This window comes from Pseudomonas sp. MWU16-30323 (assembly GCF_020515595.1).
Taxonomy (GTDB): domain Bacteria; phylum Pseudomonadota; class Gammaproteobacteria; order Pseudomonadales; family Pseudomonadaceae; genus Aquipseudomonas; species Aquipseudomonas yamanorum.
Genome location: NZ_JAIWYM010000013.1, coordinates 110,364 through 157,207 on the forward strand (window position 1 = coordinate 110,364; position 46,844 = coordinate 157,207).

At 61.0% G+C, this 46,844-nt stretch carries 43 protein-coding genes (1 of these 43 only partly in view); 32 read left to right on the forward strand and 11 right to left on the reverse strand.

Translation table 11 applies throughout. The annotated features are described in order from the left end of the window. On the reverse strand, nucleotides 1–602 hold the 5' portion of the coding sequence (locus LIY45_RS17190; RefSeq protein ID WP_226477005.1) for a LysR family transcriptional regulator. 283 nt of this gene lie to the left of the window's left edge; the window shows 602 of its 885 coding nt (coding positions 1–602); it begins with the start codon at nucleotides 600–602; its stop codon lies beyond the left edge, outside the window. Nucleotides 603–698: 96 nt separating this feature from the next. Between LIY45_RS17190 and LIY45_RS17195 the strand changes: the two genes are divergently transcribed. Next, on the forward strand, nucleotides 699–1,667 hold the full coding sequence (locus LIY45_RS17195) for an SDR family oxidoreductase (protein ID WP_226477006.1): 969 nt from the start codon (nucleotides 699–701) through the stop codon (nucleotides 1,665–1,667). Here LIY45_RS17195 and LIY45_RS17200 read toward each other — a convergent pair. Next, nucleotides 1,654–2,010: a DUF2784 domain-containing protein gene (locus LIY45_RS17200; RefSeq protein ID WP_017475760.1), complete on the reverse strand. Its 357-nt coding sequence runs from the start codon at nucleotides 2,008–2,010 to the stop codon at nucleotides 1,654–1,656. The two genes, LIY45_RS17195 and LIY45_RS17200, sit on opposite strands and share 14 nt — an antisense overlap. A gap of 136 nt (nucleotides 2,011–2,146) precedes the next feature. On the opposite strand from LIY45_RS17200, the gene LIY45_RS17205 reads away from it, so the two are divergent. Then, nucleotides 2,147–2,833 (forward strand): HAD-IA family hydrolase, encoded by a 687-nt coding sequence (locus tag LIY45_RS17205; RefSeq protein ID WP_226477007.1) that lies wholly within the window; start codon nucleotides 2,147–2,149, stop codon nucleotides 2,831–2,833. Nucleotides 2,834–3,026: 193 nt separating this feature from the next. Here LIY45_RS17205 and LIY45_RS17210 read toward each other — a convergent pair whose 3' ends face one another. Together LIY45_RS17210 and LIY45_RS17215 are read right to left on the reverse strand one after the other, a co-directional pair. After that, a complete protein-coding gene (locus LIY45_RS17210; protein WP_226477008.1) occupies nucleotides 3,027–3,410 on the reverse strand; it encodes a YbaN family protein in 384 nt (127 codons plus the stop codon). 20 nt (nucleotides 3,411–3,430) lie between these two features. Next, the gene (locus LIY45_RS17215; RefSeq protein ID WP_017477430.1) at nucleotides 3,431–4,018 is read right to left on the reverse strand and encodes a YecA family protein; all 588 of its coding nucleotides are present in this window, start codon (nucleotides 4,016–4,018) and stop codon (nucleotides 3,431–3,433) included. Nucleotides 4,019–4,348: 330 nt separating this feature from the next. On the opposite strand from LIY45_RS17215, the gene recQ reads away from it, so the two are divergent. Together recQ and LIY45_RS17225 are read left to right on the forward strand one after the other, a co-directional pair. After that, a complete protein-coding gene (gene recQ / locus LIY45_RS17220; protein WP_177071210.1) occupies nucleotides 4,349–6,475 on the forward strand; it encodes a DNA helicase RecQ in 2,127 nt (708 codons plus the stop codon). 121 nt (nucleotides 6,476–6,596) lie between these two features. Next, complete coding sequence (locus LIY45_RS17225; RefSeq protein ID WP_017477432.1) at nucleotides 6,597–7,031, forward strand: MarR family transcriptional regulator; 435 nt, start codon at nucleotides 6,597–6,599, stop codon at nucleotides 7,029–7,031. A gap of 132 nt (nucleotides 7,032–7,163) precedes the next feature. On the opposite strand, the gene LIY45_RS17230 is transcribed toward LIY45_RS17225, so the two are convergent. Beyond that, a complete protein-coding gene (locus LIY45_RS17230; RefSeq protein WP_226477009.1) occupies nucleotides 7,164–9,353 on the reverse strand; it encodes a patatin-like phospholipase family protein in 2,190 nt (729 codons plus the stop codon). A gap of 83 nt (nucleotides 9,354–9,436) precedes the next feature. On the opposite strand from LIY45_RS17230, the gene LIY45_RS17235 reads away from it, so the two are divergent. Next, complete coding sequence (locus LIY45_RS17235) at nucleotides 9,437–9,724, forward strand: SelT/SelW/SelH family protein (protein WP_226477010.1); 288 nt, start codon at nucleotides 9,437–9,439, stop codon at nucleotides 9,722–9,724. Here the strand turns inward: LIY45_RS17235 and LIY45_RS17240 are convergent. Together LIY45_RS17240 and LIY45_RS17245 are read right to left on the reverse strand one after the other, a co-directional pair. Beyond that, the gene (locus LIY45_RS17240) at nucleotides 9,718–10,608 is read right to left on the reverse strand and encodes a DMT family transporter (protein WP_226477011.1); all 891 of its coding nucleotides are present in this window, start codon (nucleotides 10,606–10,608) and stop codon (nucleotides 9,718–9,720) included. The genes LIY45_RS17235 and LIY45_RS17240 overlap by 7 nt on opposite strands. A 155-nt stretch (nucleotides 10,609–10,763) precedes the next feature. Beyond that, nucleotides 10,764–11,555, reverse strand: coding sequence for an AraC family transcriptional regulator (locus tag LIY45_RS17245; protein WP_226477012.1), 792 nt, complete (start codon nucleotides 11,553–11,555; stop codon nucleotides 10,764–10,766). 133 nt (nucleotides 11,556–11,688) lie between these two features. Between LIY45_RS17245 and LIY45_RS17250 the strand changes: the two genes are divergently transcribed. Then, complete coding sequence (locus LIY45_RS17250; protein ID WP_003214618.1) at nucleotides 11,689–12,498, forward strand: UDP-2,3-diacylglucosamine diphosphatase; 810 nt, start codon at nucleotides 11,689–11,691, stop codon at nucleotides 12,496–12,498. Between the two features lie 124 nt (nucleotides 12,499–12,622). Here the strand turns inward: LIY45_RS17250 and LIY45_RS17255 are convergent, their stop codons facing one another. From LIY45_RS17255 to phhA, 3 genes are all read right to left on the reverse strand, one after another. Continuing rightward, nucleotides 12,623–13,819: an amino acid aminotransferase gene (locus LIY45_RS17255; protein WP_226477013.1), complete on the reverse strand. Its 1,197-nt coding sequence runs from the start codon at nucleotides 13,817–13,819 to the stop codon at nucleotides 12,623–12,625. Next, nucleotides 13,819–14,175 (reverse strand): 4a-hydroxytetrahydrobiopterin dehydratase, encoded by a 357-nt coding sequence (locus tag LIY45_RS17260; RefSeq protein ID WP_003214616.1) that lies wholly within the window; start codon nucleotides 14,173–14,175, stop codon nucleotides 13,819–13,821. Before LIY45_RS17260 ends, LIY45_RS17255 begins: the two co-directional genes overlap by 1 nt. Before the next feature lie 105 nt (nucleotides 14,176–14,280). Then, a complete protein-coding gene (gene phhA, locus LIY45_RS17265) occupies nucleotides 14,281–15,072 on the reverse strand; it encodes a phenylalanine 4-monooxygenase (protein ID WP_017477438.1) in 792 nt (263 codons plus the stop codon). Nucleotides 15,073–15,338: 266 nt separating this feature from the next. Here phhA and LIY45_RS17270 point away from each other — a divergent pair, with 266 nt between their 5' ends. Continuing rightward, the gene (locus LIY45_RS17270; RefSeq protein WP_226477014.1) at nucleotides 15,339–16,901 is read left to right on the forward strand and encodes a sigma-54-dependent transcriptional regulator; all 1,563 of its coding nucleotides are present in this window, start codon (nucleotides 15,339–15,341) and stop codon (nucleotides 16,899–16,901) included. Between the two features lie 63 nt (nucleotides 16,902–16,964). Here the strand turns inward: LIY45_RS17270 and LIY45_RS17275 are convergent, their stop codons facing one another. Continuing rightward, nucleotides 16,965–19,682 carry a DUF6543 domain-containing protein gene (locus LIY45_RS17275; RefSeq protein WP_226477015.1) on the reverse strand — a complete coding sequence of 906 codons (2,718 nt, stop codon included), beginning with the start codon at nucleotides 19,680–19,682 and terminating at the stop codon, nucleotides 16,965–16,967. A gap of 337 nt (nucleotides 19,683–20,019) precedes the next feature. Here LIY45_RS17275 and LIY45_RS17280 point away from each other — a divergent pair, with 337 nt between their 5' ends. The 25 genes from LIY45_RS17280 (at nucleotide 20,020) to LIY45_RS17400 (ending at nucleotide 46,789) form a co-directional block, all read left to right on the forward strand. Beyond that, nucleotides 20,020–20,760, forward strand: a complete 741-nt coding sequence (locus LIY45_RS17280) for a flagellar basal body rod protein FlgF (RefSeq protein WP_026077951.1) — start codon at nucleotides 20,020–20,022, stop codon at nucleotides 20,758–20,760. Between the two features lie 63 nt (nucleotides 20,761–20,823). Continuing rightward, nucleotides 20,824–21,609: a flagellar basal-body rod protein FlgG gene (gene flgG, locus LIY45_RS17285; RefSeq protein ID WP_017477441.1), complete on the forward strand. Its 786-nt coding sequence runs from the start codon at nucleotides 20,824–20,826 to the stop codon at nucleotides 21,607–21,609. Between the two features lie 53 nt (nucleotides 21,610–21,662). After that, on the forward strand, nucleotides 21,663–22,358 hold the full coding sequence (gene flgH, locus LIY45_RS17290; RefSeq protein ID WP_226477016.1) for a flagellar basal body L-ring protein FlgH: 696 nt from the start codon (nucleotides 21,663–21,665) through the stop codon (nucleotides 22,356–22,358). Nucleotides 22,359–22,385: 27 nt separating this feature from the next. Then, nucleotides 22,386–23,474: a flagellar basal body P-ring protein FlgI gene (locus LIY45_RS17295; RefSeq protein ID WP_032868578.1), complete on the forward strand. Its 1,089-nt coding sequence runs from the start codon at nucleotides 22,386–22,388 to the stop codon at nucleotides 23,472–23,474. Between the two features lie 4 nt (nucleotides 23,475–23,478). After that, entirely contained in the window at nucleotides 23,479–24,744 is a 1,266-nt protein-coding gene (flgJ, locus tag LIY45_RS17300) for a flagellar assembly peptidoglycan hydrolase FlgJ (RefSeq protein WP_226477017.1), read from the forward strand. Between the two features lie 10 nt (nucleotides 24,745–24,754). Beyond that, entirely contained in the window at nucleotides 24,755–26,788 is a 2,034-nt protein-coding gene (gene flgK / locus LIY45_RS17305; protein WP_226477018.1) for a flagellar hook-associated protein FlgK, read from the forward strand. Nucleotides 26,789–26,802: 14 nt separating this feature from the next. Then, nucleotides 26,803–28,386 carry a flagellar hook-associated protein 3 gene (locus LIY45_RS17310; protein ID WP_226477019.1) on the forward strand — a complete coding sequence of 528 codons (1,584 nt, stop codon included), beginning with the start codon at nucleotides 26,803–26,805 and terminating at the stop codon, nucleotides 28,384–28,386. Between the two features lie 303 nt (nucleotides 28,387–28,689). Beyond that, nucleotides 28,690–29,619 carry a ketoacyl-ACP synthase III gene (locus LIY45_RS17315; RefSeq protein ID WP_017477447.1) on the forward strand — a complete coding sequence of 310 codons (930 nt, stop codon included), beginning with the start codon at nucleotides 28,690–28,692 and terminating at the stop codon, nucleotides 29,617–29,619. 265 nt (nucleotides 29,620–29,884) lie between these two features. After that, complete coding sequence (locus LIY45_RS17320; protein WP_026077954.1) at nucleotides 29,885–31,330, forward strand: flagellin; 1,446 nt, start codon at nucleotides 29,885–29,887, stop codon at nucleotides 31,328–31,330. A 75-nt stretch (nucleotides 31,331–31,405) separates the two neighbouring features. Next, the gene (locus LIY45_RS17325; protein WP_226477020.1) at nucleotides 31,406–31,768 is read left to right on the forward strand and encodes a flagellar protein FlaG; all 363 of its coding nucleotides are present in this window, start codon (nucleotides 31,406–31,408) and stop codon (nucleotides 31,766–31,768) included. Between the two features lie 79 nt (nucleotides 31,769–31,847). Then, nucleotides 31,848–33,248: a flagellar filament capping protein FliD gene (gene fliD / locus LIY45_RS17330; RefSeq protein WP_226477021.1), complete on the forward strand. Its 1,401-nt coding sequence runs from the start codon at nucleotides 31,848–31,850 to the stop codon at nucleotides 33,246–33,248. A 144-nt stretch (nucleotides 33,249–33,392) separates the two neighbouring features. Further along, the gene (gene fliS / locus LIY45_RS17335; protein WP_026077955.1) at nucleotides 33,393–33,782 is read left to right on the forward strand and encodes a flagellar export chaperone FliS; all 390 of its coding nucleotides are present in this window, start codon (nucleotides 33,393–33,395) and stop codon (nucleotides 33,780–33,782) included. 24 nt (nucleotides 33,783–33,806) lie between these two features. Beyond that, a complete protein-coding gene (locus LIY45_RS17340) occupies nucleotides 33,807–34,103 on the forward strand; it encodes a hypothetical protein (protein ID WP_017477452.1) in 297 nt (98 codons plus the stop codon). A gap of 171 nt (nucleotides 34,104–34,274) precedes the next feature. Further along, the gene (locus tag LIY45_RS17345) at nucleotides 34,275–35,750 is read left to right on the forward strand and encodes a sigma-54 dependent transcriptional regulator (RefSeq protein WP_017477453.1); all 1,476 of its coding nucleotides are present in this window, start codon (nucleotides 34,275–34,277) and stop codon (nucleotides 35,748–35,750) included. 110 nt (nucleotides 35,751–35,860) lie between these two features. Then, nucleotides 35,861–37,072, forward strand: coding sequence for an ATP-binding protein (locus tag LIY45_RS17350; RefSeq protein WP_207198186.1), 1,212 nt, complete (start codon nucleotides 35,861–35,863; stop codon nucleotides 37,070–37,072). A 6-nt stretch (nucleotides 37,073–37,078) separates the two neighbouring features. Further along, nucleotides 37,079–38,461 carry a sigma-54 dependent transcriptional regulator gene (locus tag LIY45_RS17355; protein WP_226477022.1) on the forward strand — a complete coding sequence of 461 codons (1,383 nt, stop codon included), beginning with the start codon at nucleotides 37,079–37,081 and terminating at the stop codon, nucleotides 38,459–38,461. A gap of 130 nt (nucleotides 38,462–38,591) precedes the next feature. Further along, a complete protein-coding gene (gene fliE / locus LIY45_RS17360; protein ID WP_003214581.1) occupies nucleotides 38,592–38,924 on the forward strand; it encodes a flagellar hook-basal body complex protein FliE in 333 nt (110 codons plus the stop codon). A 14-nt stretch (nucleotides 38,925–38,938) separates the two neighbouring features. Beyond that, complete coding sequence (gene fliF / locus LIY45_RS17365) at nucleotides 38,939–40,714, forward strand: flagellar basal-body MS-ring/collar protein FliF (RefSeq protein WP_017477456.1); 1,776 nt, start codon at nucleotides 38,939–38,941, stop codon at nucleotides 40,712–40,714. After that, complete coding sequence (gene fliG / locus LIY45_RS17370) at nucleotides 40,707–41,726, forward strand: flagellar motor switch protein FliG (protein WP_017477457.1); 1,020 nt, start codon at nucleotides 40,707–40,709, stop codon at nucleotides 41,724–41,726. The genes fliF and fliG overlap by 8 nt, the downstream gene beginning before the upstream one ends. A gap of 10 nt (nucleotides 41,727–41,736) precedes the next feature. Next, nucleotides 41,737–42,501 carry a flagellar assembly protein FliH gene (gene fliH / locus LIY45_RS17375; protein ID WP_226477023.1) on the forward strand — a complete coding sequence of 255 codons (765 nt, stop codon included), beginning with the start codon at nucleotides 41,737–41,739 and terminating at the stop codon, nucleotides 42,499–42,501. Beyond that, complete coding sequence (gene fliI, locus LIY45_RS17380) at nucleotides 42,491–43,849, forward strand: flagellar protein export ATPase FliI (RefSeq protein ID WP_017477459.1); 1,359 nt, start codon at nucleotides 42,491–42,493, stop codon at nucleotides 43,847–43,849. Before fliH ends, fliI begins: the two co-directional genes overlap by 11 nt. Before the next feature lie 3 nt (nucleotides 43,850–43,852). Next, nucleotides 43,853–44,302 (forward strand): flagellar export protein FliJ, encoded by a 450-nt coding sequence (gene fliJ / locus LIY45_RS17385; protein ID WP_008434833.1) that lies wholly within the window; start codon nucleotides 43,853–43,855, stop codon nucleotides 44,300–44,302. Nucleotides 44,303–44,390: 88 nt separating this feature from the next. Further along, nucleotides 44,391–44,696, forward strand: coding sequence for an STAS domain-containing protein (locus LIY45_RS17390; RefSeq protein ID WP_063028096.1), 306 nt, complete (start codon nucleotides 44,391–44,393; stop codon nucleotides 44,694–44,696). Next, nucleotides 44,693–46,411, forward strand: coding sequence for a fused response regulator/phosphatase (locus tag LIY45_RS17395; protein WP_226477024.1), 1,719 nt, complete (start codon nucleotides 44,693–44,695; stop codon nucleotides 46,409–46,411). The genes LIY45_RS17390 and LIY45_RS17395 overlap by 4 nt, the downstream gene beginning before the upstream one ends. Nucleotides 46,412–46,441: 30 nt before the next feature. Then, nucleotides 46,442–46,789, forward strand: coding sequence for an Hpt domain-containing protein (locus LIY45_RS17400; protein WP_020480190.1), 348 nt, complete (start codon nucleotides 46,442–46,444; stop codon nucleotides 46,787–46,789). The last annotated feature ends 55 nt before the right edge of the window (nucleotides 46,790–46,844 follow it).

Consider the following 46,844-nt stretch of genomic DNA (forward strand, 5'->3'; position numbering starts at 1 on the left):
AACGCGCTTTCCTGGTCGTAGCCGATGACTGAATGGGCCGTGAGGTCATTCAGGCTCTGGGGCGTGCCGTGTTGTTGCAGGTAGTCGTTGCGCGCGTGCAGGCCGACTTCGATAACGCCGATGCGCTTCGCCAGCAGTTGTTCCTGGCTGGGTCGGACCATTCGCACCGCGATGTCGGCTTCCAGTTGCAGCAGGTCCAGCAGACGGTTGCTCAGCACCAGTTCGACCTTGAGGTGCGGGTGCTGCTGGCGCAGGCGGGTGATGATCGGCGGCAGGACTTCCACGCCGATCACTTCGCTGGCAGACACCCGCACCACGCCGCTTACTTCCGGGCCTTGAGGCGAGGCTGCACGTTCGAGTGCGGCGGCGGTGGTTTCCATGGTTTCGGCATGGGTGCGCAGGGTGAGGGCGACGGCCGTAGGCAGCAGGCCGCTGGCGGAACGGGTGAACAGCACCACGTTCAGGGATTTCTCCAGCGCAGCGATGTGCCGCCCGACCGTTGGCTGGGTGATGCCGAGCTGCCGTGCGGCTCCCGACAACGATCCTTCCTTGAGTACCCCGAGGAATGACCGGTAAAGCTCCCAACCAATAGTCGATGCCATGCATAAATGTATAGCGTCTGGATCATCTTCGGCAATTCCTCTATAGCCTGCCGGCGAACAGAATCGCCCCATCAAACAGCCCTCAGGGGAAAAAGCATGAACAAGGTTCTGGTGTTGGGGGCGACGGGCGGGATTGGTGGTGAGATGGCACGGCAGTTGTTTGCTGCGGGCTGGCAGGTGTGCGCCCTGACAAGGGATGTGGATAAGGCTCACAAGCAGAACGCCGATTTCACCTGGATAAAAGGTGATGCGCTGAACCGTGAGGAAGTCGTCGCGGCGGCCAAGGGCTGTTCGGTGATCGTGCATGCGGTCAACCCGCCCGGTTATCAGCGCTGGGCAGAACGGGTGCTGCCGATGATCGACAACAGCGTCGCGGCGGCTATCGCTGAAGGGGCGACGATTGTCCTGCCGGGCACGGTGTACAACTTCGGGCCGGATGCCTTTGCGCGGTTGGAGGAAGATTCGCCGCAGCACCCACTTACCCGCAAGGGCGCGATTCGGGTGGAGATGGAGCAGCGTTTGCTTGAGGCGACCCGGCAGGGCGCGCGGGCGCTGATCGTGCGGGCGGGCGATTTTTTCGGCGCCAAGGCCGGCAGCAGCTGGTTTTCCCAAGGCTTGGTCAAGCCCGCAAAGCCGGTGGCCAACGTGAGCTATCCAGGGGCGCCAGGCGTGGGGCATCAGTGGGCTTACCTGCCTGACGTGGCGAGAACCATGGTCGAGTTGATTGCACGCCGCGACACCCTTGATGCCTTCGCCCGCTTTCATATGGCGGGGCACATAGATGCCGATGGTCGGCAGATGAGCCAGGCGATTCAGCGCGTGGTGTCACGCAGGACCGGCCACCAGCCTTCTGTCAGGGCTTTCCCATGGTGGCTGCTGAAACTGGCCGCGCCCTTTGTCACCACCTTCCGTGAGATGCAGGAAATGCGCTACCTGTGGCAAACCGAAGTACGCATGGATAACCGTCGTCTGGTGCAGGTGTTGGGCAGCGAACCCCACACGCCGTTGGATGAGGCGGTTGAGGCGACATTGGCTGGTATCGGCTGCTTGCCTAAGAACGCCTGATCAACCGCACATACACCGCGATATTGATCAGCAACACCAACGCGCCCAGTCCCAACTGAATCTGCGGCGTCAGCCCGGCCGGATAAATCAGGGTCAGGATGTAATGCTCGATGAAGCCACCGCCGTAACCCTCCTGCCCGGCCAAATGACGAAACAGGTTTTCCCAGCGGGTCAGCGGGCAGGGCAGGTGGAACACTTCCACCGCAACGCCCCAGGCAGCAGCGGGCAAATGCAGCCACATCACGGGCCGCCATTTGAGGGCGAGCAAACCGCCAAACAGCACGAACAAAATGAACGACAAATGAAACAGCACCAGGCCGTCGGCGCAAAGGCGGTAGAACATTGGGGGCACTTCCAGGGAGAAGGTAAATATTCTAAAGGGCAGTGTTGCCGGTCGGAAGCTTAACGGTTGCTTGCAGGCAAGGCGGGCCGTTATTGTGCTGAATCCTTTTAGTCCTTTTGCCCACGGATCTGTAGTGATGAATGCACCGCGTACCGCTGTCCCGATCAAGGCTGTCATTTTCGATATGGACGGGTTGTTGCTGGACACAGAAGGCATCTACACCGAAGTCACGCAGATCATCGCCGAACGCTACGGCCGTACCTATGACTGGGGGATCAAGCAGCACATCATCGGTCGCGGCGCCCAGGACCTGGCGGATTACGTGGTCAAGGCTTTGGACCTGCCGATTACGCCTGCAGAATTCCTGGTGATCCGCGAGCCGCTGATGAGCGAGCGTTTCCCCAGGGCCTTGGGCATGCCGGGCGCTGAAGCGCTGGTGCGGCACTTGAAGGCGCATAACATTCCGATTGCCGTGGGCACCAGTTCGTCGCGCAATTCGTTTGGGCACAAGACCACGCTGCACCGTGAGTGGTTTGGGCTGTTCGACACTATCGTGACGGCGGATGACCCGGAAGTGGGGGCGGCCAAACCTGCGCCGGATATCTTCCTCACGGCGGCGCGGCGCTTGGGTGTGGCACCGGAGGATTGCCTGGTGTTTGAGGATTCGCCGTTTGGCGTGACGGCGGCCAAGGCTGCGCACATGACTGCGATTGCGGTGCCGGATGAGGCGATGGCGGACAGCAAGTATCACCATGCGGACCAGATTATTCGCAAGCTGGCGGAGTTTGATCTGGCGGCGTATGGCTTGCCGCCAATGCGCTGAACGCGCTGGTGAGCCTTCCTGGTGGGGGGGGGGGTGCTGTGGCGAGGGAGCTTGCTCCCGCTGGGCTGCGCAGCGGCCCCAAAAAAAGCGGGAGCGCTGCGCACTCCAGCGGGAGCAAGCTCCCTCGCCACATCAAGCTCCCTGTCCACAGCAAGCGCCCTCTCTACAGGTCATTGCTGGTCTTGAGCGTGCTTCAGCGCTTGGCCAAGGTCTTCTGCCGCAAAATATAAAACGTCACCAATACCGCACTGGTCAGCATGAACCCCCGCGCCCAGATCAGCGGCACCAGGTAGCAGGAAAACCCGATACTCACCCACATCAACCCAATGGCATACACCTTGCCCTTGAGCGGAATCCCGTTGCCATCCAGATAGTCACGGATCCACGGCCCCAGGCGCGGGTGTTCCACCAGCCATTGGTAGAAGCGCGGGGAGCTACGGGCGAAGCAGGCGGCAGCCAGCAGAAGGAAGGGAGTCGTGGGCAGCACCGGCAGGAAGATGCCGATCACCCCAAGCGCTACGCTCAACCAGCCGATGGCCAGCAGAACGTAGCGCGTGATCACAGAGCGATTGCCCATGGGCGCCACGGGCAAGGGTCTTAGTGGTGGCGAGGCTTGAGGATCGCCGGCTTTTCGTCAGGTGCGTTGCACAGCAGGTACAGGGCGGTCAGCGCTTCCGGGATCTGAACAATCATGTCGTCCATCAGGTTGGCGTCGGAGGCGATGTCGGAGAACTCAGGTTGCTCGTCGAACAGGCCGGAACCGACCATGATCGGCAGCAGCATTTCGCTGACTTCTTCTTCAGCCGTTTCGAACCAGGCCTCTTCACGCAGGAACACGCCTTCCATGAAACCGATGCACCAGCCGCGCAGCTCGGAGTCGTCCGGGTCTTCGCCGAGGTCCAGGTCGCAAGGCAGTTCGAACTCTTCATCGGAAGCCAGTTGGCGGCCAATGTGAGCCTTGAGGGCCAGCAGGGTGGATTCGATTTCTTCGCGCTGGGCGGCATCACTGTAGTGAGGCTCTTCAGAGAACAGGGCGTCGATCCATTCACGATCAGGCACGACATCGGAGCAGATCGACAGCGCGGTCAGATAGCCGTGGGCGGCCACGTAGTCCAGCGCCTCGTCGTGCAGCTCATCGGCATCGAGGAAGGCTTGCAGGCGGGTTAGTTGCTCAGCGAAGGACATTGACGGACTACCTTGGGAATAAACGATGGGCAATTCTAGGCTTTCTTGAGCGCCCAGGCCAGCTTGTGGGAGCGGGCTTGCTCGCGAAGGGGACAATTGGGTCTACCTGACGGAATGAATTCCCAGCATTTCCGGCCATTCAATGGGCCTGTGCAATTCACCAACGGCACCCTTTGCCGGGTGACCCTCGGGTATACTGCCGCGTTTTGTGATGCCCCTACAGGCTAGGCGCCAGTCGCGGGAAAAGTTCGCTTACGGATTATTTCCCGCCCAAGCGTGCTTTTTCGACCAGCCTGTACAGAGGGATTTCGGCGATATTTGGAGTTTTTCATGCTCGAGCAGGCTCAACGCGTCCTCAAGGACATCTTCGGCTACGACAGTTTTCGTGGCCGCCAGGGTGCGATCATTGAGCGCGTGGCCAACGGCGGTGACGCCCTGGTGCTGATGCCTACCGGCGGCGGCAAGTCGCTGTGTTTCCAGGTGCCGGCACTCCTGCGTGAAGGCCTTGCAGTGGTGGTGTCGCCGTTGATCGCCTTGATGGATGATCAGGTGGCCACCCTGGAGGAACTTGGCGTGGCGGCTGCCGCGTTGAACTCCACCCTCAGCGCCGAACAGCAGCGCGACCTCGCCGCCCGCATCAAGCGCGGTGAAGTGAAGATGCTTTACCTGGCGCCCGAGCGTCTGGTTCAGCCGCGCATGCTGGCATTTCTGCAGAGCCTGGAAATCGCCCTGTTCGCCATCGACGAAGCCCACTGCGTGTCCCAATGGGGCCACGATTTCCGTCGCGAATACCTGCAACTGGGCCAATTGGCGGAGCTGTTCCCCAACGTCCCGCGCATCGCCCTGACCGCCACCGCCGACAAGCGCACCCGCGAAGAAATCGTCGAGCGTCTGCACCTGCAAAACGCCGAGCGGTTCCTCTCGAGCTTCGACCGGCCGAATATTTTCTACCGCATCGTGCCCAAGGAACAGCCGCGCAAGCAGTTGCTGGCGTTCCTTTCCGATCGGCGCAGTGACGCCGGCATCGTCTACTGCCTGTCGCGCAAGAAGGTCGACGAGGTCGCCGCATTCCTCAGTGAGCAGGGCTACCCGGCGCTGCCGTATCACGCCGGCCTGCCCAACGAACTGCGGGCGTACCACCAGAAGCGCTTCCTCAACGAGGAAGGCTTGATCATGGTCGCGACCATCGCGTTCGGCATGGGCATCGACAAATCCAACGTGCGCTTCGTGGCCCACATGGACCTGCCCAAATCCCTCGAGGCGTACTACCAGGAAACCGGACGTGCCGGCCGTGATGGCCTGCCGGCGGATGCCTGGATGGTCTACGGCCTGCAAGACGTGGTGATGCTCAAGCAGATGCTGCAGAACTCCGAAGGCGACGAGCGCCATAAGCGCCTGGAACAGCACAAGCTCGACGCCATGCTCTCGCTGTGTGAAGAAACCCGCTGCCGTCGCCAGACCTTGCTCGCCTACTTCGACGAAGACATGCCCCAGCCCTGTGGCCACTGCGATAACTGCGTGGATGGCGTGCAGACCTGGGATGCCACCGAACCGGCGCGTCAGGCGTTGTCGGCGATCTACCGTACCGGCCAGCGTTATGGTGTCGGCCATCTGGTGGACGTGCTGCTGGGCAAGGACAACGAGAAGATTCGCAGCTTCGGCCACGAAAAACTCTCGGTCTACGGCGTCGGCAAAGACCGCGCCGAAGGCGAATGGCGCTCGCTGTTCCGGCAGATGGTCGCCCGTGGCCTGGTGGACATCGACCTGGAAGGCTACGGCGGCCTCCGCTTGAACGACAGTTGCCGGCCGCTGCTCAAGGGCGAAGTCAGCCTGGAGCTGCGCCGCGACCTCAAGCCGCAAACCACCCCCAAAACCAGCACCAGCCAGGCCAGCCAACTGGTGCGCTTCGAAGAGCGCGAACAGTGGGAAGCCTTGCGTGCATTGCGCAAGAAGCTGGCGCAGGAACACAGCGTGCCGCCTTACGTCATCTTCCCCGACTCCACGTTGCTGGAAATGCTCCGCGAGCATCCCACCACCCTGGGCGAAATGGCCAGGGTCAGCGGTGTGGGTGCGCGCAAGCTGGAGCGTTACGGCCAGGCGTTCCTCGAAGTGCTCGGCGGCCAGGTCGAGGCGCCGAAAGAGGTGGCCGATATCCGCCACGAGTTGATCAGCCTGGCCCGCGCCGGCATGACCCCGATCCAGATCGCCGGGCAGTTGCAGTGCTCGGAAAAGAACGTCTACACCTTGCTCGCCGAGTCCATCGGCAAGCAGCAGTTGTCGTTGGAGCAGGCCCTTGATTTGCCGGAAGATTTGCTCGGCGAAATCCAGGATGCATTCCTGGATGGAGAAGGCGAATTGCCACCTGTTTCCGAGATTGCGCCGCTGTTTACCGGGCGTGTGCCTGAAGGCGTTTTGTATTGCGTCAGGGCCGCTTTGCAGTCGGAATTCGAGATTTGATGTGCCAATTACGACAATGTAACGAATCAGTACATACCGGGTCTTGCCTACTGGCATGGGTCATGCTTAGCTGACTAATAATTAGCCACACTTTATTTTCAGTCTAATCCATGAGTTTTTTATGCCGTTAACCGATCAACACCGTTTTGGCATGCAGTTGGCGCAGATGTCCCGAGGTTGGCGTGCCGAGCTGGATCGTCGTTTGGCCGGACTGGGCTTGTCCCAGGCACGCTGGCTGGTGCTGCTGCACCTGGCCCGTTTTACCGAACCGCCTACCCAGCGTGAGCTGGCGCAAAGTGTTGGGGTAGAAGGGCCCACATTGGCGCGTTTGCTCGACAGCCTGGAAAGCCAGGGCCTGGTGCAACGCCAGGCCGTGGTGGAAGATCGCCGCGCCAAGCGCATTGTGCTGTGCGACACCGCGAAGCCGTTGATCGAACAGATTGAAACCATCGCCACGGCCTTGCGCCATGAGCTGTTTGTGGGTGTCGATGAAGAGGATCTGCGAGTGTGCATGCGGGTGCATGAGCACATCCTCGGAAACCTCGAGAAGTCCTGAACCCAAGCACACAGAAGATCAAAAATGTGGGAGCGGGCTTGCTCGCGAAGGCGGTGTGTCAGTCAGCACATGTATTCACTGACACTCCGTCTTCGCGAGCAAGCCCGCTCCCACATGGGTTTTGCGGCGTAGTCAGAACGTCTGCCCCAGGTTCAGGTACACCGCCTGCTGATTGTCATCGTTAAACCCATAACTGAAATTCAACGGCCCCAGCGGCGTATCAAACCCCAGGAAAATACTGGCGGCGTTGATGTACCCGCTGTCGTATTCATTGTCGTTGTTCCAAGCCCGCCCGCGTTCCAGTGACGCGCCCAGGTACAACGGGAAATCCAGCGGCAAGTAAGACCGCGGCGTCAGCCGGCGATAGTAAACCGCACGCATCAGGCTGATGTTCTGCCCGGCAATCGCATCCTCGCGAAAGCCCGACAACTGCCGCGCGCCCCCCAGCAGGAAGCTGGAAATCACTACATCCGACTTATCCAGGGTGCGTCCATAACGCCCGCCGAGGATCAGCGTGTCCGGCCCGCTGCTCATGGCCTTGTCCAGCTTGAATTCCCACTGGCGATAGCGCTGGTCCGAACCCAGCCCCGGTTCGAACTCACGGAAGGCCAAGCCAATGTCTTCGCCGGTGTGGGGGAAGTACACGTTGTCGAACGAGTCAAAGGAGTACTTCAGCTCATAGAAACCCTCGCTGAAGTTGATGCTCGGTGAATCCCGGTCGCCAATGCGCACATCCGCCTTGCCCCAGGCCTCGCCCACGCCGAAACGAATCTCGCCGCTGTTGCCGATCTGCCGGCCCACGTTCAAGCCAAAGCCGTAGCGTTCCAGGCGGTACTCGGAGATCGGGTTGTTGTCTTCGATCAGTTCAACGTTTTGCGCCTGGGCACTGATATAGGGGGCGACGAAGTAGCGCGAGCCGGTGTCCATCGGCTGATAGAACTCGCTGTAAAGCTCCTGCTTGTCACCGATCTGCACCCGCGTCAGCCATTCGGCGCCGAGTCGGTTGATGCCGTTCATGCGGTAGCTGGCGCCGAGGTTGAAGGCGCTGTCGCCGCGCATGTCATCCGACAGGTTGAGCCCCAGGCGCAGGTAATCGGTGCCGCTGCGCTTGCCCCGGGCGCTGATGACCAGGGTGTTGTCCTTGCCCTTTTTCACCACGCGGTATTGCACCTGCTCGAAGTAATCCAGGCCATACAGGGTGCCCATGTCGGTTTGCAGGCGGGCCATGTCTAGAGGCTCGCCGAGGTTCTGGCGGATGTAGTAGCGGATCACCTCGTCGCCCACCTTGGAGTCGTTTTCCACCTTGATCGCGGTGATCACCGGATTGCGCTCGCCGGGCGTGCGGGCGGCCACCAGGGACGGGTCTACCGGCTCGGCCGGGCGCAAGTGGGCCAGGCGTACGTCGAGGGCGCGGGTGGCGCGGTAGCCTGCGTCGATCATGTCCTTGGCGCGACCGAAATCCGTCACGCCGTAAGCGGCCAATGGCGGCTGGATCAGTACGTCGCGGGGGGCCAGGGCCTTGAGTTGTTCTTCGGAGTTACGCCGGGTCATCAGGGTAATGGACTGGTTGAGCACGTCCACCACGGTGTTGAGTTGCTTGCGTGAACGCAGCGGGGTGCCGATGTCGACGACGATGGCGATGTCGACCCCCATTTCCCGCGCCACATCCAGCGGGATGTTATCGGTCATGCCGCCGTCCACCAGCAGCCGGCCATCCAGCTCCACCGGGGCAAACACCGCCGGGATCGACATGCTGGCGCGGATCACCTGGGGCAGGTGGCCTTTGCGAAACACCACTTTTTCACCACTGGTGATGTCGGTGGCCACGGCGCGGAAGGGGATGGGCAGCTTGTCGAAATCCCGTACGTTACTGGTGTGGGCAAACATGCTTTCCAGCAGCAAGGCCAGGTTCTGACCCTGGATCACCCCCAGTGGCAGGCCCAGGCTGCCGTCGTCGCGGAAGCTGAGTTTCTGTTTGACCAGGAAATCCCGGTCATCCTGCTTGCGCCGGAACGGCACGTCTTCCCGTGGCGGTGCGTCGGACAGGGCGAGCTTCCAGTCGATGCTCAGGGCGAGCTTTTCCAGCTCATCGATCTTGTAACCCGAGGCATACAGCCCGCCGATCACTGCGCCCATGCTGGTGCCGGCAATCGCATCAATGTGAATGCCTTGTTCTTCCAGGGCCTTGAGCACGCCAATGTGCGCCAGGCCACGGGCGGCGCCGCCGGAGAGCACCAGGCCGATCTTCGGGCGCGGGTTTTCGACGGCTTGGACGAGGACAGGGAGCAGGCACAGCAACAGGCAGGACAACAGGCGGCGCATCATCAATCTCAAGGCAGGACGATAAAGGCCGGTATTATAGCCACTCGATCCTTTCAACCCGCCAAGCAGGAGCCAGTCAATTCATGTCAGCGGCCAAACCCGAGATTGTCATCACGTATTGCACCCAATGTCAGTGGTTGCTGCGCGCCGCCTGGCTGGCCCAGGAGCTGTTGAGCACCTTCGCCGATGACCTTGGCAAAGTGGCCCTGGAACCGGCCACTGGCGGTGCGTTTCGGATTACCTGCAACGGTGTGCAAATCTGGGAACGCAAAGCCGACGGTGGCTTCCCCGAAGCCAAGGTGCTCAAGCAACGGGTACGCGACCAGATCGACCCGCAACGGGACCTGGGGCATAACGACCGTACTCAGTGAACCTCGGCTGTGGCGGCCGGCTGCTTGGCCGGTTTGGCGCTGCCCATCAGACCGGACACCACGATGGCGACGATGATCAGCGCGCCGCCCATCAGCATGCGCAGGGTCGGGGTTTCGGCAAACAGCAGCCAGGCCATCGTGATGCCGTACACCGGCTCCATGGCAAACACCACCGCGGCGGTGCGCGCCTTGAGCACCGCAAGGCTGGCGACAAACAGGCTGTGGGCCAGGCCGGTGCAGAACACCCCGAGCAGGCCGATCCACAGCCAGTCCAGCGCGCGCACTTCGGCCAGCCCGGGCGCAGCCACCGGCAACAGGCACAGCGCGACTACGACGTTCTGACACAAGGCCGCCTGCACCGGCGGAATGCGCCCACTGGCGCGATTGTTCAGCGACAGCAGCGAGAACAGCAAGCCGGAGCCGACGGCCCACAACAGACCGCTGGTGGCCTGGCTGGCGAGGTTGAAGTCCGGCGTCACCAGCACCAGGCCGATGCTCACCAACACCACCAGCAGGATTTCATTGGCGCGAATCCGCTCGCGGAAAATCAGGCCTTCGAGAATCACCGTGAACGCCGGGAAGGTCGCGAAGCCCAAGGTGGCGATGGCCACGCCGGCGACCTTCACCGCAATAAAGAAACTCACCCAATGCCCGGCCAGCAGCAGGCCGCTGACCAGCAGGCGGCGCCAGTCGCGGGCTTGCAGCTTCTGCCAGGGCGTGTTGCTGGCAAAGCGCGCAAAGATCGCCAGGGCAATGACCGCGAACGCGGCGCGGCCAAACACGATAATCGCCGGCGAAGCGGCCGCCAGTTTGCCGAACACGCCAGTGAGGCCAAACATCAATGCGCCGATATGCAGGGCGCCGAGGGCTGTGCGGGGAGTCATTGCGATCCTTAAGCGACGGGTTTACAGGATCGCAGTCTAGAGGGTGGCAGGCGTTTGCGTCTGTCGTTGGGCTCGCGGCTTTTGTCGCAGGGCTCTTACCAGGCAGCGATCCCCTGTGGGAGCTGGCTTGCCTGCGATGCAAGCGACTCGGTCTTTCATAGAGAGTGCGGTGATGCTATCGCAGGCAAGCCAGCTCCTGCACTGGGCGGCGCCCGTCTGAAGGCGCGGGGCGAGAGGCCAAACTCCCGCAACATCGCCGCAGCAAACGCACTTTGCGATCCATAGCCAACCCGCGCTGCAATCTCGCCGATGGGCAATTGGCTGTTGCGCAACAGGTCGCGCGCCATCTGCAAGCGTCGGGTGCGCAGGTAGTCCATCGGCGTCTGCCCGCATTCCGCGATAAACCGTGCATGCAGGCGGGCGACGGACAGGTCGGCGATCTTCGCCAGGTCTGCCACTTGCAATGGGTGCGCGGCGTGCTTCTGGATATGCGCATCGAACGCGGCATACGGCAGGCGCTTGCCCGTCGGCGCCTGTACGAGATTGAGGCTGGCCAGCAGCAATACGGCGCCTTGCTGGGCAATCAGCGGGTCGTCCACCGGGCTGCTCGCCAGCCACTGCACCAGTTGGCTTTGGCGATTGTCGAGGGTCAGGTGGGCGGACTGGTCGAGCAAGCGCCGGCTGGCGTCGGCATGCTCCCCCAGGGACTGTGCCAACCAGTGTTCATCGGGCACGTCCAGCACCAGGCAGCGGCTGCCATCGCGGCTGATACACGCGTGATGAGCGGCGTAGGGCAGCACCATCACGCTGCTGTGTTGCACCTGGCTACCCCGGCCATCCACCTCGAAGTCCAGATGCCCGGACAGGCCAAACACCAGCTGCGCGTGGTCATGGCTGTGGGCGATAGGCTCTTCGACGTAGTGGCGTAGCGTGAGGTTGGGTCTCATCGCAGTCTCCTGGGCAGGCCCGCAGTTTACATCGCTTCACCGGCCTTGGGCGCTGTCATCAGACTGACGCAACACTGTCATGGGCTATTAACCCCATGGGCGCAAGCTCGCGAAAACACCGTGAGGCATGCCCATGACCAGCGCCGAACTCGCCAAGCCCAGCCGTAAGCAACGCGTGCGTACCCTGTGGATTTCCGACGTGCATTTGGGCACCCGGGATTGCCAGGCCGAACACCTCTCGCATTTTCTCAAGGGCTACCACGCCGACAAGGTCTACTTGGTGGGCGATATCATCGACGGCTGGAAGCTGCGCAGCGGCATGTATTGGCCCCAGGCCCACACCAACGTGATCCGGCGCCTGCTGACCATGAGCAAACGCGGCACCGAGGTGATCTACGTCACCGGCAACCACGATGAGTTTCTGCGGCGTTATTCGAAACTGATCCTCGGCAATATCCAGTTGGTGGATGAGGCGGTGCACGTGACTGCCGATGGCCGGCATCTGCTGGTGATCCATGGCGACCAGTTCGATGTGATCACCCGGTATCACCGCTGGCTGGCGTTCCTTGGCGATTCGGCCTACGAATTCACCCTCACGCTCAACCGCTGGCTGAACCACTGGCGGGCACGTTATGGCTACGGCTACTGGTCGTTGTCGGCGTACCTCAAGCACAAGGTCAAGACGGCGGTCAGCTTTATCAGTGATTTTGAAGAAGCGATTGCCCATGAAGTGACCAAGCGCGAATTGCACGGCGTGGTGTGCGGGCATATCCACCATGCGGAGATTCGCAAGGTGGGCGAGGTGGATTACCTCAATTGCGGGGATTGGGTGGAGTCGTGCACGGCGCTGATCGAGCACTGGGATGGGCATATCGAGTTGTATCGGTTGGCGGATGCCCAGGCGAAAGAGGCGCAGCTCAAGGCCGAGATGGTGGCAGGTTAAAGATTGGCTCGTCCAAGTGTGGGAGCTGGCTTGCCTGCGATAGCATCAACTCGGTTTTATAGACAGACCGAGTCGTCTGCATCGCAGGCAAGCCAGCTCCCACATTTGGATCCGGTTTCTTCAGTCAGGTGTGGGAAACATCCGCGATGGCTTCGGCCAACAACGTCAACCGCGTCGCATCAATCCCCGCCACGTTCGCACGCCCGGAACTGACCATATACACGCTGTGCTGCTCCCGCAGTTGCTTCACCTGTTCCGCACTCAACCCGGTATAGGAAAACATCCCGCGTTGCGCGGCGATATGCGCAAACCGCTCCGACAACCCATGGGGCGCCAGCGCCTCCACCAGCCCGGAACGCAACTGTGCAATCCGCGCGCGCATGGCTTCAACTTCCTCGGCCCACTGCTTTTTCAGCCCGGCATCACCGAGAATCGTCGCCACCACTGCAGCCCCGTGATCCGGTGGCGTCGACCACAAATTACGCGCAATAAACGCTAACTGGCTGCGTACATCCGTCAGCTTCTCGGCATTCGTCGCGCACACAATCAGCGCGCCTACACGGTCGCTGTACAGGCCAAAGTTCTTCGAGCAGGAACTGGTGATCAGCACTTCAGGCAGCTCAGCCGCAAACAGCCGCACCGCCCATGCATCCTGTTCCAGGCCATCGCCAAAACCTTGATACGCAAAGTCGATCAGCGGCAGCAGCTCGCGCTCTTTGACAATCTTCAGCACCTGGCGCCAGTCATCCCGGGACAGGTCGAAGCCGGTCGGGTTGTGGCAGCAGGCGTGCAGCAGCACCACATCGCCCTTGGGGACCGTGGCCAGTGTCGCCAGCATCGCCGCTACATCCAGGCGATTGTCGCTGCCCACATACGGGTAATGGCTGACCTTGAGCCCGGCCTTGGCGAAGATGGTTTCGTGAATCGGCCAGGTCGGGTTGCTCAGCCAGATGCCACGGCCAGGCAGGCTGTGGGCGATAAAGTCGGCGCTCAGGCGCAGCGCGCCGGTGCCGCCAGGCGTCTGGGTGGCGCCGGCGCGGCGTTCACTCAGCAGCGGCGAACCAGCGCCCAGCACCAATTCACTGATCAGCGTACCGAACGCGGCATTGCCGTGGCCGCCGATGTAGGTCTTGGTGGTTTGTTGTTCCACCAGGCGCTGCTCGGCCAGTTTCACCGAGTACGGGATCGGCGTCAGGCCCTGGTCGTCCTTGTACACGCCCACGCCGAGGTCGAACTTGTTCGGGTTGGGGTCCTGGGCATACAGCTCCATCAGCCCGAGGATCGGGTCTCCGGGCACCCGGCCAATCGCGTCAAAATGCATTACTTGCGGCCCTCGGCATCCTTGGCCACTTCGTCGGTACGCGCAGCCATGATGAAGTCGTTGCGGTGCAGGCCCTTGATGGAGTGGCTCCACCAGGTCACGGTGACCTTGCCCCATTCGGTGAGCAGGCCCGGGTGATGGCCTTCAGCTTCGGAGATCACGCCCACGGCATTGGTGAAGGCCAGGGCGAATTTGAAATTCTTGAACAGGAAGACCTTTTCCAGCTGCATCACGCCGTCGCGTACTTCGATGTTCCAGTCGGGGATCTGCTTGATCAGCACCGGCAACTCTTCGTCGCTGACTTGCGGGGCGTCGGCGCGGCAGGCTTCGCAGTGGGCTTGGTTCAACGTGGTCATGTGGGTATTCCTGAAATCGAGTGTTTGGAAAACGGTCGTCAGTGGCGTCACCCTAAAGCAACGCGGGGCCAGGGAACAGACTCACCTGGCCCTAAAAGCCGCAGCTCAAGCCGCTTTTGGCTTGGGCGGAAACTTCGGTGCGTGCAGACCCAGCTGCATCCCGCGTTCAACCATGCCCATGATGTCTTCCTGCGCCACTTCGAACAGGCGCTTGAGGTTGGGCAGGGCGAAGTACACGGGTTGCAGGATGTCGATGCGATACGGCGTGCGCATCGCTTCCAGCGGGTCGAAGGCTTGGTGCTCGGGTTCGTCCGAGAGGCAGTACACGGTCTCCTTGGGCGAAGACAGGATGCCGCCGCCGTAGATGCGCCGGCCTTCAGGCGTGTCCACCAGGCCGAACTCGATGGTCATCCAGTACAGGCGCGCCAGGTACACGCGCTGTTCCTTGGTGGCGGCCAGGCCGAGCTTGCCGTAGGTGTGGGTGAATTCCGCGAACCAGGGGTTGGTCAGCAGTGGGCAGTGGCCGAAGATCTCGTGAAAGATGTCCGGTTCCTGCAGGTAATCCAGCTCTTCACGGGTACGAATAAACGTCGCCACCGGAAACTGCTTATTGGCGAGCAATTCAAAAAAGGTCTGGAAGGGGATCAGCGCCGGCACCCGGGCGACTTGCCAGCCGGTGGTCTCGGCCAACACTTTGTTGACTTCCGCCAATTGCGGAATGCGGTCATGGGGCAGGCCGAGCTTGTCGATGCCGTCCAGGTATTCCTGGCAGGCACGGCCCTCGATCACTTTCAGTTGGCGCGTGATCAGGGTGTTCCACACCGCATGTTCTTCGGGCGGGTAGTCGATAAAACCGTTCGCGTCGGGCTCGCGGGCCACGTACTGCGTCTGCTTCATACTGCTCTCCTGCTAGGCATTCGTTCTTGTTATGTCCTGGGATAAGCCTATTGATACGCCGCCTGAGCCAGGAAGCCATCCTCCCGTGTCATGGGTTTGTAGGAAAAGTTACTGTGTTTCGTAAAGTTTTCGTTACGGTTGAGGTGGCTCGTTGTGTATGTGGCGTGTTTTGGGTGTGAATCGCCTCGCGACTGTCACATAATCTTGACGATTATCTGCGCCCAGCGGCAAATAGACGCAGCGCCTCCACCTCTTCGGGCCTTCTCATGCGTATCAAAGTGCATTGTCAGAACCGCATCGGCATCCTGCGGGACATCCTCAATCTGCTGGTGGAGTACGGCGTGAACGTCGCCAAGGGCGAAGTCGGTGGCGAACACGGCAATGCCATTTACCTGTTCTGCCCGAATCTGGTGAACCTGCAATTCCAGGCATTGCGCCCGCAGTTCGAAGCGATTGCCGGGGTGTTTGGCGTCAAGCGGGTAGGGCTGATGCCCAGCGAACGCCGGCACATGGAACTCAACGCGCTGCTGGGAGCGCTGGAGTTTCCAGTGCTGTCCATCGACATGGGCGGCTCCATCGTTGCCGCCAACCGTGCGGCGGCGCAGTTGCTCGGGGTGCGGGTGGATGAGGTGCCGGGCATTCCGTTGTCGCGCTACGCCGAAGATTTCGATTTGCCGGAACTGGTACGGGCCAGCAAATCGCGGATCAATGGCTTGCGGGTCAAGGTCAAGGGCGATGTGTTCCTGGCCGATATCGCCCCGCTGCAATCCTCTGAACATGACGACAGCGAAGCCATGGCCGGTGCGGTGCTGACCCTGCACCGTGCCGACCGCGTGGGTGAGCGTATCTACAATGTGCGCAAGCAAGAGCTGCGCGGCTTCGACAGCATTTTCCAAAGCTCCAAAGTCATGGCCGCCGTGGTGCGCGAAGCCCGGCGCATGGCACCGTTGGATGCGCCTCTATTAATAGAAGGCGAAACCGGCACCGGCAAAGAGCTGCTGGCCCGCGCCTGCCACCTGGCCAGCCCCCGTGGGCAGTCGCCGTTGATGGCGCTCAACTGCGCCGGTTTGCCGGAGTCCATGGCCGAGACCGAGTTGTTCGGGTATGGCCCCGGTGCTTTTGAAGGGGCGAGGGCGGAGGGCAAGTTGGGGCTGCTGGAGCTGACGGCGGGCGGCACGTTGTTTCTCGACGGTGTCGGGGAAATGAGTGCGCGGCTGCAGGTGAAGTTGCTGCGCTTTCTGCAGGACGGTTGCTTCCGCCGGGTTGGCAGCGATGAAGAGGTGTACCTGGATGTAAGGGTTATCTGCGCCACCCAAGTGGATTTGTCTGAACTGTGTGCCCGTGGTGAATTCCGCCAGGATCTTTATCACCGGCTGAATGTGCTGTCCCTGCATATCCCGCCCCTGCGTGAATGCCTGGACGGACTGGCACCCTTGGTTGAGCATTTTCTTGACCAGGCCAGCCGGCAGATTGGCTGCCCGCTGCCCAAGCTGGCGCCGGCCGCTATGGATCGGCTGAGTCATTACCATTGGCCGGGTAACGTGCGGCAGTTGGAGAATGTGCTGTTTCAAGCGGTTTCATTGTGTGAGGGCGGGACGGTCAAGGCCGAGCATATTCGGCTGCCGGATTATGGGGTGCGTCAGCCGCTTGGCGATTTTTCCCTGGAGGGAGGGTTGGAAGCGATTGTCGGTCGGTTTGAAAAGGCTGTGTTGGAAAGCCTGTATGCCGAACACCCGAGCAGTCGGCAATTGGGCAAGCGGCTGGGGGTGTCCCACACCACCATCGCGAACAAATTGCGCGATTACGCGGTCATCAAGGCCGATAAATAGCCGTAACAGAAAAAAGCGCGCACTCACCCGAAGATGAATACGCGCCAATGTCGGTGAGTCAGCTCAAGCTGTGGGTTGGAATGGGGTGAGAGGCTTCAGGTCATCCAATAGGTTTTTAAGGTGTGTACGCGTGTCTGCCAACTGCTCGAACCCGACCTGCGTCGGTGGTTCTTCAAGGGCTCGGGTGGCGTTGGACAGGTTGTTTTTCAAGTTCTCGATTTCCGCTGCCGAGGCCGTGGAGCTTTTGTTCATCAGCAGATCCTTGGCGGTTTGCTGGGCCTTGTATTTGTTCACGATGTCACTGAACGTCCTATTGAAGGCGTCACCGGCGTCGTCGTACGCAGATTCGATCTTGCTCACCAGCTTCTTGGCTGCGGCTTCGGTTCGCGCCCTAAGCGCTGATAGTGTTGGATGGGTGGACGGTACATCCGGTAGTTTTTCCGCGCCGGATAGTATCTTGTCGGTTTGCCAGGCATTGCGTTCGGCCAATAGAGCGGTACGGACGTCGACAAGCTCTTGCGTGAAGGGTGTTATCGCCGGGTTGTTTTTGCCCGCGCTATCAAGAACGTATCGTGCCTCATCCAGTTGGGTGACATGGCGATGGATTTTTACCCATGTCTGCTCCTCGAACCCCGGGGGCTGATTGGCGGGCGCTGGCGTACGCGACGGAGCGGCAGGCTCCGGTCGCGACAGCGAGCTGGTATGGGGCTTGATGTCGGATACCGACTGTTCCGTGGCATCTCGCACAGCCTTCAATCGCAAGAGTTCGTCGGGTGTTGGAGCGTTTTTCAGCCCTCTTTGCGCGCCTGCTACCCCGCTTGCAAAGTCGTAGTGTGCATTTGCATGGTTGATCTCGAGCTTCTTGAAGAGATCGTCAATGGCTTTTTGTGAGGTTTTTTCCAGTGTCGCGCGCTGTGCGTTCACGCCCGTGGCGAGCGGCGAATTGGAGAGGGCTCTTCTGCTGGCAAGCAACTCGCCGCTTTGCCACGCTGTCCGTTCATGGCGCAAGGCCGTGAGCGCCCGGTTGGCATCGTGGGTGATGAAGAATTCTTTGGGGCTGTCTTTCAGAGTCTTTTCAATGGCGAACATTTTGCTTTCGATAGGCGCTACGTGCCCGTCGATTCTTTGCAGTTGCCGGCTGCTGAAAGGGTTGGCCCTCGCTGGCGTGAGAATCGTCGGGGGAGCCTTGGGCACGGGCAACTTGCCGGGTCCCTTGGCTGCCTTGACGGCTTTGAATATACCTCGCCCGACCAACGGCACCGCGTTCAGTGCGCCAAAGGCAATGCGCTTTGCCGCGCCGGGTTTGCCGTCTATCGCATCCTTGATGCCTTCACCCACTTCAATTGCGCCGTGGGTGGCGAACATGGTTGCCACAAATGCTCCGACGGGACCTGGAATGAATGAGGCGGCGATCCCGCCGAGGATCAGCAGACCATTGCCGAGGTTTTTCGCCGCTTCGAGCAACAGCCCTTCGGTGACCTGTTTATTGCTGACAAACAGTTGATCGACGTCGGCGAGGGCATGGGCTCTCATACGTAGGCTGGATTCATGGAAGGGGTCGCCCGTATAGATCTTTTCGCCACGCACAATCGACTCATCGTGCCGTGCTTCGGACCAGTTATTGGCGCCGAAGCGGCGGTACCCGTCGCCAACGTTACGCATCACCCGCTGTATTTCTGAGTGGTCCTCCATTTTGAAATGCTGGGTGAATGCCGCGTTGCTCGTGGGCAGGGAAAACTGCTTGCTCAACCAGTTGTGCATATCCGTTGGTGTATCAAATGGGTGGATAGGCGAAGAGTTGCCGGGGATGTAAAGCAGGGTGCGCGAGGTTTTTTTGTCTATCGCATAGAAAATATCGGTGGAAGCGCGGCCGTTGATGCTCAGGAATTTGATATCCACCTGCTGGTCTGGCAAATGGTCATAAATATCATGGCCGAGGGACAGCTCTTGCCGTGGTGTGCTGCCCACGTCTGCCACGCGGCGTGCCAGGTCCAGATCATCGTCATCAAGGCTTCGTTCCAAGTGCTGGGATTCGGCAGCGTTGATGAATGCAATCTTGGACAGGTTCCTGTAGGTGAGTTCGCTTTTGGCGTCGAGAAAACTGCTCAGGTAAGTGCGGTAGGGCGATGCATAGGCGGTGTCCCAGACTTGCTGTTGGAAGTCTGCCACGGGCACGGGTATACGGTTGGCGGCATCGTACTGATCAGGAGTCGATGAGTCCGACGCGGTATAGATGCCTTGATGGAAGCGTGTTGTGTGTTCGTTTGTGCCGGCGAATTGGCTTGGGTGCGGCGAGGCTTTATAGATCGGGATGCTTTTTTGCGCCTTGAGGCTGATGTGAGCGTCGTAGCCGGTGTCACTTCTTTCGACCGTTAAGGCATCCGTCTTTTCGGTGTACTGCTGATTTCGTTGTGCCGCTTCGGTCAGTGAGGTTTTGCTGATGATTTGCGCCGGGTAGGGCGGGGCGTTTCCCTGCTTGTTATAGGCAAAGGTGACGACGTACGTATTATCGGGGTCAACGTCTTGGCCGAATTTTTCCTTGAACTGTTTCTTGACCATCTCTGCAGTGAACTGAGCTGCCGATTTTGGCGCCTGGGCGTTGTTCAGGACGTAGCTGTCCAGTTCGGGGTGGGGCGCCAGTCGTGGCGTTTGGGCCGCCGAGTTGGAAAATTGACTGCCGTGAACCTGCTCGTCGTCAGGGGAGGATGCACCGGGCGCCTGCGGCGTGGGGGGCATGGTGGTTTGAATGGGCATGTGCGGCAGAACGATAGGGGCGGTCATTGCGAGAGTCTCCTCGGGGAACGTCAATGTCGGCTGGTGGATGCCTCCATTTAGGTTGTTCGTAGGCTGGATAACCAGACGCCACTGTCGCCGGATACGGTAGGGCGGGTTAGATGCGCGCCCCCGGATTTTTCCTCACGTGCTGCGAGTGGCTTGCCGCTAGCGGCATAAGCCCGCCGTTTTTCCGTCTCTGTGGGAAACCCGTCAGGTCTTGATACTCGCGCAAAGCCTTGCCCCGCCTTGGTTTCAGGCGAATTTCAAAAGTTGGTTCGCAAATTGCTTAAGCCTCATCAGTACAGCGGTGGGCGGCAAGCGTCCGTCAGAAAGAGGAAAGAGCGTGGATAAGTACCTTTACGTGGCAATGACCGGCGCCAGCCAGAATGCACTGGCGCAGAAGGCCCACGCCAACAACTTGGCGAACGTTTCCACCAATGGTTTTCAACGTGACCTGGAACAGGCGCGCTCGATGCCGGTGTTCGGTGACAGCTTTCCGGCGCGGGCCTTTGCCTTGACCGAGCGCCCAGGCACGGACTTTTCCCCCGGCGCGATGATTGAAACCGGCCGTGACCTCGACGTGGCCGTCAGCGGCGACGGCTGGATGGCCGTGCAAAACCCGGATGGCGGCGAGTCCTACGTGCGCAGCGCCAGCATGAACGTCGATGCGCTGGGCGTACTGCGGGCCGGCAACGGGATGCCGATCATGGGCAACGGTGGCCCGATTGCCGTGCCGCCCCAGCAGCAGATCGAAGTCGGCCAGGACGGCACCATCAGCATCCGCGCCATGGGCGAAGGCCCGCGAGTGATGGCTGAAGTGGACCGGATCAAGCTGGTGCAGCCCGACCTCAAGAACATGACCAAGGGCCTCGACGGCACCATCCACACCAAGGATGGCAAACCGGCCCAGGCCGACGCCACCGTCAAGCTGACGTCGGGCTTCCTGCAGGCGAGCAACGTGAACGCCGTTGAAGAAATGACGGCGGTACTGGCTCTGTCCAAGCAGTTCGAATTGCACATCAAGATGATGAACAGCGCCAAAGAAGACGACCAGGCCATGACCCGCGTCCTGGCGATGAGCTGATAGCAGCCACACACTAATTTTTGTAGCGCGGCGCCATAAAACAGGCGCACGAAGGAGAAGAACATGCTTCCGGCTCTGTACGTTGCCAAAACCGGTTTGTCCGCCCAGGACACCAACCTGACCACCATCTCCAACAACCTGGCCAACGTGTCGACCACGGGTTTCAAACGTGACCGCGCCGAGTTCCAGGACTTGCTCTATCAGATCAAGAAGCAGCCTGGCGCCCAGTCGACCCAAGACAGCGAACTGCCGTCGGGCCTGCAACTGGGTACTGGTGTGGCCATCGTGGGCACCCAGAAGAATTTCAGCGCCGGTAACTTGCAGCAAACCGGTCAGCCGCTGGACCTGGCGGTCAACGGCAAGGGTTTCTTCCAGATCCTGCAGCCGGACGGCACCACCACCTACACCCGCGACGGCACGTTCCACCTGGACGCCAATGGCCAGGTCGTGACCGCCAACGGTTTCGCCCTGGAGCCGGCGATTGTGGTGCCGAACAACGCCCAGACCTTCACCGTCGGCAACGACGGCACCGTGTCGATCACCGTGGCCGGCAACCCGGCCTCCCAGGTGATCGGCAACCTGCAAACCGCCGACTTCATCAACCCGGCCGGCCTGCAGGCGATTGGTAACAACCTGTTCCTGGAAACCGCGTCCAGCGGCGCGCCGCAAATCGGCACCCCGGGCCTCAACGGTTTTGGTACCACCCTGCAAAGCACCCTGGAAACGTCCAACGTCAGCACCGTTGAAGAGATGGTCAACATGATCACCACTCAGCGCGCCTACGAGATGAACTCCAAGGTGATTTCCACCGCCGACCAGATGCTTTCGTTCGTAACGCAGAATCTGTAATCAAGTCTATGGGGCGCCCTTGAAGGCGCCTGCAACACCGTGAGGTATGGGTCATGAATCGCTATGTTTCTGTTCTGGCATTGAGTGGGATTGCTGCGCTGGCGGGCTGTGTCGCGCCGACGCCAAAGCCCAATGATCCGTACTATGCGCCGGTGTTGCCGCGCACGCCGTTGCCGGCGGCCGCCAACAATGGCTCGATCTACCAGGCCGGTTTCGAACAGAACCTGTACAGCGACCGCAAGGCCTTCCGGGTGGGGGACATCATCACCATCACGCTGAACGAGAAGACCCAGGCGAGCAAGAACGCCAACTCGCAGATCGGCAAGACCAGCAAGACCAGCATCGGTCTGACCTCGTTGTTTGGCGGTGTACCGAACACCAACAACCCGCTGGGCAGCGGTGACCTGAGCCTGAACGCCGGCTACAGCGGCGACCGCGCCACCAACGGCAAAAGTGCGGCGGGGCAGGGCAACAGCCTGACGGGTTCGATCACCGTGACCGTGGCCGATGTGCTGCCCAACGGCATCATTGCCGTACGCGGCGAGAAGTGGATGACCCTCAACACCGGTGACGAACTGGTGCGCATTGCGGGCATGGTTCGCGCCGACGATATCTCCACCGACAACACCGTGTCGTCGACACGGATTGCCGATGCACGCATCACCTACTCGGGTACGGGTTCGTTTGCTGACGCCAGTCAGCCGGGCTGGTTTGACCGTTTCTTCCTTAGCCCGCTGTTCCCTTTCTAGGTGATCACTTTGAACTTCAAACAGCTGATGGCTACGATGTTGCTCCTGGCCCTGAGCGCAGGCGCCCAGGCTGAGCGCTTGAAAGACATCGCGAGCATTTCCGGCGTCCGGTCCAACCAGTTGATCGGCTACGGCCTGGTGGTGGGGCTTAACGGCACCGGTGACCAGACCACCCAGACCCCGTTCACCCTGCAGACCTTCAACAACATGCTCTCGCAGTTCGGCATCAAGGTGCCGGCGGGTTCGGGCAACGTGCAGTTGAAGAACGTCGCGGCGGTGTCCATCAGCGCTGACTTGCCGCCGTTTGCCAAGCCGGGGCAGGTGGTCGATATCACCGTTTCGTCCATGGGCAACTCGAAAAGCCTGCGGGGCGGCACCTTGTTGATGACCCCGCTCAAAGGTATCGACGGCAACGTCTACGCCATTGCCCAGGGCAACCTGGTGGTGGGCGGCTTTGACGCCGAAGGCCGTGACGGTTCGAAGATCACCGTCAACGTGCCGTCGGCCGGCCGGATTCCCGGTGGTGCCTCGGTGGAACGCACGGTGCCCAGCGGTTTCAACCAGGGCAACAGCCTGACCCTGAACCTCAACCGCTCCGACTTCACCACCGCCAAGCGCGTGGTCGACAAGATCAACGAGCTGCTCGGCCCGGGCGTGGCCCAGGCCATCGACGGCGGCTCGGTGCGTGTCACCGCGCCGTTGGACCCAAGCCAGCGCGTGGACTACCTGTCTCTGCTGGAAAACCTTGAGGTTGACCCGGGCCAGGCGGTGGCGAAAGTCATCATCAATTCGCGGACCGGCACCATCGTGATCGGCCAGAACGTCAAGGTTTCGCCGGCGGCCGTAACCCACGGCAGCCTGACCGTGACCATCACCGAAGACCCGATTGTCAGCCAGCCTGGCCCGTTGTCCAACGGCCAGACCGCCGTGGTGCCCCGTTCGCGGGTGAATGCCCAGCAAGAAGCCAAGCCGATGTTCAAGTTCGGCCCCGGTACCACCCTGGATGAGATTGTCCGCGCGGTGAATCAGGTGGGCGCAGCGCCCGGCGACTTGATGGCGATCCTCGAAGCATTGAAACAGGCCGGCGCCTTGCAAGCCGACCTGATTGTGATCTGACGCCATGGCCATGGACATGCGCAAAAGCGGCCTGAGCAGCACGGCGGACTCGGGTTCTTACTCCGACCTCAACCGCCTGAACCAGTTGAAGGTCGGCGACAAGAACAGCGACGGCAACATGCGCAAGGTCGCGCAGGAGTTCGAGTCGCTGTTTCTTGGCGAGATGCTCAAGTCCATGCGCTCGGCCACCGAAGCCCTGGGCAAGGACAACCCGCTGAATACCCCGGCGGCCAAGCAGTACCAGGAAATGTACGACCAGCAGTTGGCGGTCTCCCTGTCTCGTGAGGGCGGTGGGATTGGCCTGGCAGACGTGCTGATGCGCCAGATGCAGAAGAACAAGCCGGTGGACGCCCAGGCGGCCACCTTGCAAGGCCCGGCCGCACCGGCGAAGAAGGTGGATGTGCCGACCGAAATTGCCGCCGGTACCCAGGCCGATGGCCCGCTGGGTCGCAGCAATGGTCAGCGGCCATTGTGGGCGTACCGCGTGGCGGTGCCTGAAGGCACTAACTCCCACGCCAACGACATGGCGCTGATGAACCAGCGGCGCATCTCGTTGCCGAGCAAGCTGACGGATCGCCTGCTGGCCGGCATCGTACCGGGCGCCGATGCCACCACCACTGTCGCCAAGGCCGCGCCGCTGCGTAACAGCGCCGCCGATGACGGTGTGGTCAACAGTTCCGCCCGCAGCCTGGCTGCACTGCCCCCTCGCGGGCAAATGCAGGTTTACGGTCGCGCCGTGGCCCAGCCGCCGCTGGCGCCCGCGAAAAAAGCCTTCAGCTCCCAGGACGAATTTGTCGCCACCATGTTGCCGATGGCCAAGCAGGCCGCCGCACGGATTGGCATCGACCCACGCTACCTGGTGGCCCAGGCCGCTTTGGAAACCGGCTGGGGTAAATCGGTGATGCGTGCCGAAGACGGCACCAGCAGCCACAACCTGTTCGGCATCAAGGCCGGCCAGAGTTGGCAGGGCGAACAGGCCCGGGCGATCACCAGCGAGTTTCGCAATGGTGCGATGGTCAAGGAGACGGCGCAGTTCCGTTCCTACGACTCCTACCAGGACAGCTTCCATGACTTGGTGACGTTGCTGCAAAGCAATGATCGCTATAAAGAAGTTGTGAAATCAGCCGACAACCCGGAGCAGTTTGTGCGCGAGTTGCAAAAAGCCGGTTATGCAACCGACCCGGATTACGCCAGCAAGATTTCGCAGATCGCAAAAACGATGAACAGCTACCAGAACTACGCTGCCGCGGGCGCTTCCACTCATTTATAAGGTCTGAATCATGAGTTTGCTCAATATCGGGATGTCGGGGCTCAATGCCGCCCAAGGATCGTTGTCGGTCTTAAGTAACAACATCGCCAACGTCAACACCCCGGGATACTCGCGTCAGCAGACCACCCAGAACGCCAGTGCGTCGAATGCGTTCGGCGGTGTGTTCATCGGCACCGGTACGACCCTGGCGGATGTGCGCCGGGTGTACAACGACTTCCTGAACACCGCTTACCAGAACAGCACCGCCCTCAATAGCGACGCCAACGCCTACCTGGGCCAGGCCAGTGCAATCGACAAGACCCTGTCGGACAAAAGCACCGGCATGTCGGCCGTGCTCAGCGCCTTTTTCGCGGCGGCGCAGGCTTCTGCGGCCACGCCCAGTGATGTGTCCGCCCGGCAATTGCTGGTGACCAGTGCCCAGACCCTGAGCAATCGGTTCAACGCGATTTCCTCGCAGTTGACCCAACAGAAAGAAAGCATCAACGGCCAGTTGAGCACCATGAGTGATCAGGTCAACAAGCTGACCTCCTCCATTGCATCCCTGAACAAGCAGATTTCCCAGGTTCAGGGCTCGACGAGCAACGCGCCCGCCAACCTGCTGGATGCGCGCAACGAAGCGGTGCGCTCCCTCAATGAGCTGATCGGTGTCACGGCCACTGAAAAGGACGGCCAGGTCAACATCACCACCGGCACCGGCCAGTCGCTGGTAGACGGCGATGTTGCCAATACCCTTTCCGCAGTGCCGAGCAAGAACGACAGCAGCCAGTACACCATTCAGATCAACATGGGCAGCACCTCCATGGACATCGGTTCGGTGGTCAGCGGTGGCAGCATTGGCGGCCTGATGCGCTATCGCAGTGATGTGCTGATGCCGGCTATCAATGATTTGGGCCGGCTGGGCATCGTCACCGCCGATACCGTCAACAACCAGTTAGGCCAGGGCCTGGACCTGAACGGTGATTTCGGCTCTTCGCTGTTCTCGGATATCAACAGTGCGGCCGCCATCTCCCAGCGTAGCCAGGGGGTCGCGGGTAACAGCGCTGGCTCCGGCAACCTGAATGTGTCGATTGCCGACAGCAGCAAGCTGACCACCTACGACTACAAGGTCACGTTTACCAGCGGCAACCAGTACAACGTGGTGCGTTCCGATGGCAAGGCCATGGGTTCGTTCGACACCACCACCACGCCGCCGCCGGTGATTGACGGTTTCACCCTGGCGCTGGATGGCAAAGGGCCGATGGCGGCGGGTGACAGCTTCAAGGTCAGCCCCACCAGCAATGGCGCCAGCGGGATCGGCGTCGACCTGACGGACCCGAATAAACTCGCGTTCGCCGGCCCATTGGCGGGTGTTGCCGGCAAGAACAGCGGCACCGGCACGTTCACGCCGCCGCAGTTGACGGTGCCGCTGGATATTCATGGCGGTGCCGATACCGCCCAATTGCGCACCGGGATCGAAAACTCGATGCCGGTGAAAATGGTGTTCGGCGATAAGGCCGCGGACGGCACCCAGCCGTATACGGTCAGCGACGCCCAGGGTAACCCGATCGGCACCGGCAGCATCATTCCGGGCCAGGGCAACAAGATCACCATCAATGTGCCGATGCGCGACGCCACGGGTGCCTTGATCGCCGGCAAGAGTTTCAGTTTTGACACCACCGTTGGCGGCTCGCCGGCCAATAACGACAGCACCACCTTCTCCTTCAACAGTGGCGCCACCTCCGACGGCCGCAACGCCCAGTCGCTGCTGGCGCTGCAAACCACGGCAACTGTCGGTGTGACGGACGGCAACGGCGGCGTAAGCCTGGTCAGTGCCAACAGTCGCCTGGTGTCCCAAGTGGGTTCCAAGGCCGCCCAGGCCAATACCGACAGCACCGCGACCGGTGCGCTGCTGACGGCGAACAAGGCGGCCGCCAACTCGGTGTCCCAGGTCAACCTGGATGAAGAGGCGGGCGACATGATCAAGTTCCAGCAGTACTACACCGCGTCGTCGCAGATCATCAAGGCGGCGCAGGAAACCTTCAGCACACTGATCAACGCACTTTAAGGGAGTCTGGGACGATGCGTATTTCTACACAGCAGTATTTCGACACCAGCTCCGCCAAATACCAGGACAACTATTCCGGTGTGGTGAAGGCCCAGGACCAGGCGAGTTCCGGCGTCCGGGTGCAAACCGCCTCCGATGACCCGGTGGCCGCAGCCCAATTGCTGATGCTGCAGCAGCAGAAAGACATGTTGGGGCAATACAACACCAACATCACCACCCTGCAAAACTCCCTGACCAACGAAGAGAGCGTGCTGCAAAGCATCAATAACGCACTGCAAACCGCCCAGGGCCTGGCGCAGCAGGCCGGTAACATCGCCAAGAGCGATGATGATCGCAAGGCGATTGCCGCCCAGGTAGGCGCGCTTGAGGACCAGGTACTGGGCTTGCTCAACTCCAAGGACTCCAGCGGCAACTACATGTTCTCCGGTGCCAAGACCGATACACCGCCGTACACCCGCAACAATGACGGTACCTACACCTACCAGGGTGACGAGACGCCCCTGAGCCTGCAGATTTCGAACAACCTTTCGATCTCCATGGGTGATACCGGCAAGGCGCTGCTGGAAAGCTCGTCCAATACCGGTCGCACCCAGGCCACGTTGCTGCCGCCTGCCGTGAACGACGGCACGGTGGGGATCTCGGCGGGCCTGGTCACGTCGAGCACGAAGTTTGCCAACAGCTTTTCCGATGGCCAGCCGTACAAGCTGACCTTCGCCAGCAGCACCCAATACAGCGTGACCGACAAGGACGGCAACGACGTCACCTCGGAGATCACCGGTAACGGTACGTTTGACTCCACCAAGGAAGGCTCCTCCAGCGTCAGCCTGCGGGGCGTCACGTTCGACATCCGGCTGAACCTGGGCAAAGACGTTGCGTCCGGCCCGGCATCCGATGCGCTGGTGGCGGGCAAGGAATTCTCCCTGGCAGCCAAGCCCGACAGCTTCAGTATTTCCCGTACGGCAAGCAATCCGTCCACTGCGCAACTGACGGGTGGCACGGTCACGGATTCGGCGGCCTATACCAGCACCTTTCCCAACTCGGGTGCGGTGATCAAGTTCACCAGTGGCACCGATTACCAGGTGTTCGCCCAGCCGTATTCCGCCAATAGCAAGGCCATTGCCACCGGCACCATGGCTGCCGGGGCGACGTCGATCACCACGGCCGGCCTGACTTTTGGTGTGAGTGGCACGCCAGGCGCCGGCGACCAGTTCTCGGTCGGCGCCACCAGCAACAAGAACATGAATGCCCTGGACACCCTGGGCCAATTGCGCAAGGCCCTGGAAACTCCGGCAGACGGCAATCAGGTTGCCTTGAATAACCTCAAGGACGTGGTCGCCACGAGCATTGGCAACCTGGGTAATGCTTCGGCGCAGATCGATCAGGTACGTGGCTCCATTGGTGCGCGCCAGAATGCGATGGATATCCAGAGCACGGAAAACACCAGCCTGGGCCTGGCCAACACCTCCACCATGTCGTCCCTGGCCAACGTTGATATGGGCCAGGCCGCCATCGACCTGACCTTGCAGCAGACCATGCTGCAGGCCTCGCAACTGGCGTTCGTGAAAATCTCCCAGTTGAGCCTGTTCAGCAAGATGTGATTCGAGCGGCTGCAAACCTGCGGCTCACCCTGGAAACGGGGTGGGCCGTTGTGGTTTTTGGCGCTTGTATGTCCCCGTGTTTCGCACAAAGCGCAGAAAATTGAGTGACCTGTGAGTCATAAAGCGCATCTTCACTGTATCGTGTGAAAAGGATAGGTCGTCGCCAGGTCTCTGCGAGGGCCTGCCGCCAAGGTGTAAAGGCGGTTTTCGGCGAGTTTTTTGCGGGGTTATCCCCATTATTGTCAGCACCCGGCGACGTGTCTCGCGGGGTGTTCTCCAGCTATTTAGTATTGGGAAGCCACAATGATTGGCATAAAAAGCATCGCCAGTTACGTGCCGGTAGACGGGATCGATAACTACGCCCAGGGTGCCAAATTCGCCAAGGATGAAGAATTCATCATTGGCAAGATCGGTTCGGCGTTCCTGCCGCGCAAGGATGCTGCACAGGAAACCTCCGATCTGTGCGTCGAGGCGGTCAACGCCTTGTTTGCCAACAACCCCGATTTGAAGCGCGAATCCATCGATGCGCTGATCGTCGTCACCCAGAACGGCGACGAAGAGGGCTTGCCTCACACCGCCGCCATCGTCCAGGACAAACTGGGCCTGCCGACGCACGTGGCAGCCTTTGATATTTCCCTGGGCTGCTCGGGCTATGTCTACGGCATCTATGCAATGAAGGGCTTCATGGAAGCCACGGGCCTGAAAAACGGCCTGCTGGTGACCGCCGACCCGTACTCGAAGATTGTCGACCCGGAAGACCGCAACACCACCATGCTGTTCGGTGATGCCGCGACGGCCACCTGGATGGGCGAAGACGCGCCCTGGCAGTTGGGCAAGGCCAAGTTCGGCACTGACGGTTCCGGTGCGCCGCACTTGAAGGTCAGCGATGGCGTGTTCTTCATGAACGGCCGCCAGGTGTTCAACTTTGCCTTGCTCAAGGTGCCGGCCCATTTGCACGAGCTGCTCAACGAGTCGGACCTCAAGGCTGACGAGATTGACGCGTTCTGCATTCACCAGGGCAGTGCGGCGATTGTCGACGCTGTGGCCCGGCGTTTCGAAGATGCACCGGTGGACAAGTTCATCAAGGACATGGTCGAGACTGGTAACACCGTGTCCTCGAGTATTCCGCTGCTGCTGGAAAAGCACATGCTCGACTCCACCTGGAAGCGCGTCGCCATCAGTGGTTTTGGCGTGGGCCTGTCCTGGGGCTCGGCGATTTTGCATCGCCCTTGATGCCTTAAGGCGCTGCACACAAAAACGCCCATGATCGAAAGATCATGGGCGTTTTTTATTTGGCGCCAAAAAGCCAGCAACTGCGGGGGGTTGGGCCGTCGTAAATGCTTGAATTACAAGGGGTGGCACGGCGCCAGTAAAAAAAATCAAAAAAGTCCTCAAGCAACCTGCTTTCACGACGATAACTATTACGAAGGTTCTCTAGGCCACACCCGGCGGTTGCCAGGGCCGGAAGCCGCAGTAAACAACCCACGAGGATTTCGTCATGGCTTTAACAGTAAACACTAACCTTGCTTCGTTGAACGTTCAGAACAACCTGAACAAGGCTTCCGGCGCCCTGCAAACTTCCATGCAGCGTCTGTCCTCCGGCCTGCGTATCAACAGCGCCAAAGACGATGCGGCCGGCCTGCAAATCTCCAACCGTCTGACCAGCCAGATCAACGGCCTGGGCGTTGCAATCAAGAACGCCAACGACGGCAGCTCGATTGCTCAGACCGCTGAAGGCGCCATGCAGCAGTCCACCAACATCCTGCAAAGCATGCGTACCCTGGCTCTGCAATCCGCCAACGGCTCGCCAAGCGCTGACGACCGTAAGTCGAACCAGGCTCAATACGCAGCACTGACTGCTGAATTGACCCGTATCGCTACCACCACTACTTTCGGTGGCAAGAACCTGCTGGACGGTTCTTTCGGTACCACTTCTTTCCAGGTCGGCGCCAACGCCAACCAGACCATCGACATGAGCATCGGTAACGTTGCAGCCAACAACATTGGTTCGCAGCAGCTGAAATCCCAAGGCGTTGCTCCAAGCGCAACAGGCGTTGCCGGCGGCGCACTCACCGTTACCGGTGGCGGCCAGTCCAAGAGCCTGACCATCGCTGCCGGTGCTTCGGCCGGGCAGATCGCTGCGCAAATGAACGGCGCTGTAGGCGGCCTGGCTGCTACTGCCAGCACTGTTGCCCAGTTCACCGTTGACTCCGCTGCCATCGCTGCTGCAACCCCTGCCAGCGCCAACTTCACCTTGCAAGTCGGTAGCGGTGCTGCGGTTCAGTTCACTGGCGTGGTCAAAACTTCTGACCTGGCTGACCAACTGAAGTCCAACGCTGCCAAGCTGGGCATCACCGTTAACTACGATTCGACCACTCAAGCGCTGTCGGTCAAGTCCGATACCGGTGAGAACCTGACCTTCAACGCTGGCGACGCCGGTGCTATCGCAGGCGTCAAGGTCGCCACCCTGGATGGTACCGGTACTGCCGGCACCGCCGTTGCCCTGGCTAACACCGCTATCATCGCAACCGGCGCCGTTTCCCTGAACTCCTCCAGCAGCTACTCCCTGAGCGGCGCCGGTGTGACGGGTCTGTTCGCAGCTACTGGTACTGCTGCCAACTCCATCAAAACCACCGTCAACAACACTGACATCACCACTGCTGCCAACGCACAGAACTCGATCGACGTGATCACCCAGGCGATCTCGGACATCGACTCCCAGCGTGCCGGCCTCGGTGCTGTACAAAACCGTTTCGACAACACCGTTGCCAACCTGCAGAGCATCTCCGACAACTCCAGCGCCGCTCGCGGTCAGATCCAGGACGTTGACTACGCTGCTGAAACTGCTCAGTTGACCAAGCAACAAACCCTGCAACAGGCTTCCACTGCGATCCTGTCCCAGGCCAACCAACTGCCATCCGCTGTACTGAAGCTGCTTCAGTAATAGCCATCGGTAGCTGACTGACGGAAGGGCGCGTTTACGTGCCCTTTTGTCTTTTGCGTGATGAGGAGAGTGGACATGGACATGAGCGTCAAGTTGAACCTGTCTTATCCTGCTGCCCCAGCGCCACAGAGTGCACCTGCCCCTGTGACTGCCGACTCGCAGACCCCCAAGGTTGATGCGACCGTCGCAGCAGCAAAACCCAAGCAGGAAACGAAACCGGACGACCTGGAAAAGGCCGTCAACGATATTCGCAAATTCGTCCAGGCTGCCCAGCGCAACCTGGATTTTTCCATTGATGACTCCACCCATCAGGTGGTTGTCAAGGTCATCGCGACCGACAGTGGCGAGGTCATTCGTCAGATCCCGTCGGAAACCGCATTGAAACTCGCACAAAGCCTTCACGACGCCAGCAACGTGTTGTTTGACGCTAAAGTCTGAGCTGGCATGAATTTTGTTGCTGTAGCTGCTTGAGGCGTCGTCCGTCAAGAAAGCGCCAGCCCCGATCAGGAGAAGAGTCATGGGTGATATCACGGTAAGCGGCCCGGTTACGGGGATTAATACCGAGTCGATCGTTACGGCCTTGGTGAACGCTGAACAAGCGCCCAAGCAGTCTCAGATCAACAAGCAGACGCAAACGTCGACCGCCCAACTGTCCTCGATCGGCAAGATTCAAGCGGCGCTGGATGCCTTCCGCGGCGCCATGGACAACATGACCAAGGACGCCAGTATCGGCGGCCTGACGGCGACCACCTCGGATGCCAACGTTTCTACCGTCACCCTGGGCGCCGGTGCGTCTGCGGGGAGTTATGCGCTGGTTGTCACCCAGTTGGCGACAGCCTCGAAGATTGCCACCCAGACGTATGCAGGGGGGGCGAAGACGGTCGTCAATACCGGTAGCACCGCCACGACCCTGGAAATTTCCCAGTCGGGCCAGAGCTATGGTGTCAGTGTTCCGCCGGGCGCGACGTTGCAGCAAGTGCGTGATTCGATCAACGCGCAATACAGCAGCGCCGGCCTGAGTGCCAACATCCTGACTGACTCCACCGGTTCCCGTCTGGTCTTGACCTCGACCAATACCGGCGCCGGTACGGACATTACGCTGGGTGGCAACTCCGGGCTGGACACCGGATCTTCAGTGGTGGACAAGCCGCCACAGAATGCGAAATACACCATTGACGGTACCGCTCAGGAATCCAAGAGCAATACCCTGTCCGACGCGATCAGTGGCGTGAGTATCAAGTTGACGGCTTTGTCGCCTCTGCCCACCGGGCAAACAGGAGACGCCAACCGGATAGCCTCGACCATTACCGTGACGCGCAGCACCGACACGCTTAAGAGCTCGGTAAAAGGTTTTGTCGACACCTATAACGCCCTGATGACCGCGATCAACACCGAGACCGCCGTCACTACCAATGCGGATGGTTCCACCACTTCTGCTGCGCTGACGGGCGATTCCACCATGCGCGGTCTGCAGACGGCCGTGCGTGCTCAGCTGAACGCACTGGCCGGTACGGGCACATTGAAATCCCTGGCCCAGTTTGGTGTGAACACTGACCAGACAACCGGCAAGCTGAGCATCGACGACAAGGTGTTCAGTGCGGCTATCTTGACCAATCCCACCGACATCGGCGGCATTTTCAACGGTGACAATGGCCTGTTGGCGCGTATGAAATCTGCGACCGACAGCTATGCGGTGACCAACACCGGTGTTCTTGCTGCGCGTTCTTCGACGCTGTCGGCCAACCTCAAGGACCTGCAAAACCAGCAGGACACCCTGACCGCGCGCATGGCTGCCCTGAAGACAAGCCTGACCGCCAAGTACACCACCATGAACAACCTGGTGGCTCAGCTCACCAGTCAACGCTCCAGTGTCATGACCACGCTCAACGCGCTGAACAAGACCTCCTCGGACAGTTGATCCTCAATGAAGCCGCCCGGTGAAGTGACTAGCTTCACTGGGCGGGACCTTCAGCAGACCGCCGGCTTAAAGTTTTTTGCGACACCGTCGACATAATAGTCAGAGCCCATTCTTTTTAGCTGTTGCCTGTCACGAGGTAGAAACATGAATCCCATGAGAGCCCTTCGCCAATACCAGAAGGTCAATTCCCATGCCCAGGTCTCCGAAGCCAGCCCGCACCGTCTGGTTCAAATGCTGATGGAAGGCGCGCTGGACCGCATGGCCCAAGCCAAGGGCGCCATGGCTCGTGGTGACATCGCGCAAAAGGGCCTGTTGCTGGGCAAGGCGATCGATATCCTGATTGGCCTGCGTGACGGCCTGAACCCGGAAAAAACCGATGATCCGGCCGCCTTGCAGCAATTGGATAACCTGTACGCCTACATGACCACGCGCTTGCTCGAAGCCAATACCAAGAGCGATGTGGCGATGATCGACGAAGTAGCCGGCTTGATGATTACGCTCAAGGAAGGCTGGGACGGTATTGCAACACTGTAGGCCTGCTGGCCTGAGGAAGACGTTATGAGCCACGCCCTGCAACGGATTGACGAGACCCGCGAAGCCTTGATGGATGCATTGGCTGCACGTAACTGGGACGCCATCGGCGAACTGGACCTGGGGTGTCGTGCAGTGATTGACGAGGCGCTGAGCAATGCGCCGGTGGACGAAGATGCCCTGCGGGAAAAACTGGAAAGTTTGCTGGAGGTGTATCAGCAGCTGCTTGAGGTGACAACCGGGGAGCGTCAGGCGATTTTCGAGGAGATGTCGCAGATCAACCGAGCGGAAAGTGCGTCAAAGGTTTACCATCTGTTCGGCTGAAGGCTCAGTTAATCCGAACAAGGCGCGTCATTAATTTGACCGTGCACATATTTTTGACTTAACTAGTGCTATTTTCAGACGTCAGAAAGCTGTAGCGCAGAAAATGCCTACAGCTATCTAGATTGCCCCAACTCGAGGGCATTAGAGTTTTACTAGGGAAGTTGCTATTGCATGTGGCGTGAAACCAAAATCCTGCTGATCGATGACGATAGCGTTCGGCGCCGCGATCTGGCGGTGATCCTGAATTTTCTTGGGGAAGAAAATCTACCCTGCGGCAGCCACGACTGGCAGCAGGCGGTCAGCTCTTTGTCGTCGAGCCGTGAAGTCATTTGTGTGCTGATCGGGACGGTCAATGCTCCTGGCGCCGTTGCAGGCTTGTTAAAGACACTGTCAACCTGGGATGAGTTCCTTCCGGTGTTGCTGATGGGCGATATTTCTTCTGTGGACCTTCCGGAAGACCAGCGCCGTCGCGTCCTTTCCACCCTCGAAATGCCACCCAGCTACAGCAAATTGCTCGACTCCCTGCACCGTGCCCAGGTCTACCGCGAGATGTACGACCAGGCACGCGAGCGCGGCCGTCACCGCGAACCCAACCTGTTCCGCAGCCTCGTCGGCACCAGCCGTGCGATCCAGCACGTGCGCCAGATGATGCAGCAAGTCGCCGACACCGACGCCAGCGTGCTGATCCTCGGCGAGTCCGGCACCGGCAAGGAAGTGGTCGCGCGCAACCTGCATTACCACTCCAAGCGCCGCGACGGGCCGTTCGTGCCGGTCAACTGCGGGGCGATCCCGGCAGAGCTGCTGGAAAGCGAACTGTTCGGCCACGAGAAGGGCGCCTTTACCGGGGCGATCACCAGCCGTGCCGGGCGTTTTGAACTGGCCAACGGCGGCACCCTGTTCCTCGACGAAATCGGCGACATGCCGCTGCCGATGCAGGTCAAGCTGCTGCGGGTTTTGCAGGAGCGCACCTTCGAGCGCGTGGGCAGCAACAAGACCCAAAGCGTCGACGTGCGCATCATTGCCGCCACCCACAAAAACCTCGAAAGCATGATCGAGGTCGGCAGCTTCCGCGAAGACCTGTACTACCGCCTCAACGTATTCCCGATCGAAATGGCGCCCCTGCGCGAGCGTGTCGAAGACATCCCGCTGCTGATGAACGAACTGATCTCGCGCATGGAGCACGAAAAGCGCGGTTCGATCCGTTTCAACTCGGCGGCGATCATGTCCCTGTGCCGTCACGGCTGGCCGGGCAACGTCCGCGAGCTGGCCAACCTGGTGGAGCGCATGGCGATCATGCACCCGTACGGGGTGATCGGCGTGGTCGAGCTGCCGAAGAAATTCCGCTACGTCGATGATGAAGACGAGCAGCTGGTAGACAGCCTGCGCAGCGACCTGGAAGAGCGCGTGGCCATCAACGGCCATACGCCGGACCTCGGTTCCACCGCCATGCTGCCGCCGGAAGGCCTGGACTTGAAAGACTACCTCGGCAGCCTTGAACAAGGTCTGATCCAACAGGCCCTCGACGACGCCAACGGCATCGTCGCCCGTGCCGCCGAACGCCTGCGCATCCGCCGCACCACCCTGGTGGAGAAGATGCGCAAGTACGGCATGAGCCGCAAAGAAGGTGATGAACAGGCGGATGATTGACGCCTGTTTTTCAAGCCGCTGATTAATCAGCGGTTTTTTTTCGGCACGGGTATTGCTACAGCACTCGCAACGTTCCGTTTAACTGACGGTCAGCCAAGCGAGAGAGCATGATGCCCCACGCCGCCCAACTATCTTCGGTTCCTGACACTCAGGGGCCTGCCCCCTCCGTAGAGCAGATCAGCCGTCTCGGGCTTGAACAGGCGTTTTCCCTGTTCAATCAGATGTCGAGCCAATTGACTGACTCCTACAGCCTGTTGGAAGCACGGGTTTCCGAACTTAAAGGCGAGTTGGCGGTGGTCAGCGCCCAGCGCATGGAAGAGCTGGCCGAGAAGGAGCGCCTGGCCAACCGTCTGCAAAACCTCCTCGACCTGTTGCCCGGTGGCGTGATCGTCATCGACGACCAGGGCCGCGTGCGCGAAGCCAATCCGGCCGCCTGCGACATGCTCGGCCTGCCGCTGGAAGGCGAGCTGTGGCGCGAGGTCATCACCCGCTGCTTTGCGCCGCGGGAAGACGACGGCCATGAAATCTCCCTCAAGGACGGACGCCGCCTGTCCATCGCCACCCGTTCCCTGGATGCCGAGCCCGGCCAGTTGGTGTTGCTCAACGACCTGACTGAAACCCGTCACCTGCAAGACCAGTTGGCACGCCACGAGCGCCTGTCATCCCTGGGACGGATGGTCGCTTCCCTGGCGCATCAGATTCGTACCCCGTTGTCCGCTGCGCTGATTTACGCCAGTCATTTGACTGATGAGCAGTTGCCGGCGGCCACTCACCAGCGTTTTGCCGGGCGGCTCAAGGAGCGCCTGCACGAGCTGGAGCATCAGGTGCGCGACATGCTGGTGTTTGCCCGCGGCGAATTGCCGCTGACCGATCGCGTCACCCCGGCCGCCTTGATGCAGTCCCTGCAAGCCGCCGCCGCCACCCATATCCAGGAAGCGTCAGTCCGTTGGCAGTGCGACAGCCATCACGGCGAGTTGCTGTGCAACCGCGACACCCTGGTGGGCGCGCTGCTCAACCTGATCGAAAACGCGACCCAGGCCAGTGGCCCCGGGGCGCGGCTCAAGGTGCACCTGTATAGCCGCGGCGACACCCTGCGCCTGAGCATCAGCGACAGCGGCAGCGGGATTGACCCGGTGGTGCTGCAACGCCTCGGCGAACCTTTTTTCACCACCAAAACCAACGGTACCGGCCTGGGCCTGACCGTGGTCAAGGCGGTCGCCCGTGCCCATCAGGGAGAATTGCAGCTGCATTCCCGGTTGGGTCGCGGCACGTGCGCGTTGATCACGCTGCCGCTGTTTTCATGCGCCGTCAGCGCGGAGTAAAAGGTCATGGCTATCAAGGTTTTATTGGTTGAAGACGATCGCGCCCTGCGTGAAGCATTGGCTGACACGCTGTTGCTGGCGGGCCATGACTACCGGGCGGTCGGTTCTGCCGAAGAAGCCTTGGAGGCTGTGGAGCAGGAGTCCTTCAGCCTGGTGGTCAGCGACGTGAACATGCCGGGCATGGACGGCCATCAATTGCTCGGCCTGTTGCGTGCGCGCCAGCCGCAATTGCCGGTGCTGTTGATGACCGCCCACGGTGCCGTGGAGCGCGCCGTCGACGCCATGCGCCAGGGCGCCGCAGATTACCTGGTCAAACCTTTCGAACCCAAAGCCTTGATCGAACTGGTCGCCCGCCATGCCCTCGGTACCCTGGGCGCTGCCGACGGCGAAGGCCCGATCGCCTTCGAGCCGGCCAGTGCGCAATTGCTGGAACTGGCGGCCCGTGTCGCCCGCAGCGACTCCACCGTATTGATCTCCGGCGAGTCCGGCACCGGCAAGGAGGTGTTGGCGCGCTACATCCACCAGCAGTCCCATCGCTCCAGCCAGCCGTTCATTGCGATCAACTGCGCGGCCATCCCCGACAACATGCTCGAAGCCACCTTGTTCGGCCATGAGAAAGGCTCGTTCACCGGCGCCATCGCCGCCCAGGCCGGCAAGTTCGAACAGGCCGACGGCGGTACCATCCTGCTGGACGAGATCTCCGAAATGCCCCTGGGCCTGCAAGCCAAATTGCTGCGGGTATTGCAGGAGCGCGAAGTGGAGCGCGTGGGGGCACGCAAGCCGATCCAGCTGGACATCCGTGTGGTTGCCACCACCAACCGCGACCTGGCGGGCGAAGTGGCGGCGGGGCGCTTCCGTGAGGACCTGTTCTACCGCCTTTCGGTGTTCCCGTTGGCCTGGCGCCCGTTGCGCGAGCGCCCGGCAGACATCATCCCGCTGGCCGAACGCCTGCTGAGCAAGCACGTCAATAAAATGAAGCATGCCCAGGCGCGCCTGTCGGCCGACGCCCAGGCCTGCCTGATCAGCTACCCCTGGCCCGGCAACGTGCGGGAACTGGACAATGCGATCCAGCGCGCTTTGATTCTGCAGCAGGGCGGCTTGATCCAGCCTCAAGACTTCTGCCTGGCCATGGGCACGGGCGCAGCGCCGTTGCCAAGCCTGGCGGCCGCGCCACAGATTGAAGCCGCGCCTGCCGAGTCGGCCGGTGCCTTGGGCGACGACCTGCGCCGCCGCGAATTCCAGATGATCATCGACACCTTGCGCTCCGAGCGCGGGCGCCGCAAAGAGGCCGCCGAGCGCCTGGGTATCAGCCCGCGCACCTTGCGCTACAAGCTGGCACAGATGCGCGATGCAGGGATGGACGTGGAAGCCTACCTCTACGCCACCTGAAAATTCTCAAAGCCGACAGGGCCAGTCGCCTTTTCTTACAGAATGCCACGGAGCTGGCACCCTTGTTGCTACCACCCCTGTAATCGCTGTGTAGTGTCAAAAAATTGCGGGTTGTCGGAGAGAGAAGGTCATGAGCCAAGGTGTTGAGTTCAATCGGTTGATGTTGGATATGCGGTCCATGCAAATGGATGCCATGGCCCAACCGAAATCCGCCGCGCAAGCCGTGCCGGAATTGGGCCAGAGCAGCTTTGCCGACATGCTCGGCCAGGCCATCAACAAAGTCAGCGATACCCAGCAGGCCTCCAATCAGTTGGCCACCGCCTTCGAGATCGGCAAAAGCGGCGTGGACCTCACCGACGTGATGGTCGCCTCGCAAAAAGCCAGCGTTTCATTCCAGGCCTTGACCCAGGTGCGCAACAAGCTGGTTCAAGCCTATCAAGACATCATGCAGATGCCGGTTTAAGGACGATTTGAGTCATGGCAGAAGCAGTCGTGGATAACGCACCCGCCAAGGCAGACGGCAAGCCGCCGCTGTTTGGCCTGTCGTTCCTGGAAAACCTCTCCGAGATGACCATGCTGCGTCAGGTGGGCCTGATGGTCGGCCTGGCTGCCAGCGTGGCGATTGGTTTTGCCGTGGTGCTGTGGTCCCAGCAACCGGATTACCGCCCGCTGTATGGCAGCCTCGCGGGCATGGATTCCAAGCAGATCATGGAAACCCTGGCGGCAGCCGACATCGGCTACACCGTCGAACCGAATTCCGGCGCCCTGTTGGTCAAGGCCGATGATGTGGCGCGTGCGCGGATGAAGCTGGCGGCAGCCGGCGTCACTCCTTCCGACGCCAATATCGGCTTTGAAATCCTCGACAAGGACCAGGGCCTGGGCACCAGCCAGTTCATGGAAGCCACCCGCTACCGTCGTGGCCTGGAAGGCGAGCTGGCGCGGACTATTTCTGCATTGAACAACGTCAAGGGCGCCCGCGTGCACCTGGCGATTCCGAAAAGCTCGGTGTTTGTACGCGACGAACGCAAGCCGAGCGCCTCGGTACTGGTGGAGCTGTTTGCCGGCCGCTCCCTGGAGCCAGGCCAGGTGTTGGCGATCATCAACCTGGTGGCCACCAGCGTTCCCGAATTGAGCAAGTCGCAAATCACCGTGGTCGACCAGAAGGGCAACCTGCTGTCCGACATGGCGGAAAACTCCTCGCTGACCATGGCCGGCAAGCAGTTCGACTACAGTCGCCGCATGGAAAGCATGCTGACCCAGCGCGTGCACAACATCCTGCAACCGGTGTTGGGCAACGATCGCTACAAGGCTGAAGTGTCGGCTGACGTGGATTTCAGCGCGGTTGAATCGACCTCCGAGCAGTTCAACCCGGACCAGCCTGCCTTGCGCAGCGAGCAATCGACCACCGAACAACGCACCGCCAGCAATGGCCCGCAAGGCGTGCCGGGTGCCCTGAGCAACCAGCCGCCAACCCCGGCCACCGCGCCGCAAACCACTGGTGGCGCTGCCGCCACCGCAGGTGCGGTGCAGCCAGGCCAGCCGCTGCTGGACGCCAACGGCCAGCAAATCATGGACCCGGCCACCGGCCAGCCGATGCTCGCGCCGTACCCGGCCGACAAGCGTCAACAATCCACCAAGAACTTCGAGCTTGACCGTTCCATCAGCCATACCAAACAGCAGCAGGGCCGGATCAATCGCCTGTCGGTGTCGGTGGTGGTGGATGATCAGGTCAAGGTCAACGCCGCAGACGGCGCCGTGACCCGTGCACCGTGGAGCGCCGACGAATTGGCGCGCTTCACTCGCCTGGTACAGGACGCAGTGGGCTTTGATGCCAGCCGTGGCGACAGCGTCAGCGTGATCAACATGCCGTTTTCCGCCGAGCGGGGCGAGGTGATTGCCGAGGCCGCGTTCTATACTCAGCCGTGGTTCTGGGACATCGTCAAGCAAGTGCTGGGTGTGCTGTTCATCCTGGTGCTGGTGTTCGGCGTGCTGCGTCCGGTGCTTAACAACATCACCGGTCACGGCAAAAAACAACTGGCCCTGGCCGGTGGCGACGTCGAGTTGGGTGGCATGGGCGGCCTCGATGGCGAACTGGCCAACGACCGCGTGAGCCTCGGTGGCCCGCAAAGCATTCTGTTGCCGAGCCCGAGCGAGGGTTATGACGCTCAGTTGAACGCAATCAAGAGCCTGGTGGCCGAAGACCCGGGTCGTGTGGCCCAGGTCGTGAAAGAGTGGATTAACGCAGATGAGTGATAGCCGAGCTGCAGTAGCCAAACTCTCCCGGGTCGACAAAGCCGCCGTGCTGTTGCTGTCCCTCGGAGAAACCGACGCCGCCCAAGTGCTGCGCCACATGGGCCCCAAAGAGGTTCAGCGTGTCGGCGTGGCCATGGCGCAAATGCGCAATGTGCACCGCGAGCAAGTCGAGCAGGTGATGAGCGAGTTCGTCGAGATCGTCGGCGACCAGACCAGCCTGGGCGTCGGCTCCGACAGCTACATTCGCAAAATGCTCACCTCGGCCCTGGGCGAAGACAAGGCCAACGGCCTGATCGACCGCATCCTGCTGGGTGGCAATACCAGTGGCCTCGACAGCCTGAAGTGGATGGAACCGCGGGCCGTGGCCGACGTGATCCGCTACGAACACCCGCAGATCCAGGCGATCGTGGTGGCGTATCTCGACCCCGACCAGGCCGGCGAAGTGCTTGGCCATTTCGACCACAAGGTGCGCCTGGACATCATCCTGCGCGTCTCGTCGTTGAACACCGTGCAGCCAGCGGCCCTGAAAGAATTGAACACCATTCTCGAGAAGCAGTTCTCGGGCAATTCCAACGCTTCGCGTACCACGTTGGGCGGCATCAAGCGTGCGGCCGACATCATGAACTTCCTCGACAGCTCGGTGGAAGGCCAGTTGATGGACTCGATCCGCGAGATCGACGATACCCTGTCGGTGCAGATCGAAGACCTCATGTTCGTGTTCAACAACCTCTCCGATGTCGACGACCGTGGCATTCAGGCGTTGCTGCGTGAAGTCTCCTCCGACGTGCTGGTACTGGCCCTCAAGGGCTCGGACGAAGGCGTCAAGGAAAAGATCTTCAAGAACATGTCCAAGCGGGCTTCCGAACTGTTGCGCGACGACCTCGAGGCCAAGGGCCCGGTGCGCGTCAGCGACGTGGAAACTGCGCAGAAGGAAATCCTCACCATTGCCCGCCGTATGGCCGAAGCCGGAGAAATCGTTCTCGGTGGGAAGGGCGGCGAAGAAATGATTTAAGGCGCCGCGCATGTCGAACAAAGATGAGACGCCCAGCGATCTGATTCGCGCACGGGACGTCGGAGGGTTCGACGTCTGGTCGTTGCCCAGTTTCGACCCGCATCGCCCGGAGCCTGAACCCGAGCCGGTAGAAGAAACCCCGGCCGAGATGGAAGAAGTGCCGCTGGAAGAAGTCCAGCCGCTGACCCTGGAAGAGCTCGAAAGCATTCGTCAGGAAGCCTACAACGAAGGCTTTTCCACCGGCGAGAAAGACGGTTTTCGCAGCACCACCCTCAAGGTTCGCCAGGAAGCCGAGGCGGCGCTGAGCGTCAAGCTGGCCAGCCTGGAAACCCTGATGGGCAGCCTGTTCGAGCCCATCGCCGAGCAGGATTCGCAGATCGAAAAAGCCATGGTCGGGCTGGTGGAGCACATCACCCGCCAGGTGATTCAGCGCGAATTGGCCCTGGACTCCACGCAAATCGAAAGCGTGATGCGCGAAGCCCTCAAGCTGCTGCCCCTGGGTGTCGGCAACGTACGGCTGTACATCAACCCCCAGGATTTCGAACAGGTCAAAGCCCTGCGCGAGCGCCATGAAGAAACCTGGCGCATCGTCGAAGACGCTGCGCTGCTGCCCGGTGGTTGCCGGGTCGAGACCGAACACAGCCGTATCGACGCCACGGTGGAGACACGCATCAGCCAGATCATGGCCAAGCTGTTTGACCAGTTGCACGAGCAGGCGCTGCACCCGGCAGAGCCGGACTTGAGCGTCGAGCTGGACACCCCTGATGCGCCTTGACCGCACCAGCTTCGCCAAGCGCCTGGGTGGCTATGCCGAAGTCACTGAGTTGCCGGGCCAGCCGATCCTGGAGGGCCGCCTGCTGCGCATGGTCGGCCTGACCCTGGAAGCCGAAGGCCTGCGCGCCGCCATGGGCAGCCGCTGCATGGTGATCAACGACGACAGCTACCACCCGGTGCAGGTCGAAGCCGAAGTGATGGGCTTTTCCGGCAGCAAAGTATTCCTGATGCCCGTCGGCAGCGTTGCCGGTATCGCGCCCGGCGCCCGCGTGGTGCCGCTGGCGGATACCGGCCGCCTGCCCATGGGCATGAGCATGCTCGGCCGGGTGCTGGATGGCGCCGGCCGTGCCCTCGACGGCAAGGGCGGGATGAAGGCTGAAGACTGGGTGCCGATGGACGGCCCGACCATCAACCCCCTCAAGCGCAACCCCATCAGCGTGCCGCTGGACGTGGGCATTCGCAGCATCAACGGATTATTGACGGTGGGCCGCGGCCAGCGCCTGGGCTTGTTCGCCGGTACCGGCGTGGGTAAGTCGGTGCTGCTGGGCATGATGACCCGCTTTACCGAGGCCGACATCATCGTGGTGGGGCTGATCGGCGAGCGGGGCCGCGAGGTGAAGGAATTCATCGAGCACAGCCTCGGCGAAGAAGGCCTCAAGCGTTCAGTGGTGGTCGCCTCACCGGCGGATGACGCGCCGCTGATGCGCCTGCGTGCCGCGATGTACTGCACACGCATCGCTGAATATTTTCGCGACAAGGGCAAGAACGTCCTGTTGCTGATGGATTCCCTGACCCGTTTCGCCCAGGCCCAGCGGGAAATTGCCCTGGCCATCGGCGAGCCGCCGGCCACCAAGGGCTATCCGCCGTCGGTGTTCGCCAAGCTGCCCAAGCTGGTGGAACGCGCGGGTAACGCTGAAGCCGGTGGGGGTTCGATCACCGCGTTCTACACCGTGCTGTCCGAGGGCGATGACCAGCAGGACCCGATTGCCGACTCGGCACGGGGCGTGCTCGACGGGCACATCGTGCTGTCCCGGCGCCTGGCCGAGGAAGGGCACTACCCGGCCATCGACATCGAAGCCTCCATCAGCCGGGTGATGCCGTCGGTGGTCACGCCTGAGCACATGATGCGCGCGCAGCAGTTCAAGCAACTGTGGTCGCGCTATCAACAGAGCCGCGACCTGATCAGCGTGGGCGCCTATGTGGCCGGCGGTGATCGCGAGACTGACCTGGCGATTGCCCTGCAACCGCAACTGGTGACCTACCTGCGCCAAGGCCTCAACGACAAGATCAGCATGGGTGAAAGCGAGGCGCACCTGGGCAGTATCTTCGCTCCGGCACCCGGCGGATAAACCATGGCCAATACCCGCGCCGCACGCCTTGCCCCGGTGGTGGACATGGCCGAAAAAGCTGAAAAGACCGCCGTCCAGCGCCTGGGTTACTTCCAGGGCCAGGTTCGCCTGGCGGAAAGCAAGCTGGGGGACCTGGAACGCTTTCGCGGCGAGTACCAGCAGCAGTGGATCGAGCGCGGCAGCAAAGGCGTCTCCGGCCAATGGCTGATGGGCTACCAGGGCTTTCTCAACCAGTTGGAAACCGCCGTCGGCCAGCAGCGCCAGAGCCTGGCCTGGCACCAGGCCAATGTCGACAAGGCTCGCGACAGCTGGCAACAGGCCTACGCCCGGGTCGAAGGCCTGCGCAAGCTGGTGCAACGCTACATCGACGAAGCCCGCGCACTGGAAGACAAGCGCGAACAGAAGTTGCTCGATGAACTGTCCCAGCGTCTGCCCCGCCAAAACCCCTATTGAGCACGCCACCCGTCCTACATGGATTTGCCCACTTGCCCATCACCTGCTAAACCTTGTTGCACATTGCCAATGACAAGGAAGCAGTCGAATGTCAGTCGAATCAGAAGTGTCCCTGGATGGGAAGAAAGCGACGATCACCGTCAAGGGCCGATTCGATTTCGGTAGTCACCAGGCTTTTCGTGATGCCTACGAGAAGTTCTACAAGGTGCCCGAGATCTACGTGGTGGACTTGAAGGAAACCACCTACATGGACAGCTCGGCCCTGGGCATGCTCCTGCTGCTGCGGGACCATGCCGGCGGCGACGATGCCGAAGTGCAGGTGGTCAACAGCAACTCCGACGTGCGCAAGATCCTCGCCATCTCCAACTTCGACAAACTGTTCGACCTCACTTGAGCGTCCTGGCCCCGGTCCTCGAGGCGCTGACGGTGTTGATCGCCGAAGACAGCGCCGCCGACCTGCTGTTGCTGTCGAGCATCGTGCGCCGTCAGGGCCACCAGGTACTGACCGCCAGCAACGGCCAGGAAGCCGTCGACGTGTTTACCCGCGAGCGGCCGCAGTTGGTGCTGATGGACGCACTGATGCCGGTCATGGACGGCTTCGAGGCGGCCCGGCAGATCAAGCAACGGGCGGGGGAGGCGCTGGTGCCGATCATCTTCCTCACCTCCCTGCGCGAGAGCGAAGCCCTGGCCCAATGCCTGGATGCCGGCGGCGACGACTTCCTGGCCAAACCCTATAACCAGGTGATCCTGGCGGCGAAGATCAACGCCATGGACCGCCTGCGCCGCTTGCAGGCCACGGTGTTGCAGCAGCGCGACCTGATCGCCCGGCACCACGACTACCTGCTGCAGGAGCAGCGGGTGGCCAAGGCGGTGTTCGACAAGGTCGCGCATTCCGGCTGCATCAACGCCGCGCCGAATATTCGCTACGTGCAATCGCCTTATGCGCTGTTCAACGGTGACCTGCTGCTGGCGGCCTACACGCCGTCGGGCGATATGCATGTGCTGCTGGGGGACTTTACCGGTCATGGTTTGCCGGCGGCGGTCGGCGCGATGCCGCTGGCGGAAGTGTTCTACGGCATGACGGCCAAGGGCTACGGCCTGGCGCAGACCCTGCGGGAGATGAACGCCAAGCTCAAGCGTATCCTGCCGGTGGACATGTTCTGCTGCGCCACCTTGCTGTGCCTCAGCGCCCAGCGCCGGGTGGTGGAAGTGTGGAACGGCGGCATGCCCGAGGGTTATGTGCATGACCTCGCCACTGGCCAGCGCACGCCACTGGTGTCGCGGCATTTGCCATTGGGCGTGCTGACGGCCGAGGCGTTTGATGACCGCACTGAAGTCTGGCCGATGGCGCTGGGCGACCGGGTGTTTTTGCTGTCGGATGGTGTGCTGGATACTGCGGATGCCCAAGAGCAGTTGTTTGGCGCCGAGCGCTTGCAGCAAGTGTTTGCGGCCAACCGCGAGCCGGACCGGTTATTCGAGGAGATCGAGCAAGCCCTGGCGGCTTTTCGCGGCGAAGTGCGTGATGACGTCAGCATGGTGGAGATCAGCCTGCAGGCGGGGGAGGCGTTGCGTTCGCCGTCGATGGTGTATTCCGACAGCGGCCAGTCGTCGCCGCTGGATTGGTCGGTGAGTTTTGAGTTTCGTGCCGAGACGCTCAAGTCCTACAACCCGTTGCCGTATTTGTTGCAGTTGCTGTTGGAGGTTCATGGCCTGCGTGAGCAAAGCGGGGCGTTGTATGGCGTGATGGCGGAGTTGTATTCCAATGCCCTGGAGCATGGGGTGCTGGGCCTGGATTCGCGGCTCAAGCGTGATGCCCAGGGGTTTGCGGCGTATTACCGTGAGCGTAATGAGCGGCTGGCGCAGTTGAACAGTGGGTATGTGCGGGTGCATCTGGAGGTGGTGCCGACCGGGGAGGGTGGGTGCCTGACTTTGCGGATCGAGGACAGTGGGTCGGGCTTTGATGTGGAGAAGGTGCTGGCCAGGCCGCTGGATGTTGACCGTCTGTCTGGCCGGGGGTTGAGCCTGGTGCGGCAGCTGAGCAGCGATGTAGGCTGGTCTGACGGAGGGCGGTGTGTGTGCGTGGAGTTTTCATGGAAGGCTCTGGCATAATCCGCCGATTCTTGATCAAGGAGCGAACAAGTGGCAGAGATTCATCTGGACCCTGATGTGCTGACTGGCTTGCAGGAGGTCATGGAGGGCGAGTATCCGAAGCTGCTCGACACGTTTCTCGATGATTCGCAGAAGCGGGTAGAGGCGCTGCGCCGGGCCCGGGATGACGCGAAGGCCCTTGGGCGGATTGCCCATAGCTTCAAGGGGAGCAGCGGTAACCTTGGGGCGGTGCGGTTGGCTGAGCTTTGTCAGTTGCTTGAGGATACGTCCGCGAAGCACGCTTTTACGGATTTGGGGCGACTGGTGGATGAGATTGACCATGAATTCGCGCTGGTGCGGCCGTTGTATGAGCATGAGCGGGAGCGGTTTCAGCTCTGACGCTTTTGGCTCTGAGGTGGTGTGTATATCCGTTATTTAGGTAACGGCGGCTTAG

Excerpts from the sequence above, each read along its gene's own strand:
- LIY45_RS17195 (WP_226477006.1), top strand. The coding sequence starts at position 699 with ATGAACAAGGTTCTGGTGTTGGGGGCGACGGGCGGGATTGGTGGTGAG.
- LIY45_RS17200 (WP_017475760.1), bottom strand. The coding sequence starts at position 2,010 with ATGTTCTACCGCCTTTGCGCCGACGGCCTGGTGCTGTTTCATTTGTCG.
- LIY45_RS17205 (WP_226477007.1), top strand. The coding sequence starts at position 2,147 with ATGAATGCACCGCGTACCGCTGTCCCGATCAAGGCTGTCATTTTCGAT.
- LIY45_RS17210 (WP_226477008.1), bottom strand. The coding sequence starts at position 3,410 with ATGGGCAATCGCTCTGTGATCACGCGCTACGTTCTGCTGGCCATCGGC.
- LIY45_RS17215 (WP_017477430.1), bottom strand. The coding sequence starts at position 4,018 with ATGTCCTTCGCTGAGCAACTAACCCGCCTGCAAGCCTTCCTCGATGCC.
- recQ (WP_177071210.1), top strand. The coding sequence starts at position 4,349 with ATGCTCGAGCAGGCTCAACGCGTCCTCAAGGACATCTTCGGCTACGAC.
- LIY45_RS17225 (WP_017477432.1), top strand. The coding sequence starts at position 6,597 with ATGCCGTTAACCGATCAACACCGTTTTGGCATGCAGTTGGCGCAGATG.
- LIY45_RS17230 (WP_226477009.1), bottom strand. The coding sequence starts at position 9,353 with ATGCGCCGCCTGTTGTCCTGCCTGTTGCTGTGCCTGCTCCCTGTCCTC.
- LIY45_RS17235 (WP_226477010.1), top strand. The coding sequence starts at position 9,437 with ATGTCAGCGGCCAAACCCGAGATTGTCATCACGTATTGCACCCAATGT.
- LIY45_RS17240 (WP_226477011.1), bottom strand. The coding sequence starts at position 10,608 with ATGACTCCCCGCACAGCCCTCGGCGCCCTGCATATCGGCGCATTGATG.
- LIY45_RS17245 (WP_226477012.1), bottom strand. The coding sequence starts at position 11,555 with ATGAGACCCAACCTCACGCTACGCCACTACGTCGAAGAGCCTATCGCC.
- LIY45_RS17250 (WP_003214618.1), top strand. The coding sequence starts at position 11,689 with ATGACCAGCGCCGAACTCGCCAAGCCCAGCCGTAAGCAACGCGTGCGT.
- LIY45_RS17255 (WP_226477013.1), bottom strand. The coding sequence starts at position 13,819 with ATGCATTTTGACGCGATTGGCCGGGTGCCCGGAGACCCGATCCTCGGG.
- LIY45_RS17260 (WP_003214616.1), bottom strand. The coding sequence starts at position 14,175 with ATGACCACGTTGAACCAAGCCCACTGCGAAGCCTGCCGCGCCGACGCC.
- phhA (WP_017477438.1), bottom strand. The coding sequence starts at position 15,072 with ATGAAGCAGACGCAGTACGTGGCCCGCGAGCCCGACGCGAACGGTTTT.
- LIY45_RS17270 (WP_226477014.1), top strand. The coding sequence starts at position 15,339 with ATGCGTATCAAAGTGCATTGTCAGAACCGCATCGGCATCCTGCGGGAC.
- LIY45_RS17275 (WP_226477015.1), bottom strand. The coding sequence starts at position 19,682 with ATGACCGCCCCTATCGTTCTGCCGCACATGCCCATTCAAACCACCATG.
- flgG (WP_017477441.1), top strand. The coding sequence starts at position 20,824 with ATGCTTCCGGCTCTGTACGTTGCCAAAACCGGTTTGTCCGCCCAGGAC.
- flgH (WP_226477016.1), top strand. The coding sequence starts at position 21,663 with ATGAATCGCTATGTTTCTGTTCTGGCATTGAGTGGGATTGCTGCGCTG.
- LIY45_RS17295 (WP_032868578.1), top strand. The coding sequence starts at position 22,386 with ATGGCTACGATGTTGCTCCTGGCCCTGAGCGCAGGCGCCCAGGCTGAG.
- flgJ (WP_226477017.1), top strand. The coding sequence starts at position 23,479 with ATGGCCATGGACATGCGCAAAAGCGGCCTGAGCAGCACGGCGGACTCG.
- flgK (WP_226477018.1), top strand. The coding sequence starts at position 24,755 with ATGAGTTTGCTCAATATCGGGATGTCGGGGCTCAATGCCGCCCAAGGA.
- LIY45_RS17310 (WP_226477019.1), top strand. The coding sequence starts at position 26,803 with ATGCGTATTTCTACACAGCAGTATTTCGACACCAGCTCCGCCAAATAC.
- LIY45_RS17315 (WP_017477447.1), top strand. The coding sequence starts at position 28,690 with ATGATTGGCATAAAAAGCATCGCCAGTTACGTGCCGGTAGACGGGATC.
- LIY45_RS17320 (WP_026077954.1), top strand. The coding sequence starts at position 29,885 with ATGGCTTTAACAGTAAACACTAACCTTGCTTCGTTGAACGTTCAGAAC.
- LIY45_RS17325 (WP_226477020.1), top strand. The coding sequence starts at position 31,406 with ATGGACATGAGCGTCAAGTTGAACCTGTCTTATCCTGCTGCCCCAGCG.
- fliD (WP_226477021.1), top strand. The coding sequence starts at position 31,848 with ATGGGTGATATCACGGTAAGCGGCCCGGTTACGGGGATTAATACCGAG.
- fliS (WP_026077955.1), top strand. The coding sequence starts at position 33,393 with ATGAATCCCATGAGAGCCCTTCGCCAATACCAGAAGGTCAATTCCCAT.
- LIY45_RS17340 (WP_017477452.1), top strand. The coding sequence starts at position 33,807 with ATGAGCCACGCCCTGCAACGGATTGACGAGACCCGCGAAGCCTTGATG.
- LIY45_RS17345 (WP_017477453.1), top strand. The coding sequence starts at position 34,275 with ATGTGGCGTGAAACCAAAATCCTGCTGATCGATGACGATAGCGTTCGG.
- LIY45_RS17350 (WP_207198186.1), top strand. The coding sequence starts at position 35,861 with ATGCCCCACGCCGCCCAACTATCTTCGGTTCCTGACACTCAGGGGCCT.
- LIY45_RS17355 (WP_226477022.1), top strand. The coding sequence starts at position 37,079 with ATGGCTATCAAGGTTTTATTGGTTGAAGACGATCGCGCCCTGCGTGAA.
- fliE (WP_003214581.1), top strand. The coding sequence starts at position 38,592 with ATGAGCCAAGGTGTTGAGTTCAATCGGTTGATGTTGGATATGCGGTCC.
- fliF (WP_017477456.1), top strand. The coding sequence starts at position 38,939 with ATGGCAGAAGCAGTCGTGGATAACGCACCCGCCAAGGCAGACGGCAAG.
- fliG (WP_017477457.1), top strand. The coding sequence starts at position 40,707 with ATGAGTGATAGCCGAGCTGCAGTAGCCAAACTCTCCCGGGTCGACAAA.
- fliH (WP_226477023.1), top strand. The coding sequence starts at position 41,737 with ATGTCGAACAAAGATGAGACGCCCAGCGATCTGATTCGCGCACGGGAC.
- fliI (WP_017477459.1), top strand. The coding sequence starts at position 42,491 with ATGCGCCTTGACCGCACCAGCTTCGCCAAGCGCCTGGGTGGCTATGCC.
- fliJ (WP_008434833.1), top strand. The coding sequence starts at position 43,853 with ATGGCCAATACCCGCGCCGCACGCCTTGCCCCGGTGGTGGACATGGCC.
- LIY45_RS17390 (WP_063028096.1), top strand. The coding sequence starts at position 44,391 with ATGTCAGTCGAATCAGAAGTGTCCCTGGATGGGAAGAAAGCGACGATC.